The sequence below is a fragment of the Streptomyces sp. XY006 genome (genome assembly GCF_002237655.1).
GTDB lineage: Bacteria > Actinomycetota > Actinomycetes > Streptomycetales > Streptomycetaceae > Streptomyces > Streptomyces levis.
Genome location: NZ_NOKT01000012.1, coordinates 167,372 through 222,399 on the forward strand (window position 1 = coordinate 167,372; position 55,028 = coordinate 222,399).

Annotated in this window: 54 protein-coding genes and 1 riboswitch (2 of these 55 running past the window's edge); of the genes, 26 read left to right on the top strand and 28 right to left on the bottom strand. The window is 74.1% G+C overall.

What is annotated here, in order from left to right; genetic code table 11:
• From CHR28_RS16130 to mug, 5 genes are all read left to right on the top strand, one after another.
• Positions 1-48 carry the end of a hemolysin family protein gene (locus CHR28_RS16130; protein WP_094054330.1) on the top strand. 1,305 nt of this gene lie to the left of the window's left edge, so only the last 48 of its 1,353 coding nucleotides appear in the window; its start codon lies beyond the left edge, outside the window; it ends in the stop codon at positions 46-48.
• On the top strand, positions 45-1,058 hold the full coding sequence (locus tag CHR28_RS16135; protein WP_094054331.1) for a hemolysin family protein: 1,014 nt from the start codon (positions 45-47) through the stop codon (positions 1,056-1,058). The genes CHR28_RS16130 and CHR28_RS16135 overlap by 4 nt, the downstream gene beginning before the upstream one ends.
• A 106-nt stretch (positions 1,059-1,164) precedes the next feature.
• Positions 1,165-1,944, top strand: a complete 780-nt coding sequence (locus tag CHR28_RS16140; protein ID WP_094054332.1) for an SGNH/GDSL hydrolase family protein — start codon at positions 1,165-1,167, stop codon at positions 1,942-1,944.
• A gap of 149 nt (positions 1,945-2,093) precedes the next feature.
• Positions 2,094-3,536: an adenylosuccinate lyase gene (gene purB / locus CHR28_RS16145; protein ID WP_094054333.1), complete on the top strand. Its 1,443-nt coding sequence runs from the start codon at positions 2,094-2,096 to the stop codon at positions 3,534-3,536.
• A gap of 44 nt (positions 3,537-3,580) precedes the next feature.
• Entirely contained in the window at positions 3,581-4,078 is a 498-nt protein-coding gene (mug, locus tag CHR28_RS16150) for a G/U mismatch-specific DNA glycosylase (protein ID WP_094054334.1), read from the top strand.
• A gap of 132 nt (positions 4,079-4,210) precedes the next feature.
• Here the strand turns inward: mug and CHR28_RS16155 are convergent, their stop codons facing one another.
• The 3 genes from CHR28_RS16155 to CHR28_RS16165 all read right to left on the bottom strand — a co-directional run bounded on the left by CHR28_RS16155 (position 4,211) and on the right by CHR28_RS16165 (position 6,358).
• A complete protein-coding gene (locus CHR28_RS16155; RefSeq protein ID WP_094054335.1) occupies positions 4,211-4,642 on the bottom strand; it encodes a hypothetical protein in 432 nt (143 codons plus the stop codon).
• A gap of 67 nt (positions 4,643-4,709) precedes the next feature.
• Positions 4,710-5,435 (bottom strand): ABC transporter permease, encoded by a 726-nt coding sequence (locus tag CHR28_RS16160; protein WP_094054336.1) that lies wholly within the window; start codon positions 5,433-5,435, stop codon positions 4,710-4,712.
• Positions 5,436-5,437: 2 nt separating this feature from the next.
• Positions 5,438-6,358 carry an ABC transporter ATP-binding protein gene (locus CHR28_RS16165; protein WP_094054337.1) on the bottom strand — a complete coding sequence of 307 codons (921 nt, stop codon included), beginning with the start codon at positions 6,356-6,358 and terminating at the stop codon, positions 5,438-5,440.
• A gap of 109 nt (positions 6,359-6,467) precedes the next feature.
• On the opposite strand from CHR28_RS16165, the gene CHR28_RS16170 reads away from it, so the two are divergent.
• From CHR28_RS16170 to CHR28_RS16180, 3 genes are all read left to right on the top strand, one after another.
• Positions 6,468-7,637 (top strand): sensor histidine kinase, encoded by a 1,170-nt coding sequence (locus CHR28_RS16170; RefSeq protein WP_094054338.1) that lies wholly within the window; start codon positions 6,468-6,470, stop codon positions 7,635-7,637.
• Positions 7,638-7,651: 14 nt separating this feature from the next.
• Positions 7,652-8,314: a response regulator transcription factor gene (locus CHR28_RS16175; RefSeq protein ID WP_094054339.1), complete on the top strand. Its 663-nt coding sequence runs from the start codon at positions 7,652-7,654 to the stop codon at positions 8,312-8,314.
• Between the two features lie 112 nt (positions 8,315-8,426).
• Positions 8,427-9,581 carry an ROK family transcriptional regulator gene (locus tag CHR28_RS16180; RefSeq protein ID WP_094054340.1) on the top strand — a complete coding sequence of 385 codons (1,155 nt, stop codon included), beginning with the start codon at positions 8,427-8,429 and terminating at the stop codon, positions 9,579-9,581.
• Between the two features lie 114 nt (positions 9,582-9,695).
• Here CHR28_RS16180 and CHR28_RS16185 read toward each other — a convergent pair whose 3' ends face one another.
• Together CHR28_RS16185 and CHR28_RS16190 are read right to left on the bottom strand one after the other, a co-directional pair.
• The gene (locus CHR28_RS16185) at positions 9,696-10,457 is read right to left on the bottom strand and encodes a GntR family transcriptional regulator (RefSeq protein ID WP_094054341.1); all 762 of its coding nucleotides are present in this window, start codon (positions 10,455-10,457) and stop codon (positions 9,696-9,698) included.
• Between the two features lie 168 nt (positions 10,458-10,625).
• Positions 10,626-11,507 (bottom strand): RNA polymerase sigma-70 factor, encoded by an 882-nt coding sequence (locus CHR28_RS16190; protein ID WP_094054342.1) that lies wholly within the window; start codon positions 11,505-11,507, stop codon positions 10,626-10,628.
• Positions 11,508-11,697: 190 nt separating this feature from the next.
• On the opposite strand from CHR28_RS16190, the gene CHR28_RS16195 reads away from it, so the two are divergent.
• The 4 genes from CHR28_RS16195 to CHR28_RS16210 all read left to right on the top strand — a co-directional run bounded on the left by CHR28_RS16195 (position 11,698) and on the right by CHR28_RS16210 (position 17,076).
• Positions 11,698-12,528: an alpha/beta fold hydrolase gene (locus tag CHR28_RS16195; RefSeq protein ID WP_094054343.1), complete on the top strand. Its 831-nt coding sequence runs from the start codon at positions 11,698-11,700 to the stop codon at positions 12,526-12,528.
• Between the two features lie 49 nt (positions 12,529-12,577).
• Positions 12,578-14,017, top strand: a complete 1,440-nt coding sequence (gene pdxR / locus CHR28_RS16200; protein ID WP_094054344.1) for a MocR-like pyridoxine biosynthesis transcription factor PdxR — start codon at positions 12,578-12,580, stop codon at positions 14,015-14,017.
• A gap of 127 nt (positions 14,018-14,144) precedes the next feature.
• Complete coding sequence (locus CHR28_RS16205) at positions 14,145-15,707, top strand: alkaline phosphatase D family protein (protein WP_094054345.1); 1,563 nt, start codon at positions 14,145-14,147, stop codon at positions 15,705-15,707.
• A gap of 109 nt (positions 15,708-15,816) precedes the next feature.
• The gene (locus CHR28_RS16210) at positions 15,817-17,076 is read left to right on the top strand and encodes a GNAT family N-acetyltransferase (RefSeq protein WP_094054346.1); all 1,260 of its coding nucleotides are present in this window, start codon (positions 15,817-15,819) and stop codon (positions 17,074-17,076) included.
• Between the two features lie 9 nt (positions 17,077-17,085).
• On the opposite strand, the gene CHR28_RS16215 is transcribed toward CHR28_RS16210, so the two are convergent.
• Positions 17,086-18,303 carry a trans-sulfuration enzyme family protein gene (locus tag CHR28_RS16215; protein WP_094054347.1) on the bottom strand — a complete coding sequence of 406 codons (1,218 nt, stop codon included), beginning with the start codon at positions 18,301-18,303 and terminating at the stop codon, positions 17,086-17,088.
• A 59-nt stretch (positions 18,304-18,362) separates the two neighbouring features.
• On the opposite strand from CHR28_RS16215, the gene CHR28_RS16220 reads away from it, so the two are divergent.
• On the top strand, positions 18,363-18,854 hold the full coding sequence (locus CHR28_RS16220) for an Lrp/AsnC family transcriptional regulator (protein WP_094054348.1): 492 nt from the start codon (positions 18,363-18,365) through the stop codon (positions 18,852-18,854).
• Positions 18,855-18,885: 31 nt separating this feature from the next.
• On the top strand, positions 18,886-20,577 hold the full coding sequence (locus CHR28_RS16225; protein ID WP_094054349.1) for a DUF885 domain-containing protein: 1,692 nt from the start codon (positions 18,886-18,888) through the stop codon (positions 20,575-20,577).
• 94 nt (positions 20,578-20,671) lie between these two features.
• On the opposite strand, the gene CHR28_RS16230 is transcribed toward CHR28_RS16225, so the two are convergent.
• On the bottom strand, positions 20,672-21,190 hold the full coding sequence (locus CHR28_RS16230; protein WP_094054350.1) for an immunity 21 family protein: 519 nt from the start codon (positions 21,188-21,190) through the stop codon (positions 20,672-20,674).
• A gap of 45 nt (positions 21,191-21,235) precedes the next feature.
• Entirely contained in the window at positions 21,236-21,709 is a 474-nt protein-coding gene (locus CHR28_RS16235; RefSeq protein WP_094054351.1) for a rhodanese-like domain-containing protein, read from the bottom strand.
• 94 nt (positions 21,710-21,803) lie between these two features.
• Here CHR28_RS16235 and CHR28_RS16240 point away from each other — a divergent pair, with 94 nt between their 5' ends.
• Complete coding sequence (locus CHR28_RS16240) at positions 21,804-22,250, top strand: Lrp/AsnC family transcriptional regulator (protein ID WP_094054352.1); 447 nt, start codon at positions 21,804-21,806, stop codon at positions 22,248-22,250.
• A 1-nt stretch (position 22,251) separates the two neighbouring features.
• Here CHR28_RS16240 and CHR28_RS16245 read toward each other — a convergent pair whose 3' ends face one another.
• From CHR28_RS16245 to CHR28_RS16285, 9 genes are all read right to left on the bottom strand, one after another.
• Positions 22,252-25,248: an AAA family ATPase gene (locus CHR28_RS16245; RefSeq protein ID WP_094054353.1), complete on the bottom strand. Its 2,997-nt coding sequence runs from the start codon at positions 25,246-25,248 to the stop codon at positions 22,252-22,254.
• Positions 25,245-26,408: an exonuclease SbcCD subunit D gene (locus CHR28_RS16250; RefSeq protein ID WP_094054354.1), complete on the bottom strand. Its 1,164-nt coding sequence runs from the start codon at positions 26,406-26,408 to the stop codon at positions 25,245-25,247. The genes CHR28_RS16245 and CHR28_RS16250 overlap by 4 nt, the downstream gene beginning before the upstream one ends.
• A 108-nt stretch (positions 26,409-26,516) precedes the next feature.
• Positions 26,517-27,143: a YigZ family protein gene (locus tag CHR28_RS16255; protein ID WP_094054355.1), complete on the bottom strand. Its 627-nt coding sequence runs from the start codon at positions 27,141-27,143 to the stop codon at positions 26,517-26,519.
• 64 nt (positions 27,144-27,207) lie between these two features.
• Entirely contained in the window at positions 27,208-27,492 is a 285-nt protein-coding gene (locus CHR28_RS16260) for a hypothetical protein (RefSeq protein WP_094054356.1), read from the bottom strand.
• 125 nt (positions 27,493-27,617) lie between these two features.
• Positions 27,618-28,160 carry a SixA phosphatase family protein gene (locus CHR28_RS16265; protein WP_094054357.1) on the bottom strand — a complete coding sequence of 181 codons (543 nt, stop codon included), beginning with the start codon at positions 28,158-28,160 and terminating at the stop codon, positions 27,618-27,620.
• Entirely contained in the window at positions 28,160-28,912 is a 753-nt protein-coding gene (locus CHR28_RS16270; RefSeq protein ID WP_094054358.1) for a hypothetical protein, read from the bottom strand. Before CHR28_RS16270 ends, CHR28_RS16265 begins: the two co-directional genes overlap by 1 nt.
• Positions 28,913-28,949: 37 nt before the next feature.
• A complete protein-coding gene (locus tag CHR28_RS16275; protein ID WP_094054359.1) occupies positions 28,950-29,783 on the bottom strand; it encodes an ABC transporter ATP-binding protein in 834 nt (277 codons plus the stop codon).
• A gap of 143 nt (positions 29,784-29,926) precedes the next feature.
• Positions 29,927-31,006 carry a FecCD family ABC transporter permease gene (locus CHR28_RS16280; RefSeq protein ID WP_373453360.1) on the bottom strand — a complete coding sequence of 360 codons (1,080 nt, stop codon included), beginning with the start codon at positions 31,004-31,006 and terminating at the stop codon, positions 29,927-29,929.
• On the bottom strand, positions 31,003-32,022 hold the full coding sequence (locus tag CHR28_RS16285) for an ABC transporter substrate-binding protein (RefSeq protein WP_094054360.1): 1,020 nt from the start codon (positions 32,020-32,022) through the stop codon (positions 31,003-31,005). Before CHR28_RS16285 ends, CHR28_RS16280 begins: the two co-directional genes overlap by 4 nt.
• Before the next feature lie 71 nt (positions 32,023-32,093).
• Positions 32,094-32,283, bottom strand: a riboswitch (cobalamin riboswitch).
• An 83-nt stretch (positions 32,284-32,366) separates the two neighbouring features.
• Between CHR28_RS16285 and CHR28_RS16290 the strand changes: the two genes are divergently transcribed.
• Both CHR28_RS16290 and CHR28_RS16295 read left to right on the top strand, forming a co-directional pair.
• Positions 32,367-32,795, top strand: coding sequence for a CoA-binding protein (locus CHR28_RS16290; protein ID WP_094054361.1), 429 nt, complete (start codon positions 32,367-32,369; stop codon positions 32,793-32,795).
• 65 nt (positions 32,796-32,860) lie between these two features.
• Positions 32,861-34,084: a 4-hydroxybenzoate 3-monooxygenase gene (locus CHR28_RS16295; RefSeq protein WP_094054362.1), complete on the top strand. Its 1,224-nt coding sequence runs from the start codon at positions 32,861-32,863 to the stop codon at positions 34,082-34,084.
• Positions 34,085-34,086: 2 nt separating this feature from the next.
• On the opposite strand, the gene CHR28_RS16300 is transcribed toward CHR28_RS16295, so the two are convergent.
• Positions 34,087-34,446, bottom strand: coding sequence for an ArsR/SmtB family transcription factor (locus CHR28_RS16300; RefSeq protein WP_179272463.1), 360 nt, complete (start codon positions 34,444-34,446; stop codon positions 34,087-34,089).
• A gap of 61 nt (positions 34,447-34,507) precedes the next feature.
• Between CHR28_RS16300 and CHR28_RS16305 the strand changes: the two genes are divergently transcribed.
• On the top strand, positions 34,508-35,620 hold the full coding sequence (locus tag CHR28_RS16305) for a cation diffusion facilitator family transporter (protein ID WP_094054364.1): 1,113 nt from the start codon (positions 34,508-34,510) through the stop codon (positions 35,618-35,620).
• 1 nt (position 35,621) lies between these two features.
• On the opposite strand, the gene CHR28_RS16310 is transcribed toward CHR28_RS16305, so the two are convergent.
• Together CHR28_RS16310 and CHR28_RS16315 are read right to left on the bottom strand one after the other, a co-directional pair.
• A complete protein-coding gene (locus CHR28_RS16310) occupies positions 35,622-36,179 on the bottom strand; it encodes a YbaK/EbsC family protein (protein WP_094054365.1) in 558 nt (185 codons plus the stop codon).
• Between the two features lie 43 nt (positions 36,180-36,222).
• Positions 36,223-36,795 carry a helix-turn-helix domain-containing protein gene (locus tag CHR28_RS16315; RefSeq protein WP_094054366.1) on the bottom strand — a complete coding sequence of 191 codons (573 nt, stop codon included), beginning with the start codon at positions 36,793-36,795 and terminating at the stop codon, positions 36,223-36,225.
• A gap of 97 nt (positions 36,796-36,892) precedes the next feature.
• Between CHR28_RS16315 and CHR28_RS16320 the strand changes: the two genes are divergently transcribed.
• Entirely contained in the window at positions 36,893-37,750 is an 858-nt protein-coding gene (locus CHR28_RS16320; protein ID WP_094054367.1) for a DMT family transporter, read from the top strand.
• Between the two features lie 10 nt (positions 37,751-37,760).
• Here CHR28_RS16320 and CHR28_RS16325 read toward each other — a convergent pair whose 3' ends face one another.
• On the bottom strand, positions 37,761-38,558 hold the full coding sequence (locus tag CHR28_RS16325) for an acyltransferase (RefSeq protein WP_094054368.1): 798 nt from the start codon (positions 38,556-38,558) through the stop codon (positions 37,761-37,763).
• 110 nt (positions 38,559-38,668) lie between these two features.
• Here CHR28_RS16325 and CHR28_RS16330 point away from each other — a divergent pair, with 110 nt between their 5' ends.
• Entirely contained in the window at positions 38,669-39,196 is a 528-nt protein-coding gene (locus CHR28_RS16330; RefSeq protein WP_094054369.1) for a gamma carbonic anhydrase family protein, read from the top strand.
• A 48-nt stretch (positions 39,197-39,244) separates the two neighbouring features.
• Here the strand turns inward: CHR28_RS16330 and CHR28_RS16335 are convergent, their stop codons facing one another.
• The 3 genes from CHR28_RS16335 to CHR28_RS16345 all read right to left on the bottom strand — a co-directional run bounded on the left by CHR28_RS16335 (position 39,245) and on the right by CHR28_RS16345 (position 44,978).
• Positions 39,245-39,886, bottom strand: a complete 642-nt coding sequence (locus CHR28_RS16335; protein WP_094054370.1) for a DedA family protein — start codon at positions 39,884-39,886, stop codon at positions 39,245-39,247.
• A gap of 73 nt (positions 39,887-39,959) precedes the next feature.
• Complete coding sequence (locus CHR28_RS16340; RefSeq protein ID WP_094054371.1) at positions 39,960-42,344, bottom strand: phosphoketolase family protein; 2,385 nt, start codon at positions 42,342-42,344, stop codon at positions 39,960-39,962.
• Between the two features lie 108 nt (positions 42,345-42,452).
• On the bottom strand, positions 42,453-44,978 hold the full coding sequence (locus tag CHR28_RS16345; protein ID WP_094054372.1) for a beta-glucosidase family protein: 2,526 nt from the start codon (positions 44,976-44,978) through the stop codon (positions 42,453-42,455).
• 261 nt (positions 44,979-45,239) lie between these two features.
• Between CHR28_RS16345 and galU the strand changes: the two genes are divergently transcribed.
• Entirely contained in the window at positions 45,240-46,205 is a 966-nt protein-coding gene (gene galU / locus CHR28_RS16350; protein WP_094054373.1) for a UTP--glucose-1-phosphate uridylyltransferase GalU, read from the top strand.
• A 172-nt stretch (positions 46,206-46,377) separates the two neighbouring features.
• Here the strand turns inward: galU and CHR28_RS16355 are convergent, their stop codons facing one another.
• Positions 46,378-46,830 carry a DUF4442 domain-containing protein gene (locus CHR28_RS16355; protein ID WP_179272464.1) on the bottom strand — a complete coding sequence of 151 codons (453 nt, stop codon included), beginning with the start codon at positions 46,828-46,830 and terminating at the stop codon, positions 46,378-46,380.
• A gap of 175 nt (positions 46,831-47,005) precedes the next feature.
• Here CHR28_RS16355 and CHR28_RS16360 point away from each other — a divergent pair, with 175 nt between their 5' ends.
• Together CHR28_RS16360 and CHR28_RS16365 are read left to right on the top strand one after the other, a co-directional pair.
• Entirely contained in the window at positions 47,006-48,010 is a 1,005-nt protein-coding gene (locus CHR28_RS16360; RefSeq protein ID WP_094054375.1) for a hypothetical protein, read from the top strand.
• 25 nt (positions 48,011-48,035) lie between these two features.
• Positions 48,036-49,361: an MFS transporter gene (locus CHR28_RS16365; RefSeq protein ID WP_179272465.1), complete on the top strand. Its 1,326-nt coding sequence runs from the start codon at positions 48,036-48,038 to the stop codon at positions 49,359-49,361.
• Here the strand turns inward: CHR28_RS16365 and CHR28_RS16370 are convergent.
• Positions 49,323-50,168 (bottom strand): spermidine synthase, encoded by an 846-nt coding sequence (locus tag CHR28_RS16370; protein ID WP_094054377.1) that lies wholly within the window; start codon positions 50,166-50,168, stop codon positions 49,323-49,325. The two genes, CHR28_RS16365 and CHR28_RS16370, sit on opposite strands and share 39 nt — an antisense overlap.
• Positions 50,169-50,252: 84 nt before the next feature.
• The gene (tuf, locus tag CHR28_RS16375) at positions 50,253-51,422 is read right to left on the bottom strand and encodes an elongation factor Tu (protein WP_094054378.1); all 1,170 of its coding nucleotides are present in this window, start codon (positions 51,420-51,422) and stop codon (positions 50,253-50,255) included.
• A 334-nt stretch (positions 51,423-51,756) separates the two neighbouring features.
• Between tuf and CHR28_RS16380 the strand changes: the two genes are divergently transcribed.
• Positions 51,757-52,548: a TVP38/TMEM64 family protein gene (locus CHR28_RS16380; protein ID WP_094054379.1), complete on the top strand. Its 792-nt coding sequence runs from the start codon at positions 51,757-51,759 to the stop codon at positions 52,546-52,548.
• A 22-nt stretch (positions 52,549-52,570) separates the two neighbouring features.
• Here CHR28_RS16380 and CHR28_RS16385 read toward each other — a convergent pair whose 3' ends face one another.
• Positions 52,571-53,740: a thiolase family protein gene (locus CHR28_RS16385; protein WP_094054380.1), complete on the bottom strand. Its 1,170-nt coding sequence runs from the start codon at positions 53,738-53,740 to the stop codon at positions 52,571-52,573.
• A 93-nt stretch (positions 53,741-53,833) separates the two neighbouring features.
• Here CHR28_RS16385 and CHR28_RS16390 point away from each other — a divergent pair, with 93 nt between their 5' ends.
• Together CHR28_RS16390 and CHR28_RS16395 are read left to right on the top strand one after the other, a co-directional pair.
• Entirely contained in the window at positions 53,834-54,304 is a 471-nt protein-coding gene (locus CHR28_RS16390) for a winged helix-turn-helix transcriptional regulator (RefSeq protein WP_094054381.1), read from the top strand.
• Between the two features lie 159 nt (positions 54,305-54,463).
• Positions 54,464-55,028 carry the 5' portion of an undecaprenyl-diphosphate phosphatase gene (locus CHR28_RS16395; protein WP_094054382.1) on the top strand. The gene runs 311 nt beyond the window's last position, so 565 of the gene's 876 nt are visible here — the first part of the coding sequence; its start codon is at positions 54,464-54,466; its stop codon lies beyond the right edge, outside the window.

The window sequence follows — 55,028 nt, forward strand, 5'->3', positions numbered from 1 at the left end:
GACGAGCAGCCGGGCATGGAGCGCGACGAGAAGGGGGTGGAGCTGTGACCGCCGTCCAGCTGCTGATCGGTCTGGCGACGCTCGTCGTCAACGCCTTCTTCGTCGGTGCGGAGTTCGCGCTGATCTCGGTGCGCCGCAGCCAGATCGAGCCCTACGCCGACCAGGGCGACCGGCGCGCCAAGAGCGTGCTGTGGGGGCTGGAGCACGTGTCCGCGCTGATGGCGGCCGCGCAGCTCGGCATCACCCTGTGCACGCTGGTGCTGGGCGTGGTCGCCGAGCCGGCGATCGCGCACCTGCTGGAGCCGGCGTTCCACGCCATGGGGGTGCCCGAGGGCGCCGGGCACGCGGTGTCCTTCGTGATCGCGCTGTCCCTGGCGACGTATCTGCACATGCTGCTCGGCGAGATGGTGCCGAAGAACATCGCGCTGGCCGAGCCGGTGCGCAGCGCGCTGGCCCTCGGCCCGCCCCTGGTGGCGCTGTCCCGGGCGCTGCGGCCGGTGATCTTCACGGTGAACGCCTTCGCGAACGTGCTGCTGAAGCTGCTGCGCGTGGAGGCCCGGGAGGAGGTCGCCGCCTCCTACTCGGACGCCGAGATAGCCCGGATCGTGAAGGACTCCAGCGAGGCCGGGCTCATCGACGACCGCGCCCAGGAGCGGCTGCACGACGCGCTGGAACTGGGCCGCCGCCCGGTGCGTGACGTGGTGCTGCCGCTGGAACGCGTGGTCTACGCGCGCGTGGGGGTGACCCCCGAGCAGTTGGAGCGGCTGTCGGCGGAGTCCGGGTTCTCCCGGTTCCCGGTGGTGGACGAGGGGCGGCGGATCGTCGGCTATCTGCACGTGAAGGACGCCCTGGACGCCCTCGGGCGCGATGTGCCGTTCCGGCTGCGCGACATGCGGTCCATCGCGCGCGTGCGGGAGCACACGCCGCTGGACGACGTCCTCACGGCCATGCGGGGCAGCCGCACGCACCTCGCCGCCGTCCTCGGCTCGGACGGACGGCTGTCCGGGCTGGTGACCATGGAGGACGTGCTGCGGGAGCTGTTCGGGCAGCGGGCGTGAGCCACCGGACGGCCGGTGCCCGGGGACGCGCGAGCGACTGCACACCGGTGCCCGGGGACGGGCGACCGACTGCTGGGTATGTGCACGGGATAGTATTTCCGCCGCCATGGACACGAACCCCGCCTACACCAGTCTGGTCGCGCTCGGCGACTCCTTCACCGAGGGCATGTCCGACCTGCTCCCCGACGGCACCTACCGGGGCTGGGCCGACCTGCTCGCCGCGCGGATGGCCGCCCGTACGCCCGGCTTCCGGTACGCCAACCTCGCGGTGCGCGGCAAGCTGATCCGCCAGATCGTCGACGAGCAGGTGGACGTCGCGGCGGCCATGGGCGCCGACGTGATCACCCTGGTCGGCGGGCTGAACGACACCCTGCGGCCCAAGTGCGACATGGGGCGGGTGCGCGGCCTGCTGGAGGAGGCCGTGGAGAAGCTGGCGCCCGCCTGCCGGCAGCTCGTGCTGATGCGCAGCCCGGGCCGCCAGGGCCCGGTCCTGGAGCGGTTCCGGCCGCGCATGGAGGAGCTGTTCGCCTGCGTCGACGAGCTGGCCGCACGGCACGGCGCCCTCGTCGTCGACCTGTACGGCGCCCCCTCGCTCTCCGACCCGCGGCTGTGGGACGTGGACCGGCTGCACCTGACGGCCGAGGGCCACCGCCGGGTCGCCGAGGCGGTGTGGCAGGCGCTCGGCCACGAGCCCGAGGACCCGGAGTGGCGCACGCCGATACCGGCCACGCTGCCCCCGGGCTGGGTCATGCGGCGCACGGCGGACGTGCGGTTCGCCCGGCAGCACCTGCTGCCGTGGATCGGCCGCCGGCTGACGGGCCGCTCCTCGGGCGACGGCCTCCCGCCCAAGCGGCCGGACCTGCTGCCGTGGGAGGACCTGGCGTAGCGGGCCGCCACCTGCGGCTCCGCCGTGCCCCGACGACCGCGCCGGGCCCGCTCCGCCCGCGCTTCGGCCGCACCCGGGGCGCTCTCGTAGGTTCCGACGAACCCACCCGCTGCGCTGGCCTGCACGAATCGCCAGTAGAATCCGTGCACGTGACTTCCGCTCCCGCCAAGCCCCGCATCCCGAACGTCCTCGCCGGACGCTACGCCTCCGCCGAGCTCGCCACGCTCTGGTCGCCCGAGCAGAAGGTGAGGCTGGAGCGGCAGCTCTGGCTCGCCGTGCTGCGCGCCCAGAAGGACCTCGGGATCGAGGTGCCGGACGCGGCGCTCGCCGATTACGAGCGTGTCCTGGACACCGTCGACCTCGCCTCCATCGCCGAGCGCGAGAAGGTCACGCGCCACGACGTGAAGGCGCGGATCGAGGAGTTCAACGACCTCGCCGGGCACGAGCACGTGCACAAGGGCATGACCTCCCGCGACCTCACCGAGAACGTCGAGCAGCTGCAGATCCGGCTCTCCCTGGAGCTGATGCGCGACCGCACGGTGGCGGTCCTGGCGCGCCTGGGCAAGCTGGCCGGCGAGTACGGCGAGCTGGTCATGGCCGGCCGCTCCCACAACGTGGCCGCGCAGGCCACCACCCTGGGCAAGCGTTTCGCGACCGCCGCCGACGAGCTGCTCGTCGCCTACGGCCGCGTCGAGGAACTGCTGGGCCGTTACCCCCTGCGCGGCATCAAGGGCCCGGTCGGCACCGCGCAGGACATGCTCGACCTGCTGGGCGGCGACGCCGCGAAGCTCGCCGACCTGGAGCAGCGGATCGCCGCGCACCTGGGCTTCTCCCAGGCGTTCACCTCCGTCGGCCAGGTCTACCCGCGCTCCCTGGACTACGAGGTCGTCACCGCGCTGGTGCAGCTGGCGGCGGCGCCCTCGTCGCTGGCCAAGACGATCCGGCTGATGGCCGGGCACGAGCTGGTCACGGAGGGCTTCAAGCCCGGCCAGGTCGGCTCCTCGGCGATGCCGCACAAGATGAACACCCGCTCCTGCGAGCGCGTCAACGGCCTGATGGTCATCCTGCGCGGCTACGCCTCGATGACCGGCGAGCTGGCGGGCGACCAGTGGAACGAGGGCGACGTGTCCTGCTCGGTGGTGCGCCGGGTCGCGCTGCCCGACGCGTTCTTCGCGCTGGACGGTCTGCTGGAGACGTTCCTGACGGTGCTCGACGAGTTCGGCGCGTTCCCGGCGGTCGTCGCCCGGGAGCTGGACCGCTACCTGCCGTTCCTCGCCACGACCAAGGTGCTGATGGGCGCCGTGCGCGCGGGCGTCGGCCGGGAGCTCGCGCACGAGGCGATCAAGGAGAACGCCGTCGCCTCCGCGCTCGCCATGCGCGAGCAGGGCGCCGAGCGCAACGAACTGCTCGACAAGCTGGCCGCCGACGCCCGCATCCCGCTGGACCGTGCCCAGCTGGACGCGCTGATGGCTGACAAGCTGTCCTTCACGGGCGCCGCCGCCGACCAGGTCGGTGTGGTCGTCGGGCGGATCGAGGAGATCGTCAAGCAGCACCCCCAGGCGGCGGGCTACACCCCCGGGGCGATCCTCTGACCCGCTTCACCCGGCAGGAGCTGGAGGCCGCCCGCGACCGTCTCGTGCCGGACGTCGTCGCGGACGGCCTCCGTGTGCTGTTCTGCGGCATCAACCCCGGTCTGATGACGGCCGCGACGGGCCATCACTTCGCCCGCCCGGGCAACCGCTTCTGGCCGGCGCTGCACCGGTCCGGGTTCACCCCCCGGCTCCTGAAGCCCTCCGAGCAGCAGGAGCTGCTGTCCTACGGGCTCGGCATCACGAACGTCGTGGCGCGGGCGACCGCCCGGGCCGACGAGCTGAGCGCCGAGGAGTACCGCGAGGGCGGCCGGCTGCTCGCGCTGAAGGTGGGGCGGCTGCGGCCGCGCTGGCTGGCGGTGGTGGGGGTGACCGCGTACCGCGCGGCGTTCGACGACCGCAAGGCCCGGGTCGGGCCGCAGGCTCGGACGATCGGGGACACGCGCGTGTGGGTGCTGCCCAATCCGAGCGGACTCAACGCGCACTGGACGGCCGAGACGATGGCGGAGGAATTCGCCCGCCTGCGGGAAGCCGCCGAGGACTGATCGGCCGGGTCAGCCGGTCCGCCGGGCCCCGGTCGACCGCTCACCGCCGGGCCCCGGTCGACCGCTCACCGCCGGCCGCTGAACCGCCGGCCGCCCGGCCGACGGGTCCCGGTCACGGCGCCGGCGCCCCCGTCATGGCGGGGCGATGTCCGTGATCAGCGCGAGCAGTTGGAGATCCCGGGGCGGGTCGCGGTCGGTGACCGCCACGGCGACCCAGCGGCCGGTGCCCTCGACCTCCCACACGTACGCGAGACGGGCGCGCACGCTCAACTCGGCCCACGGCGCGGGTATCTCCTCCTGCCCGGTCCGCAGCAGGACGGTCTGCAGGCTGTACGGCGGGGTGTCTCCCCAGCGCGAGGCCAGCAGCTCGCAGACGGCGTCCCGGTCCTTCTCCAGCTGGTCCACCACCACCGCCCACCGCGCCGGGTCGCCGTCCGCCGCGGCGTCCAGCACCGCGACGTGCCGGCCGGGCCACGAGGCGCCGACGTCCGACGGGCCGTGCTCCGCCGGAAAGGGGCGGTAGCACAGCTCGTCGATGAGAGCGATGTGCCGGGCGATGTTCATGTCTCCAGTAAACCCGCCCCCACTGACACTTGGCGGGGCATCAGGCCGGTCCCGGCCAGGGCCGCGGTCAGGCGTCCGCGCGCCGCAGGCGCCACCCTCCCAGCAGCAGGGCGGCACCCGCCCACAGCGCGGTCACCGCGAGTCCGGACCAGGGGCCCAGGGTCCCGTCGGGCCGCTCGTGGAGGACCAGTTGGCCCGCCTTGTCGGGAAGGAAGTCGGCGACCGTGCCCGTCGCGTCGCCGATCACGAAGGACACGACGAGGAGGAACGGGATCAGCAGGGACAGTGCGGCGACTCCGCTGCGCAGGAGCGCGGCGACCCCCGCCGCGCACAGGGCCATCAGCGTCAGGTAGACGGCGCAGCCCACGACGGCGCGCACCTGCTCCGCGGCGTCGAGCCGGCCGGCCGCCGTGCCGAGCCCCGCCCGCGCCGCGAGGAGAGCCGCCGCAGCCGTCACCAGCCCCACCGGGAACACCGCCGCGGCGATGACGGCCGCCTTGGCCGCGAACCACCGGCCCCGCCGTGGCACCGCGGCCAGCGAGAGCCGCAGCGCACCCGGGTGGAATTCCGCCGACACGGCCGTCGCGCCGAAGGAGACGGCAGCGATCTGCCCCGGTATGACACCGGTCAGGGCCGTGAACAGCGGGTCGAAGCCCGGGTCCGACGTGTCGGAGGCGCCGGCGATCGCGGAGAACGCCGTGGTGGCGGCGAACAGGGCCAGGAGCGCTCCGGCCAGGGACCGCAGGGTGCGGATCTTCAGCCACTCGGAGCGGAGTACGGGCGTGTGGTCCATGGTCAGGCCTCCTGCGGCTGTGCGGTGAACTCGGTCCGGTCCCCGGTGAGGTCGAAGTAAGCCTGCTCCAACGTGGCCTCTTCGGCGGCGAGTTCGAGGACGGGGATCCCGGCCGCCGAGGTGATGCGGCCGATGTCGTCCACGCGCGCGTGGTGCACGGTCCAGTGCCCGTCCGGGTGTTCCACGACGTCGTGGCCGTGCCGGGCGAGGGCGCTGCTCAGGGCGGCGGGGTCGGTCGTGCGGATCCGTACGCGGGGGCGCACGCGCGCGTGGATGAAGTCCCGCATCGGGGTGTCGGCGAGGAGCCGGCCGCGGCCGAGGACGACGAGGTGGTCGGCGAAGGACGCGGTCTCGTTCATCAGGTGGCTGGAGACCAGCACCGTGCGCCCCTCCCCCGCGAGGCGGCGCAGCAACCGCCGGATCCACACGATGCCTTCGGGGTCGAGTCCGTTGGACGGCTCGTCCAGCATGACCACTTCGGGGTCGCCCAGCAGGGCGGCCGCGATGCCGAGCCGCTGCCGCATGCCCAGCGAGTACGTCCGCACGCGGCGGCGGGCCACGGACGCCAGGCCCGTCTCCCGGAGGACCTCGTCGACCCGGCGGTCCGGGATGCGGTTGCTCACCGCCAGGATCCGGAGGTGGTCGCGGGCGGTACGCGAGCCGTGCGCGGCCTGCGCGTCGAGCAGGGCGCCCACGTGCCGCAGGGGTTCGCGCAGGTCGTGGTAGGCGCGGCCGCCGAGCGTGGCGGTCCCGGACGTCGGCCGGTCGAGGCCGAGCACCAGCCGCATGGTGGTGGACTTCCCCGCGCCGTTGGGGCCGAGGAAGCCGGTGACGCGGCCGGGCCGCACACGGACCGAGAGCCGGTCCACGGCCCGCCGGCCGCCGAACTCCTTGGTGAGGTCCTGGATGTCGATGCTGGTCATGGCGGCAAGCGTGGCCGCCGGTGCGGGGCCCGGGCCTCCCCCTGCGGTGGAGATCGTCTCCCCCGTGCGGGGGAGGTCCGCTGTCGGTGGCGGCTGGCACGATGACGCCATGGTCCGCATGCTGCGCCCGTTGACGCGGGCGGTGACGTACACCCGGTGGCTGCATCTCGCCATGGCCGTCGTGTGGCCGTCCTTGTGGCTGTTCGTCAAGGAGACGTGGTGGACACAGGCCACGGCGGCGGCGCTGCTGGGCCTGGCCGGTCTCGTGCCCGCGATGCGGCTCGTGGAGGGGCTGCAGGCCCGGCTGCTGCTAATCGGCCACCGGCACGACAACGCGAGCGCGGAGATCATGGCGGCCCCGTCGGCGACCTGGGCCGACCGGGGCCGCACCGCGGTGTGGCTCCAGGCCCGGCTCGTCATCGGCTACGCCGTGGCCATGCTCTCCGTACAGTTGCCGCTGCTGTCGATCGACCTGATGACGACGGCCCTCGGCAGGAACCCGGCGGGCGGTGCGCTGCTGAACCTCTCGGGGCAGCACTGGTGGTACGGCCTGCTCGCGCCCGTGCCCCTGCTGCTGTTGCCCGTGGTGGTCGTCTGGTCGGGTCACCTCATCACCGCGCTGGCCGTGCGGCTCCTCGGCCCCTCCCCCGCCGAGCGGGTCGCCGCGCTGGAGGAGCGGACCGAGCAGTTGCTGGAACGCACCCGTATCGCCCGGGAGTTGCACGACTCCATCGGCCACGCGCTCACGGTCGCCGTCGTGCAGGCGGGTGCCGCGCGGGCCGCGGGCGATCCCGCCTTCACCGACCGGGCGCTGAGCGCCATCGAGGAGACCGGCCGGGCCGCCCTGGAGGACCTGGAGCGGGTGCTCGGCGTGCTGCGCGAGTCGGAGAAGCCAGTCGGCGCCAGACCGACCCTGGCGGACGCCGACCGGCTGCTGGAGTCCGCGCGTTCCTCGGGTGCGCAGGTCGACGCCGAGGTGACGGGTCCGGTGGACGCGGTGCCCGGGCCGGTGTCCCGGGAGGGCTACCGCATCCTTCAGGAGGCGCTCACGAACGTGCTGCGGCACGCGGGGGCGGTCCCGGTCCGGGTGCGGGTGCGGGTCGCCGACGACAGGCTCGTCCTCGCGGTCCGCAATCCGCTGCCCGGGGGGACACCGGGTCCCGGGCGCGGCAGCGGCCTGCGCGGCATACGCGAGCGCGCCGCCCTGCTCGGCGGGCGGGCCCGGACCGGACCGGACGCCGGCGACTGGCAGGTCCATGCCGAGCTGCCCCTGAGTTGATCTACGCTGGTCCGATGCCGGTCACCGTTCTCCTCGTCGACGACGAGCCCCTCGTGCGCGCGGGTCTGCGGGCCGTGCTGGAGGCGCAGCCCGACATCGAGGTGGTCGGGGAGGCGGCCGACGGGGCCGCCGTGATCCCGCTGGTGCGGCGACTGCGGCCGGACGTGGTGGCCATGGACGTGCGGATGCCGCTGCTGGACGGCATCGAGGCCACCCGGGCGCTGCTGCGGACGGTCGACGAGCCGCCGCGCATCCTCGTGGTGACGACCTTCGAGAACGACGAGTACGTCTACGAGGCGTTGCGCGCGGGCGCCGACGGGTTCCTGCTGAAGCGGGCCCGGCCCGCGGAGATCGTGCACGCGGTACGGCTGATCGCGGAGGGCGAGTCGCTGCTGTTCCCGGCGTCGGTGCGGCAGTTGGCCGCCGAGTACGGCGACAACGGCGGCAACCGCGCGGCGCGGGCCGCGATGGAGCGGGCCCAGCTGACCGAGCGCGAGTCGGAGGTGCTGCGGCTGATGGCGCGGGGACTGTCCAACGCGGAGATCGCACACCGGCTGGTCGTCGGGACGGAGACCGTGAAGTCGCACGTCAGCGCGGTGCTGGCGAAGCTGGGGGCACGGGACCGCACGCAGGCGGTGATCGCGGCGTACGAGTCGGGGTTCGTGGCACCCGGCTGATCGGCCGCGGCGACGCGGCGCGGCGGACGGGCACGCGGCCCCCGCCCCTCGCCGGGCGCGCCGTGCCGAAGTACGATCCGGCCAACACGCGCACGACCTGGGAGGACGGACGGTGGGGCGGCTGACCGGCGGGGATCCCTCGCTGCTGCGAAGGATCAACTCCGCGGTGGTGCTGCACGCGCTGCGTGCCACGGACTGCGCGACGCTGACCGAGATCACCCGGGTGACGGGCCTGTCGAGACCGACGGTCGAGGGCGTCGTGGAGGGGCTCATCGAGGCCGGTCTGGTCGTCGAGAAGGCGGCCGAGGAGGGGGCGGCCCGGCGGCAGGGGCGGCCGGCGCGGCGGTTCCGGTTCCGGGCGGAGGCCGGGCATCTGCTCGGCGTGGAGGTCGGCGCGCGCCGCGTGGCCGTGCTCCTGTCCGACCTGGACGGCCGGGTGATCGGCTCGCAGGCCAAGGAGGTGGCGGAGACGACGGAGGCCGACGAGCGGCTGGAGCGGCTGCGCGGGGCCGTCGCCGAGCTGCTGCGGCGGGCCGGGGTCGCACGGGGCTCGCTGCGGGCCGTGGGCGTGGCGACGCCCGGGATCGTCGAGGCCGACGGCACGGTACGGCTGGGGACCGCCCTGCCGGGGTGGACGGGGCTGCGGCTGGGCGAACGGCTGAGCCGGTCGTTCAAGTGCCCGGTGCTGGTGGAGAACGACGCCAACGCGGCGGCCGTCGCCGAGCACTGGAAGGGCGCGGCCACCGAGTCCGACGACGTGGTGTACGTGCTGGCGGGGCTGAGCCCGGGCGCCGGTTCGCTGATCGGCGGGCGGCTGCACCGGGGCTACGGCGGCGCGGCCGGGGAGATCGGGGCGCTGCACCTGCTGGGCCGCGAGGTGACGCCCGAGACGCTGTTGTCGACCACGGACGAGCCCCTGCACCCCCTCGACGAGCAGGCGGTCGCCGAGGTCTTCGCACAGGCCCGCGAGGGCGACCAGCGGGCCCGGGCCGCCGTCGACCGCTTCATCCAGCGCCTGGTCCACGACGTGGCGGCCCTCGCCCTCGCCCTGGACCCGGAGCTCGTCGTCATCGGCGGCTGGGCGGCGGGCCTGGACGGCGTCCTGGACCCCCTCCGCCAGGAACTCGCCCGGTACTGTCTGCGCCCCCCGCAGGTGACCCTCTCCCGCCTCGGCGACGCGGCCGTGGCAACGGGAGCCCTGCGCCTCGCCCTGGACCACGTGGAGGAACAACTCTTCACGGTGGAGGGCAGGGCAACGCCGTTCTAGCGTCGGGCCTTCCGGCGTGGGGCCCTCCAGCTTCGCCCCCGGCCTCGGTCCCTGAGCTTCTGGCCGTCCCGCGCCCACGGCGCTTCCGAGGCCTTCGGCGCTTCCGGCGGCGTCTCAGGACGCCTTCCGTTGCGGCCCGGCGTGGATCTCCACGCCCCCCGCGTCGCCGAAGGTCAGCCGGCACGTGTCGGCGCGGTACGTGGCCACCGACAGCGCGGCCGTGCGCCCGGCCGCGACGAACCGGGTCGTGACGACGAGGACGGGCGCCCCGGGCAGCCGGTCCAGCTCCTTCGCGTCGTCGGCCCCGGCGGAGCCGAGCTCCACCGCGTTCTCCTGCCGCTCCAGGGCCGGCCGCTGCAGCTCGCGCAGCACCGCACGCGCGCGTGCCGCCCCGGACGGGGCGTCGATGCCGGACAGCTCGGGCACCGAGAACTGCGGGACGTAGAGCAGTTCGGCGGCCACCGGCCGGCCGTGCGAGACACGGGAGCGGCGCACGATGTGCACCGGCTCGTCCGGGCCCGTCTCCAGGACCTCGGCGACGGCCGCGGGCGGCACCGCCGTCGTGCAGTCGACCGGCTGCCAGGCGTCGTCGGGGCCGCCCGGCCAGACGTGCGGGCCGGTGCCGAGGGAGACGCCCATGCGCGGCGGGGCGACGGTCGTGCCGACCCCGCGGCGGCGCTGCAGCCTGCCTTCCAGTTCGAGCTGTTCCAGAGCCTGGCGGAGGGTCGCGCGGGCGACGCCGAAGCGGGCCGCCAGATCGCGCTCGTTGGGCAGGATCTCCCCCACCGAGAACTCCGAGTCGAGCGCTTGGCTGAGCACGGTCTTGAGATGCCAGTACTTCGGTTCCGGCACCGATTCCAGCTGCGTGGTCCCCACCCTGTCCTCCGCAAGAGCCGTGGTCGGCGGCGATTTAGCGCCCTTGTTTATTAAAGGTTGTTGCACTTATCTGCGACCATAGGGCGGCCCTGATGCTTGGTCAAGACCAATGCCGGGAACGTTCACGGCACCGCAATGCGGCCGTCGTGAAGGCCGCCCCGCCCCGCGTCAGACGGCCAGCGAGCGCAGCTTGTCGGGGTTGCGGACGACGTAGACGGCCTGGATGCGTCCCCCGGCGACGTCGAGCTGGAAGACCGAGTCGGGCTTGTCGCCGGACAGGACCAGCACGGCCGGGCCGCCGTTGAGTTCCAGGAACCGCACGGAGAAATCCCGCAGGCCCTTGCGCGCGGCGCCCACGAGGAAACGGCCCACCTTGTCGGCGGTCTGCAGCACCCGCAGCGGCGCCCGCGCCTTGCCGCCGCTGTCGCCGACGAGCCGGACGTCCGGGGCCAGCAGCGCCAGCAGCCCTTCGAGGTCGCCGTCCGCGGCGGCGGCCAGGAACCGTTCGGTGAGGTCGCGGCGCTGGGCGGGGTCGACCTCGTAGCGCGGCCTGCCCTCCTCGACGTGCCTGCGGGCCCGCCCGGCGAGCTGACGCACCGCCGGTTCGCCGCGGTCGATCATGGCGGCGATGTCGGCGTAGGGGAAGCCGAAGGCCTCGCGCAGCACGAACACCGCCCGTTCCAGCGGTGACAGGGACTCCAGGACGACGAGGACGGCGAGCGAGACGGAGTCGGCGAGCACGGCCCGTTCGGCGGTGTCCGGCACGGTGGCGCCGAAGTCGGTGACGTACGGCTCGGGCAGCCAGGGGCCGACGTAGGTCTCTCCGCGGGCCTTGATCTGGCGCAGCCGGTCGATGGCGAGACGGGTGGTGATCCGGACGAGGTAGCCGCGCGGCTCGCGCACGTCCGCGCGGTCGGCTCCGGACCAGCGCAGCCAGGCGTCCTGGACGACGTCCTCCGCGTCGGCCACGCGGCCCAGCATGCGGTAGGCGACGCCCAGCAGGACGGGGCGGTGGGCTTCGAAGACGTCGGTCGCGGTCTCGGTGGTCACGGCTCCATCCCAGCCCACGGCAGCGGCCCTGTCCAGGCGGAATCGCCCCTTGTCGGACAGAACGGCGGCCGGTCCCGGCCGGGTTGGGCCGGAACGGGCCATGATGAAGCACCCTGGGGCTACCGACCGGTAGCAATTGCTGACAAGCTGTCTACAGCGTCCGCCCGCGAGTCCAGCCGAGGAGCACCGCATGCCCACCACCGTCTCCTTCGAAGTCGCCACCGCGCACGGCGAGCAGCGCGTGACCCTCGCGTACACGCGCCGGGGCAGCGGCGCACCGCTCCTGCTGCTGCACGGCATCGGCCACCACCGGCAGGCCTGGGACCCGGTGCTGCCCGCGCTGGCGGCCGAGCGCGACGTCATCGCCGTGGACCTGCCCGGCTGCGGTGAGTCGCCGGCGCTCCCGGACGGCATGGCCCACGACCTGCCGACGATGAACGCCGTGCTGGTGGGGCTGTGCGCCGCGCTGGAGATCGAGCGGCCGCACGTGGCGGGCAACTCGCTGGGCGGCCTGCTGGCCCTGGACCTGGCACGGGCGCGGCTGGTCCGCTCCGTCACGGCCCTGTCCCCCGCCGGGTTCTGGAACGACGCCGAGCGGCGGTACGCCTTCACGGTGCTGAGCGCGATGCGGCGGATCGCCCGGCGGATCCCGCCGCCCGTGGTCGAGCGGCTGGCCCGGCCCGCGCTCGGGCGCACCTTGCTGACCAGCACCATCTATGCCCGCCCGGGCCGCCGTTCGCCCGAGGCCGTGGCCGCCGAGACGCTCGCGCTGGCACGGGCCCAGGGCTTCTCGGAGACGCTCCGCTCGGGCCGGACCGTGCAGTTCACCGACGACATCGTGGGCACGCCGGTCACCGTGGCGTGGGGCAGCCGGGACCGGCTGCTCATCCCCCGCCAGGGCGTGCGCGCCAAGACCGTCATCCCCAAGGCCCGGCTGGTGAAGCTGCCCGGCTGCGGTCACGTCCCGATGAACGACGACCCGGCGCTGGTGGCCCGGGTCGTCCTCGACGGCAGCCGCTGACCCCGGGGCGGCGGCCGCCCCTGCGGGGGAGCACTTAGGGTCTCTCCTCATGAGGCCGACGCAGAGCGAACCGGGCGCAGGTGCCGCGTCCGCCGCCTGGGAGCTGCTGCTCCCCGCCGTGGCGGCACCGGCCCGCACGCGTGGCCGGTCCCTCCAGGCGGCGCTGCGCGAGGCGGTCCGCTCGGGCCGGCTGGCACCGGGCGCCCGGCTGCCGTCGAGCCGGGACCTCGCGGCCGACCTGGGAGTGTCCCGAGGGCTCGTCACGGAGGCGTACGAGCAGCTGACGGCGGAGGGTTATCTGCGCAGCGGCCGGGGCTCCGGGACCTGGGTGGGCGCGGCCGTGCGGGCCGCGCCGCCGCGCGCGCACGACCTCGCCCCGCGCGCGCCCGGCGCCCGCGCGGACTTCGTGCCCGGGACGCCGGACCTGGCGCTCTTCCCGCGCACCGCGTGGGCGGCCGCGCAGCGCGGTGTGCTGGCGGAGCTGCCGCACCAGGAGCTGGGCTATCCGGATCCGCGCGGGCTGCCCCGGCTGCGCACCGCGCTGGCCGAACTGCTGGCCCGGCGGCGGGGCGTGGTGGCCGACCCGGAGCGGATCGTGGTGGTCTCCGGGGTCGCCCAGGCGACAACCCTGCTCGGTTTCGCGCTGCACGCGCGCGGGCTGCGCTCGGTCGGCGTCGAGGATCCCGGCAGCCCCCAGCACGACACGCTGTACGCGGCCGCCGGGGTCGAGGCCGTGCCCGTGCCCGTGGACGAGGAGGGACTCGCCCTGGAGCCGCTGCGGGCGTCGGGCGTCCGGGCCGTGGTGACGACGCCGGCCCACCAGTTCCCCACCGGCATCGCCTACTCGGCCCGCCGCCGTGCCGCGCTGCTGGACTGGGCGCGGTCCGTGGACGGCATCGTCCTGGAGGACGACTACGACGGCGACTTCCGCTACGACCGCGCCCCCGTCGGCGCCCTCCAGGGACTCGACCCGGACCGCGTGGCCTACACGGGCTCGGTCAGCAAGTCGCTCGCCCCGGGCCTGCGGCTGGGCTGGCTGCTGGTGCCCCGGTCGTGGACGGACGACGTCGTCGAACGCAAACGCACCATGGATCTCGGCCACCCGGCTCTGGACCAGGCCCTGTTCGCCCGTTTCCTGGAACGCGGCGACTACGACCGCCAGTTGCGCCGCTGCCAGCGCGCCTACCGCGAGCGGCGGGACGCGCTGGCAGCGGCCCTGGACACGCACTTCCCCGGCTCCCGGGTGTCCGGGATCGCGGCGGGACTGCACGTCATCGCCACGCTGCCGCAGCGGTACGGCCCCGAGGAGCGGTTCCTCGCGCGCGTGGCGGCGGCCGGAGTGGCGGTGCGCCCGCTGTCGGCCTACGCCCACGCCCGCGGGGAGGACGCCGGGGCGAAGGAGATACGGCTGGTCCTGGGCTACGCGCACGTGCCGCCCGCCCGGATCGCCGAGGGCGTCCGGCTGATGGCGCAGGCCGCCACCGGCTGACGCGGACGCCCCGCCGGGTTCCCTCACCCCGCGGCCGGTTGTTCACTTGGGGTTCGTGTGTGCGCTGCGGCGTGCCAGTAGGTGTGGTTCCGCACACTAGCCGGATCCCGTCCCTGGAGGCGTATCCATGTCCCACCGTCCGTTCCCCGGGCGCCGTAGCGTCCTGCGCGGTTCCCTGGCCGCGTCGGCGGCCCTGTCCCTGCCCACCGCGCTCGGCGCGGCGCCCGCCTTCGCGCGCTCGGGCCGTCCCGGCGCGGCGTGGGGCGTCCAGACGGGAGACGTGACCCGCGACTCCGGGCTGGTGTGGGTGCGCTCCGACCGGCCGGCCCGGATGATCGTCGAGACGTCGGCCACCGAGTCGTTCCGCAACCCGCGCAGATGGCACGGCCCGCTGCTGGGTTCCGGCACGGACTTCACCGGCACGACCCGGCTGCGCGGACTGCCGCCCGGCGAGCAGATCCACTACCGCGTGCTGCTCGCCGACCCGGACGACCCGCGCCGCACGGGCGAGCCGGTCACCGGCACCTTCCGCACGGCCTCCGTGAAGCGCCGCGACGGCGTGCGCTTCGTCTGGTCCGGCGATCTGGCCGGCCAGGGCTGGGGCATCAACCCGGAGTTCGGCGGCTACACCATCTACAACGCGATGGCCGCCCTGGACCCCGACTTCTTCCTGTGCAGCGGCGACAACATCTACGCCGACGGCCCGATCGGCGCGAGCGTGGCCCTGCCCGACGGCCGCACCTGGCGGAACATCACCACCGAGGAGAAGTCCAAGGTCGCCGAGACGCTCGCGGAGTTCCGCGGCAACTTCCGCTACAACCTGCTGGACGAGAACCTGCGCGCCTTCAACGCCCGGGTGCCGTCCATCATCCAGTGGGACGACCACGAGGTCACCAACAACTGGTACCCGGGCGAGATCCTCACCGACGCCCGTTACACCGAGAAGCGCGTCGACGTCCTGGCCGCCCGGGCCCGTCAGGCGTTCTCGGAGTACTTCCCGATCTCCACGCTGCGCCGCCCCGACGGCCGGGTCTACCGGGTGCAGCACCACGGCCCGCTGCTGGACGTCTTCGTCCTGGACATGCGCACCCACCGCAACGCCAACTCCCCCGGCACCCAGCCGGTCGACGCGCAGGGCATCCTGGGGCGCGAGCAACTGGACTGGCTCAAGCGCGAGCTGTCCCGCTCGCGGGCGGTGTGGAAGGTGATCGCCTCCGACATGCCGCTCGGCCTGATCGTGCCGGACGGCACGGACATCGAGGCCGTGGCGCAGGGCGACCCCGGCAAGCCGCTCGGCCGTGAACTGCAGATCGCCGAGGTGCTGCGGCACATCAAGCACCGGCGGATCACCGGCACGGTGTGGCTGACCGCCGACGTGCACCACACCTCGGCGCAGCACTACCAGCCGTCGAAGGCCGCCTTCACCGACTTCGAACCGTTCTGGGAGTTCGTCTCGGGCCCGCTCAACGCCGGTGCCTTCCCGGCCAGCGCGCTGGACGCCACCTTCGGCCCCGAGCGCGTGTTCGTGAAGGCCCCGGCCACCGCCAACGTCTCGCCCGCGGGCGGCTACCAGTTCTTCGGCGAGGTCGACATCGACGGCGGCAGCGGCGAGCTGACGGTGCGTCTGCGCGAGCAGGACGGCACCGTGTTGTACACCAAGGTCCTCCAGCCCGGCCGGGTCGGCCAGTAGGCACACAGCGCAACGTTTGAAGCGTCGACAATGGGGGGAAACTGCCCCCTTTACCCCCTGGTCACAATGCGTTCTCGATCACGCAACACCGTTCCGTCACAGTGGGTGCATGACGCGAGAAGTGACCCAAGTGCCGCACCGGAACGACGACTGCCGCCCCACCACCCCGTGGCAGCGGTTCGCGGAGGCGTTCCGGGCGCGGCGATCACGACGCCACGAACACGCGCCGCCGACGAGTGATACCGAGTCCCCGGCACCGGAGCCGGTGCCGGGGGCGAACACGCTGTGGCGGATGCGGACCACGGTGAAGGACGAACCGGGATCGCTGGCCGCCCTGTGCGCGGCCCTGGCCGGACACCGGGTCGACATCCTCAGTCTCCAGACGCATCCGCTGGCCGCGGGCACGGTGGACGAGTTCCTGCTGCGGGCCCCGGGCGAACTGCCGGCCTCCGCGATCATCACGGCGGTCTCGTCGGCCGGCGGCAGCGACACCTGGATCGAGCGGGCCGACGCGCACGACCTGGTGGACGCGCCGACCCGGGTCCTCTCCCTCGCCGCCCGCACCGCCCTGGACGCGGCCGAACTGCCGCTGGCGCTGCGCCAGTTGCTGGGCCGCTGCACCATCCGCTCGCGGCCCGCGCCGGCCGGCGGCGTGCGCGGGCCGGGAGGGCTTCCCGTGGAGGGCGCCCTCGACGACACGGTGATGCGGCTGCGCGCCCCGGAGGGCGGAGTGATCACCGTCGAGCGGCCCTATCTGCCGTTCACGCCGACCGAGTTCGCCCGGGCCCGGGCCCTGGTCGAGCTGGACGCCCGGCTCGGCCCGCGCGTCCCGCGCGGCCGGGACGTGCTGACCCTCGCCGAGGGCAGCGACATCACCGTACGGCGGGCCGACCCGCGTGATCTCGAAGCGGCCAGGGCCATGCACGACCGGTGCTCGGCGCACACGCTGCGGCTGCGCTACCACGGCCCGGTCGGTGACGCGGACCGGTACCTCAACCACCTGCTGAGCCCGCGGTTCGGCCGCACCCTGGCCGTGCAGACGGCCTCCGGGCGGATCGTCGGGCTCGGTCACCTCCTGTGGGACGGGGACGAGACGGAGGTCGCGCTGCTCGTCGAGGACGCGTGGCAGCGGCGGGGTGTGGGCGCGGAGCTGCTGGGACGGCTGGTCGCGCTGGCCCGCGAAGCCGGGTGCGCGAGTGTGTACGCCGTGACGCAGGCGTCCAACACGGGGATGGTCGCCGCGATGCGGGGGCTCGGGTTGCCGCTCGACTACCAGGTCGAGGAGGGGACGCTGGTCATCACGGCGCGGCTGGACGAAGCCGTGGTGACGACCGGTGCGGAGGAGCTGGGGAGCGCCTCCGCATCGTAGGGGCGTGCCTCAGTGGGCGGGCGCGGGTGCGCGGTGGCCGGTCGCGCCGTTCCCCGCGCCCGTTTCGCAGCGCTTCAGGGCCTGGTCGAGATCCGACCAGAGGTCGTCCACGTCCTCCAGGCCCACGGACATGCGCAGCAGACGGTCGCCGACACCGGCTCCCCTGCGGTCCTCCGCGTCCACGATGCGGTGGCTGATGGACGCCGGGTGCTGGATGAGGGTGTCGACACTGCCGAGGCTCACCGCCGGGGTGATCAGGCGGACCCCGGCGATGACCTCGTGCGGGTCGCCGTGGACCTCGAAGGCGACCATGGCGCCGCCGATGCGGGGGTAGTGCACGCGGGCCACGCGCGGGTCGGCGGTGAGACGGCGGGCGAGTTCGGCCGCCGTGGCGGAGGCGGCCCGCACCCGGACGGGCAGGGTGGACAGGCCCCGCAGCAGCAGATAGCCGGCCAGCGGGTGCAGCACCCCGCCCGTCGCGAACCGCACCTGCCGCAGCCGGCCCGCGAACTCCTCGTCACACGCGACCACGCCGGCCAGCACGTCCCCGTGCCCGCCGAGGTACTTGGTGGCGCTGTGCAGCACAAGACGCGCCCCCTGCTCCGCCGGGCGCTGGAGCACCGGCGTGGCGAAGGTGTTGTCCACCAGCAGCGGCACCGAGCCGCAGGCGTGCGCCACGGCCCGCAGGTCGACCTCGGCCAGGGTCGGGTTGGCCGGGGACTCGACCAGGACCAGACCGGTGTCCGGGCGCAGCGCGTCGGCGACACCGGCCGGGTCGGTCCAGGTGACCTCGGAGCCCAGCAGCCCCGCGGTCAGCAGATGGTCGCTGCAGCCGTACAGGGGTCGTACGGCGACGACGTGGCGCAGGCCCATCGAGCCGCGCACGAGGAGGACGGCGCTCAGCGCGGCCATGCCGCTGGCGAAGGCGACCGCCGCCTCGGTGCCCTCCAGGCGGGCCAGCGCGGTCTCGAAGCGGGCGACGGTCGGGTTGCCCAGCCGTCCGTACACCGGCGGGCCGTCCGGCTCGGCACCGGTGGCGGCGAAGGCGTCGATGCGGGCGGCCTCGCCGCGGCTGTCGTACGAGGGGTAGGTGGTGGACAGGTCGATCGGCGGGGCGTGCAGGCCCTGCCGGGCCAGGTCGTCCCGCCCGGCGTGCACGGCCTCGGTGGCGAGTGCTCGGGGTGCGGTGCGTACGTCGTCGTGCGCGTCCATGCTCGCTGTGTCCATGACGGCAGGGTGAACACCGGACGGGTTCTCCGGGCCGGACCCCGTGCTACGTTCGGCCGATGGCCGAATCTGTCGTACTGGACCCGGTGGACCTCCATCTGCTGCGGCTGCTGCAGAACGACGCCCGGGCGACGTACCGGGACCTCGCCGCGCAGGTCGGGGTGGCGCCGTCGACGTGCCTGGACCGGGTGGCCCGGCTGCGCCGCTCGGGGGTGATCCTGGGGCACCGGCTGGAGCTGGATCCGGCCAAGCTGGGGCGTGGCCTGGAGGCCCTGCTGTCGGTGCAGGTCAGACCGCACCGGCGGGAGCTGGTCGGGCCGTTCGTGGAGCGGATCCGGTTGCTGCCGGAGTCGCGGACCGTCTTCCATCTGACCGGCCCGGACGACTACCTGGTCCATGTCGCGGTCGCCGACATGGCCGATCTGCAGCGGCTCGTGCTGGACGAGTTCACGGCGCGGCGGGAGGTGGCGCGGGTGGAGACCCGGCTGATCTTCCAGCAGTGGGAGTGCGGGCCGCTGCTGCCGCCTTCGCCCACGGCTCAATCCGCGTGACGTGCGCGGTGCGCCGTACGAGGATGGCCGCATGTCTGAGATCAAGAGCCCGCTGCCCCGTCAGGTCGCCGACGCGTATGTCGACGAGCTGATCGCCCTCGACCCCATCACCGGCACGTTCCTCGGCGCGCCGGAGAGTTCCAGCAGGCTGCCCGACACCTCCCCCGCGGGCCAGGAGGCGCTCGCGGAGCTGGCCCGCCGGACGCTGGCCCGGCTGGACGAGGCCGAGCGGCTGCCCGGCGCCGACAGCGACATCGAGCGCCGCTGCGCCCGGCTGCTGCGTGAGCGGCTCACCGCCGAACTGGCCGTGCACGAGGCCGACGAGAGCCTGCGCTCGGTCAGCAACCTCAGCTCCATCGCCCACGCGGTGCGCCAGGTGTTCACCGTGACGCCGGCGCAGACGGAGCAGGACTGGACGGCGATCGCCGAGCGGCTGCGCGGGGTCCCGGCCGCCCTGGAGGGCTACCGGGAGTCCCTGGCGCTCGGTCTGGAGCGCAAGCTGTACGCGGGGCCCCGTGCCACGGCCACGTTCGTGGAGCAGCTCGGCGAGTGGGCGGACGCGGACGGGCAGGGCCACGGCTGGTTCGAGCAGTACGCGGCGGCCGGACCCGAGTCGCTGCGGACGGAGCTGGACTCGGCGGCCCGCGCGGCCACCGGGGCCGTGGTGGAGCTGCGGGACTGGATGCGGGACGTGTACGCGCCGGCGATCGAGGGCGCGCCGGACGTGGTCGGCCGGGAGCGGTACGCGCGCTGGGTGCGGTACTTCAACGGCACGGACCTCGACCTGGACGAGGCGTACGCCTACGGCTGGTCCGAGTACCACCGCCTTCTCGGCGAGATGAAGGCCGAGGCGGAGAAGATCCTGCCGGGCGCGGCCACGCCGTGGGTGGCCCTGGCCCACCTCGACGAGCACGGGACGCACATCGAGGGCGTCGACGAGGTGCGCGACTGGCTGCAGGGCCTGATGGACGAGGCGATGGACGCGCTGGACGGCACGCACTTCGACCTGGCCGAGCGGGTGCGCCGGGTGGAGTCGCGCATCGCGCCTCCGGGGAGCGCCGCGGCCCCCTACTACACGCCGCCGTCGGACGACTTCTCCCGGCCGGGCTGCACCTGGCTGCCGACCATGGGCAAGGACCGCTTCCCGGTCTACGACCTGGTGTCGACCTGGTACCACGAGGGCGTGCCCGGCCATCACCTGCAGCTGGCGCAGTGGAAGCACGTGGCGCAGGACCTGTCCCGCTACCAGGCGAGCGTCGGCATGGTGAGCGCCAACGCCGAGGGCTGGGCCCTGTACGCGGAGCGGCTCATGGACGAGCTGGGCTTCCTGACCGACGCCGAGCGCCGGCTGGGCTATCTGGACGCCCAGATGATGCGGGCCGTACGCGTGATCATCGACATCGGCATGCACCTGGAGCTGACGATCCCGGACGACTCGCCCTTCCACCCCGGGGAGCCCTGGACGCCCGAGCTGGCGCAGGAGTTCTTCGGCGCGCACAGCAGCCGGCCGGCGGACTTCGTCGAGAGCGAGCTGACGCGCTACCTGTCGATGCCGGGCCAGGCCATCGGCTACAAGCTCGGCGAGCGGGCCTGGCTGCTGGGCCGCGAGAAGGCCCGCGAGCGCCACGGCGACGCCTTCGACCCGAAGGCGTGGCACATGGCGGCGCTGTCCCAGGGCTCACTGGGGCTGGACGACCTGGTGGACGAGCTGTCGCAGCTGTAGCGGTCCCGCCGGTGCTCCCGGGGCCGCGTCACCGGGCGGGTGCCGGTCCGTCGTGGCCGGCCGCGCAGTTCCCCCGCGCCCCGGGGACGCGTCCTCAGCGCGGCGCCACGAGGCGCAGCCGGACGAGGTCCAGCCAGGTCTCCGGGCCGGGCTGGACCCGTGCCGCGCCGACCGCGTAGGTGCCCGGTTCCAGGGCGACCCGGACCTGGTCGGCGCCGGTGAGGCCGGTCCCGGGCCAGGCCGCGTCGAAGAGCCGGACGGGGCCGGGGACCTGCCAGGTCAGCTCCGGTCCCCACGCAGCCGTGGCGGCGGCCGAGGGGACGCTCGCCAGCACGTCCTCCTCGGAGTCGGCCGCGCACCAGCGGACGAACAGACCGTGCCCGGGCAGGTACGCCGTCGCGGCCGGTTCGTCGCCCAGGACGAGGGCGGTGCCGTCGCCGACCGGGAGCAGCCCGGCCTGTCCGTCCACCTCGCAGGCCCGGTCGTAGTCCGACGCCGTCTCCTCGCCGTCGGCGCCCGCCCAGAACGGCAGGACCGTCTCGGGCACCGCTATCAGCGGCCCGCCGCCCGACTCCACCCACTCCACGACGCCCGGTTCCGCGTATCGCACCATGACGCAAGAACCTACAGGGTCAACTCGCGGCAAAAACAAGGGGGTTCAGCAGCCGCAGTCCCCGGCCGCCACGGGCGCCGTCAGCGGGTCCGGCTCGCGGCGCCCGGGTCCCTGCCAGGTCTCGAACGCGAGGCCCTCACGCACCCAGTACTCGAACCCGCCGAGCATCTCCTTGACCCGGTAGCCGAGTTCGGCGAGGGCGAGGGCCGCCCGCGCGGCGCCGTTGCAGCCCGGGCCCCAGCAGTACGTCACGACCGCGACGGCAGGGTCGAGGAGCCGGCCGGCCTCCTCGGCCACCGAGGCGGTGGGCAGGTGCAGGGCGCCGGGGACGTGGCCCTGGTCCCAGGCCTCGGTGGAGCGGGAGTCGACGAGGACGAAGCCGGGGTCGTCGCCGGACGCGAGCGCGGCGGCGACGTCGGAGACGTCGGTGTGGAAGGCGAGAGAGGCGCGGAAGTGGGCGGCGGCCTCGGCCGGGGCGGCGGGGGCGACGCGCAGAACGGGGTTCACGGTGGTGGTCATGACCAAGAAACTACGGCCGCCGACGCGCTCCCAGAAGTGATGATCCGCTGCGTTCCGCTTGATCCGCCGGGGATTCCCCTGCTATTCCTCGGTGATGACCGCGTATTCCCCGGACGCCACCGACTGGCGCATCCTCGACGTCCTGCAGCGTGAGGGCCGGGCCAGTTTCGCCGAGCTGGCCCGAGCCGTCTCCATGTCCGCGAGCGCGGTCACCGAACGGGTGCGGCGGCTGGAGGAGGCCGGCGTCATCCAGGGCTACGCGGCGGTGGTCGACCCGGAACGGCTCGGTCTGCCGATCCTGGCGTTCGTGCGCCTGCGCTATCCGACCGGCAACTACAAGCCCTTCCACGACCTCGTCGCCGCGACGCCGGAGATCCTGGAGGCGCACCACGTCACGGGCGACGACTGTTTCGTCATCAAGGTGACGGCCCGCTCGATGCGCCACCTGGAGGAGGTGTCCGGGAAGATCGGGGCGCTGGGCTCGGTGACGACGAGCGTGGTGTACTCCTCGCCCCTCCCCCGGCGCCCCCTGGGCCGCTGACTCAGCCGGTGCCGCGCTGCCGCAGCACCGAACCGGACCGGCCCTTGACGACCTCCAGTTGCGCGTGGATACGCCGCCGCAGGTCGGGCACGTGGCTGACGATGCCCACGCTGCGGTCGCGTTCGCGCAGCGCGTCGAGGACGTCGAGGACCTCGTCGAGGGTCTGGTCGTCGAGGCTGCCGAAGCCCTCGTCGATGAAGAGGGTGTCCAGCCGCACCCCGCGCGCCTCGTCCGTCACGACGTCCGCGAGGCCGAGGGCGAGGGCGAGGGAGGCGAAGAACGTCTCGCCGCCCGACAGCGTCGCCGTGTCGCGTTCGCGGCCGGTCCAGGCGTCGACGACGTGCAGTCCGAGCCCGCTGCGGCCGCGTCCGGTGCGGTCGTCGGAGTGGACGAGGGTGTAGCGGCCGGAGGACATGCGCAGCAGCCGCACGGTCGCCGCGGCGGCGACCTGTTCCAGCCGCGCGGCCAGGACGTACGACTCCAGGCGCATCCGGCGTTCGTTGTCCGCCGAGGTGCCGGCCGTGAGCCCGGCCATGCGGGCGACCCGGTCGTGCTCCTCGCGCAGCGGGGCGAGCCGGCGCACGGCCTCGGCCGCCCGGGCGGAGAGCCGGTCGAGTTCGGCGCAGCGCCGGCCCGCGGCGTCGTGGGCGGAGGCGGCCTCGCGCACCCGGCGGGCGGCCAGGTCGGCGGCCCGCTGCGCCGACTCGACGTCGGCGGGCGGCTGCTGGGCCGCGGCGGCCGTGTCGGCCTCGGCGAGGACGGCCCGTACGGCGGCCTCCTCGGTCTGCCACGCGTCGAGCCGGTGCTGCAGGTCACGGTGGGCGGCGGGGTCGAGCAGCGCGTCGGCCGCCGCCTGCGGGGTCTCGAAGCCGGCCCGGAAGGCGGCGTCGGCGAGGCGGGCGTCGGCGTCCTTCAGCCGCTGGGCGGCGTCCTCGGCGGCCCGGGCGGCGTCGGCGGCGTCCGTGAGCAGTGCGGTACGCCGCTGCAGTTGCGCGGCCCGCGCGGCGACGCTGTCCAGGGCGCCCCGCGCGAGGTCCAGTTCCTCCTGGAGGGCGGCGCGTTCGCGGTCGAGGCGCTCGCGGTGACCGACCCGGGCGGCGGCCCGGACGGCGGCCTCCTGCCGGGCGGCGACCCGTCGCTCGTGTTCCTGCCCGGCCGCTCGCAGCCGCTCCTGCGCGGCGTGCAGTTCGGCGGCGCCCGCGCGGGCGTGCGCGTACTGCTCCTCCAGCTCCTCGGCTTCCCGGGCGAGCTGCGCGGTGGGGGTGTCACCGGCCTCGGCGGTGGCGGCGGCCAGCGCCTCGCGGACGACACCCAGCCGCCGTTCGTGCTCGGCGCGCTCGTCGTCGGCGCGCCGGTAGGCGGCGAGCGCCCGCTCCTCCGCCTCGCGGTCGACGTGCCCGGCGACCCTGCGGGCGGGGGCGGGGTGCTCGGTCGCGCCGCAGACGGCACAGGGCTCCCCGTCGGTGAGCTGCGCGGCCAGTTCGGCGGCGATGCCGGTCAGGCGCTGTTCCTTGAGGTCCAGCCAGTGCTGCTGGGCGCGCAGCGCCGCCTCCTGCGCGGAGCGGACCTGCTCGACGGCGCGGTCGGTGTCCTCGGCGAGCTGGTCACGCAGCCGGGCGGCCTTCAGGCGCTGCCGCGCCGGTTCGCGCCGGACGGCGAGCTGTTCGGCGAGGGAGGCGGCCCGCTGCGCGGCGTCGACCCGGTCCTGGAGGGCGGCGCGGGTCTCGTCCCAGCCGTCGAGCCAGGCTTCGGCCTCCTGGAGAAGGTCGGCGTCGGCGCGCTCCTGGCGGTCCAGGCCGGTGCGTTCGGTGTGGAGTTCGGCCAGGCGGCGTTCGGCGCGGCGGGCGGAGTCCAGTCCGCCCAGTTCCTCGGCCGCCCGGCGTGCGGCGGCGGCGAGTCCGGCCGCGCCCTCGGCGGCGAAGCGCTCGGGCAGCAGGGCCCGCGCGTGTGCCTCGGCGTCGGCCGTCCGGCGGTGTTCGGCCTCGGCGGACTCCCGCAGGTCCAGGGCGGGGGCGACGGCTTCGGCCTTGCGGGCCCGCTCCATGAGTGCCTGTGCCTGACGGTAGGCCTCGGCGCCCTGTTCCAGCAGGGCCGCCTTCTCCCGCGCGTCGGCGAACCGCCGCTGCAGCCGGGCGAGTTCGCGGGCGTCGTCCAGGGCACGGCCGGTGGCGGCCTGCGCGGACTCGGCGGCGGCGAGCCGGCACGCGGCGACGGTGAGCTGCTCGCGGGCGGTGCTGCGGGCGACGGCGGCCGCGCTCAGCACGGCCTCGGCGAGCCCGGGTTCGCCGGGGGCCAGCTCCGGCAGCTCCATGGCGTCGCCCGCGGCCTGCTGCATGCGGTGGGCGTCGGCGAGCAGGGCGGCGTCGCCGTCGCGGACCCGGGTCTCGGTGGCCCGGCGGCGTTCGGCGAGGCGCTTCTCCACGTCGGCGAAGCGGCGGGTGTCGAAGAGGCGGCCCAGCAGTTTGCCGCGGGCCTCGGCGTCGGCGCGCAGGAACCGGGCGAAGTCCCCCTGGGGCAAGAGCACGACCTGGCAGAACTGCTCCCGGCTCATGCCGAGCAGCTGGGTGATCTCCTCGCCGATCTCCTGGTGGGAGCGGCTGAGGTCCTTCCAGCTCCCGGCCGTGGCGTCGTACTCGCGCAGCCAGGTCTGGGCCTTGTCCACCGTGGTGCCCGTGCCGCGTTTCTTGGGGCGCTCCCAGGGCGGCTGGCGGGTGATCTCCAGGCGGCGTCCGGCGACGGTCAGTTCGAGGGTGACCTCGGTGCGGGTGGCGGGGGCGGCGTGGTCGCTGCGCAGGGTGGTGCCCTGCCCGCCGCCCTGCCGGGCGCCGGGGACCGAGCCGTAGAGCGCGTAGCACACGGCGTCCAGGACGGACGTCTTGCCCGCGCCGGTCGGTCCGTGCAGCAGGAACAGCCCGGCCGCCGACAGCTCGTCGAAGTCGACGGTCTGGGTGCCGCCGAAGGGCCCGAAGGCGGTGACCGCGAGCCGGTGGAGCCTCACCGGGCCACCTCCCGCACGGCCTCGTCGGAGCGCACCGCGTCGAAGGCGTCGCGCAGGACGCCCTGTTCGTGCGCGTCGGGCCCGGCGCCGCGCACATGGGCGACGAAGTCCTCGGCGATCTGCTGGTCGCTGCGGCCGGCGAGGCGGCGTGCGTAGGACACCTCCGGGTCGTCCCCGGAGCGGTCGGGGTCGAAGACCAGGCTGAGCGTGTGCGGGAAGCGCTCGGCGAGCCGGGCCATCGGGTCCGCCGGCCGGACGGGGTCGGTGAGCGTCGCCTCGACCCACGCCTCCTCGTGCCGGGCCAGGGCGGGGTCGGCGAGGAGGTCCTCCAGGGCGCCCCGGATCCGGGCCAGGGGGCGCGGCACCGGGCAGTCGACGCGCTCGGCGGTGACCGAGCCGTCGGCGGCGAGGTCGACGAGCCACATGCTCTTGCGGTGCGCGGCCTCCGAGAAGGAGTAGGGCAGCGGGGAGCCGGAGTAGCGGACGCGGTCGGTGAGGGTCTGGCAGCCGTGCAGATGCCCGAGCGCCACGTAGTCGACGCCGTCGAACACGCCGGCGGGCACCGCGGCGACGCCGCCGACGGTGATGTCCCGTTCGCTGTCGCTGGGTTCGCCGCCGGTGACGAAGGCGTGCGCGAGGACGACGGAGCGGGTGCCGGGGGCGCGGCCGGCGAGGTCGGCGCGGACCCGGTCCATTGCGGCGGCGAGCACGGCCTCGTGGCCAGCCTTCTCCACCCCGAACTCGTCCTTCACCAGGGCCGGTTCGAGATAGGGCAGTCCGTAGAAGGCGACGTCCCCGTGCGCGTCGGACAGCACCACGGGGGTGCCGGCGGCCGACGGCTCGGTCCGCAGATGGATGCCGGCCCGTCCGATCAGGCCCGCGCCGACGCCCAGCCGGCGGGCCGAGTCGTGGTTCCCGGAGATCATCACGGTCGGCACACCGAGGTCCGCGAGGCGGTGCAGGGCGTCGTCGAACAGCTCGACCGCGGCGAGCGGCGGCACCGCCCGGTCGTACACGTCTCCCGACACCAGCACCGCGTCCACGGCCCGCTCCCGCACGGTCGTGACGAGGTGGGCGATGAACTCGGCCTGCGCCCCGAGCAGGTTGACCCGGTGGAACGCCCGGCCGAGGTGCCAGTCGGAAGTGTGCAGCAGTCTCATGATCCCCCGAGACTATCCGCCGGGCCTGACAGCACGGGCGGTTACTCCCGTATCGACCGTCATCTCCCGCCACGAGCGCGCCCGTTATGACCGCTTAGGGGTGGAACGTCAGGCGTCTCCGTAGGCCTCGCCGCCCGGCTCGAAGCGGGCCGTGCCGGATGTCACGTCGGCGAGCCAGGCCTTGAAGGGCGCGACCTCCGCGTCCGGGAGGGCGATCTCGATGGTGACCGCCTCGGCGTAGCGCACGTCCCGGACCTCGCGTCCGCCGGCGCGCAGGTCGTTCTCCAGCTTCCCGGCCCGCTGGTGGTCGACGGTGACGGTGGCGAGGCGGAACCTGCGGCGGGTGCGGGTGCCGACGGCGTCCAGGGCCTCGCCGACCGCCCCGCCGTAGGCCCGGATGAGACCGCCCGCGCCGAGCTTGATGCCGCCGTAGTAACGGGTGACGACGGCGACGACGTACCGCATGTCGCGGCGCAGCAGCATCTGGAGCATGGGGACGCCGGCGGTGCCGCCGGGTTCGCCGTCGTCGGAGGCCTTCTGGACGGAGGCGTCGGCGCCGATGACGTAGGCCCAGCAGTTGTGGGTGGCGTCGGCGTGCTCCTTGCGGACCGCGGCGATGAACGCCTGGGCCTCCTGCTCGGTGGCCGCAGGTGCCAGGGCGCACAGGAAGCGGGAGCGGTTGACCTCGGTCTCGTGTACGCCCGCGCGGGCGACCGTGCGGTATTCGTCCTGCATCGGGCCAGCCTAAGCCCCTGGTCAGGGGCGACGGCCCGGCCGGTACCGCCGCCGGCGCCGCGGGCTAGGAGTGCGCCACGACCTCACCGGCCGTGACCTGGGGCGGCTGGGGCAGCAGCTCGGCGAGGCGGTCCCGGACGAACGCCGCCGCGCGCTCGGTCGACGCCTCGGCGCCGGCGCGGTCCCGGAAGACGCCCGTCGACAGCATCACACCGCCCCCGGCGTCGACGAAGTAGTAGGCCACGAAGCCGTCGACGTCACGGATGAGCGGGACGAACTCCTCGTTCACCCGCCGTCCCGCCTCGGCCGGGTCGGTCACGCCTTCGTACCGTCGCACCACCGCGTGCATGGCAGGTCTCCTCTTGGGTCGCAGGGCCGTTCCTCGCAGACGGCGTACCCGTGAGGGGGGACGCGACGGCCCGCCGTCCGGCTCACGTCACCGGAAATACGCCTTTTCGGTACGCCGAACGGCGGCTACTTCTTCGCGCCCCGGGGCACCGTCACGGACGTCAGCAGGGCCGTGCCCGGGGCGAGGTCCCGCCAGGTCGTGCCGCGCCAGGACAGGACGGCGATCGCCGCCGTGGGGAACTTGGTGCGGACCCGTTCCAGGGTGTCGTCGAGGCCGTCGCGCGCCAGGGCGAGGATCAGTTCCTCCAGGCCCGGGTTGTGGCCGATCAGCAGCAGCGTCTCCACCTCCGGGGGCACCTCGCGCACCACGGTCAGCAGACCGGCGGGCCCGGCGGCGTACAGGCGCCGGTCGTGGCGGACCGGCGGGGGCGTGCCCCACTCGGCGGCGGCCAGTTCCCAGGTGCGGCGGGCGCGTACGGCGGTGGAGCACAGGGTGAGGTCGGGCAGGCAGTCGGCCTCGGCCAGGGCCCGTCCGGCGGCGGGGGCGTCGCGGCGGCCGCGGGGGGCCAGCGGGCGTTCGTGGTCGGCGACGTCCACGGGCCAGGCGGACTTGGCGTGCCGCAGCACGACCAGGCGGCGCAGCGGGCCGGCGCCGGCACGGTCGATCATCAAGAGCTCCCCAGGTCGCGGGTGAGGTCGAGGCCGAGGAGGCGGTCGGCGTGGGCGTAGGTCTCGAAGCGGGCGCCGTCCGGCAGTTCCGGGTCGCTCTCCACCCGGCGCAGCACCTCCAGCACCGCGGGCACGTCGAGGTCGTCCTCCCAGGCGTGGCGCAGCCGTCCCCGCACCTCGTCGGGGACGGGCCGCGACGGGCTGCGGGCCCACCGGGCGACCGCGGCGCGCCAGCGGGTGAGGGTGGCGGCGGCTGCGGCCAGGGCGGCCTCGTCCAGCCGGATGCCGGCGCTGTGGTGGCGGGTGAGCAGGGCGAGCCGCAGGACCGCGGGGTCGGCGGGGTCCGGCGGGCCGGGCAGCACCGGCGCGACGGCGATCCGCACCCCGTCCGGTCCCGTCGCGCCCTCGGCCGCGACGTGGATGGCCTGGGCCTCGCCGAGTCCGGCGCCGACGTCGTGGCTGTCCTCGAAGGGGCGGATGCCGAGGGCCGTGGCCCGGGCCAGCAGCTCGGCCTGGCGGTGGCCGCCGGTCAGCAGGGCCCACACGGGCGTGCCGCCGATCTCCAGCGCCCGGACGAGGAGGTCCGCGACGAGCAGCACCCGCAGGTGTGTCGTGTCGGAGCCGGGCGCGTGCGCCTCGACTCGCGTCAGGCCCCGGCGGGCCGGGGCGGCGTCGGCCGGCTCGCCGGTACGGGCGTCGATGATGCGCAGCACGAGGCGAGCGTAGGCGGGTGGGCGCGGGCGCGCAGTCATGCGCGCCGTTTTCCGGACACCCCGGGGCGGCCGTCGCTCAGTCCAGCGTGCCCAGGAACCGCACGTGGGGGCGCCCCTCGGGGCCGTCCGTGCGGACGGCGGCCCGCACCCCGTACACCTCGGCGATCAGCTTCTCGGTGAGGACGTCGGCCGGGGTCCCGCCCGCGACGACCCGTCCCGCGCACAGCACGACGACCCGGTCGCAGTACATCGCCGCGAGGTTGAGGTCGTGCAGCGCGACGACGGTGGTGACCGGCAGCCGCGCGACCAGGGCGAGCAGGTCGAGCTGGTGGTGGATGTCGAGGTGGTTGGTGGGCTCGTCCAGGAGGAGTTCGCGCGGTTCCTGGGCGAGCGCGCGGGCGATCTGGACCCGCTGGCGTTCGCCGCCCGAGAGGGTGTGCCAGCGCCGGCCGGCCCGGTCGGCGAGGGCGGTGCGCTCCAGGGCGGTCCGCACGGCCCGTTCGTCGTGCGGCGAGGCCGAGGCCCAGGCCCTGCGGTGGGGGATGCGCCCCAGCCGTACGACGTCCTCGACGGTCAGCTCGACCTGGGTGTCCGCGTGCTGTTCGACGACGGCGAGGCGACGGGCGACCGTGCGGCGGGGCAGGTCTCCCAGGGGCGTGCCGTCGAGGGTGACGACTCCCGCGGTCGGCCGGAGCAGCCCGGCCAGCAGCCGCAGGAGCGTGGACTTGCCGGAGCCGTTGGGGCCGAGGACGCCGAGCGTGGAGCCGGGCTCCGGCGCGAGGACGACGTCGTCGAGGATCAGCCGCCCGTCGGCCCGGCGCCCGACCCGCTCGGCCCGCAGCCCTTCGCCCCGGGGCTCACCCGGTCCGACCACCACCCCGACAGCACGGCCGACGCCCTGCCCGGTCATCCCGACCTGCTCGGCGCAAGCGGCCTGCCCGGCTCGCCCGGCTTGCCCCGCTTGCCCAGCGCAATCGGCCTGCCCGGCTTGCCTCGCCCCCTCGGCCCTCTTGGCCCCCTGGTCGGCGTCGCCCGCCGGTGCCCCCGTCCCGCTCACCGTGTCCTCCGCGTCCGGTACAGCACGGCCACGAACGCCGGTACTCCGATCAGGGACGTCACCACACCCACCGGCACCTCCCGCGGATCGAGCACGGTCCGGGCCAGCGTGTCGACCCACACCAGGAAGACGGCACCGGCCAGTGCCGTGACTGGCAGCAGCCGGACGTGCCCGGGCCCGCACAGCGCCCGGGCCGCGTGCGGCAGGACCAGCCCGACGAAGCCGATCGCCCCGGCCGAGCTGACCAGCGCCGCCGTGAGCAGGGCCGTGACGCAGAGCAGCACCAGGCGGGTGCGGGCCACGGACACCCCGAGCGCGGCCGCCGCTTCCTGCCCGAAGGCGAAGGCGTCGAGGGTACGGGCGTACGCGAGGCACACCACCAGCGCCACGGCCAGCACGGCCCCGCACAGCCACACGTCGGTCCAGCCGGCGCCACCGAGCGAGCCGAGCAGCCAGAACAGCACGCCCCGGGTGGTCTCGGCGTCGGCGGAGGTCAGCACCACGAAGGACGTGAGCGCCGAGAACAGCTGCATGGCGGCGACCCCGGCGAGGACCACCCGGTCGGTGGTGCCGCCCAGGGTGTGGCTGAGCAGCAGCACCAGCGCGAAGGAGACCAGCGCCCCGAGGAAGGCTCCCGAGGAGACGGAGAGCGCGCCGCCGCCCACGCCGAGCACGACGACCAGGACCGCGCCGGTGGAGGCGCCCGAGGAGACCCCGAGCACGAACGGATCGGCGAGCGGGTTGCGCAGCAGCGACTGCATCACCGCCCCGCACATGGCGAGTCCGGCCCCGCACACGGCGGCGAGCAGGGTGCGCGGCAGCCGCAGCTGCCAGACGATGCCGTCCCGGATCGGTGTCAGGTCCGAGGTGCCGAGGCCGAGATGGGCGGCCACGACCGACCACACGTCGCCGACCCCGATGTCGGCGGGGCCGATGGTGAGGGCCACGGCGAGGGAGACGACGAGCGCGAGCACCCCGGCGGCGCCCAGGGCGAGCCCCGCCCCGCGGCGGGGCGGGGGCCCGGCGTCCCGAACCCCGCGGCGGGGCCGGGCGTCCGGAGCGCCCGGGGCGGTCACTTCACCAGCCCGAAGCGGCGCAGTGCCGCGACGACGCGTTCCACGCCCTCGACCGTGCGGATGGTCGGGTTCATGGCCTGCCCGCTGAGCAGTACGTACCGCTTGTGCCGGACCGCGTCCATGTTCCTGGTGGCCGGGTTGGACTCCAGGAAGGCGATCTTCCTCGCGGCCGACTCGGCGGTCTGCGACTTGCGGGTCAGATCGCCGATGACGAGGACGTCGGGGTCGCGGTCGGCGACCGTCTCCCAGTTGATCTGCGGCCACTCCTCGTGCGTGTCGTCGAAGACGTTCCGCGCGCCCAGGGAACGGGTGATGATGCCGGGCGCCCCGCAACAGCCCGCCATGTAGGGCGACTCGGAGTTGGCGAACCAGTACAGGAGGGTCACGTCGGAGGCGTCGACGCCCGCGGTGGCCTTCTCCATCCGCTGCCGGAGGGAGGCCACGAGCTCGTCGCCGCGCTCCGGCACGCCGAAGACGGCCGCGAGGTCCCGCACCTCGCCGTAGATGGTGTCCATGCCGAGGGCCTTGGCGCGCGCGCCGTCACCGCCGCCCGAGTTGTCCTTGCCGGCGCAGTCGGACGGTGAGACGTAGGTGGGGACGCCGAGCTTTGCGAACTGCTCGCGGGTGGCGACCCCGCCCTGGCCGAGGGTGGAGACGAAGGACGCGGCGACGAAGTCCGGGTCCGCGTCCAGGACCCGCTCGAAGGAGGGGTTGTCGTCGGCGATGCGCGGCACGCGGGCGTTGGCCTTCTCCAGCCCCTTCATCACGGGATCGGTCCAGGTGGCGGTGCCCGCGAGGCGGTCGGCGAGACCGAGCGAGAGCAGGATCTCGGTGGTGCCCTGGTTGAGGGAGACGGCGTGCCGCGGCGGGGCCTCGACCCGCACCTCCTGGCCGCAATTGCGCAAGGAGACGGCGGCGGCCTTCGCGGAGGCGGGCTCGGCGTCGCCGCAGCCGGTCAGGAGCAGGGAGCCGGCCGCGAGCAGCACGGCGGCACGGGCGGGCGGGGCGAGGGGCACGGGGAACCAGTCCTCAGTCGTCGAGGGCCCGATCGCGGAGCCCGGTCGTACGGTGCTCCCCCGCCGCGCACCGGCCGCGGGGGCCGCCAGCAGGTCTTCGGACTCGGGTTCACCCGGAACGGAGCGCCTTCCCGGACGTCCGTGCAGGAGTCCAGTGGCCGAGGCCCCGCCCGTCCCCCTCACCGCTGCGCGTCAGTTCCGGATTCGCACCGGATTCCCTGACCCACGTACATGGGTTCGACTGGCCTCGGCAAGCTATCACGGCGGCTCGGCGGGGAATCACCGCGCGTCCCGCGTCGTTGCCGGGACAGCACTTCGTTCACGACGTTCCGAGGAGGCCGCCGGTGTACGGCGACGAGGCAACGGTCCGCAGGATCCTCAACGAGCTCGGCGACACCTGGGCCGTGGTGGGCCTGTCGTCGAACCGGCAGCGCGCGGCGTACGGCGTCGCGGCCGTGCTCCAGCGCTTCGGCAAGCGCGTCGTGCCGGTGCACCCGAAGGCCGAGACGGTGCACGGCGAGCAGGGGTACGCGAGCCTGGCGGACATCCCCTTCGACGTGGACGTCGTGGACGTCTTCGTCAACAGCGAGCTCGCCGGAGCCGTCGCGGACGAGGCGGTCGCCAAGGGCGCCAAGGGCGTCTGGTTCCAGCTGGGCGTCGTCGACGAGGCGGCGTACGAGCGCACCCGCGCCGCCGGTCTGGAGATGGTGATGGACCGCTGCCCGGCGATCGAGATCCCGCGGCTTCCCCAGGGCGGCGCGCAGGGTTCCTGAGGCGCTTCCCGGACGGGCGCCCCGAACGTGCCCGTCCCCCGGGGCCGGCCTCCATAATGAGCGGCATGACCGAGCTCCCGCCGCTCGCCGGCTCCGGCGCCCCAGCACGCTTCCCGGTCGTGGTCGTGGGCGCCGGCCCCGCGGGGCTGACCGTCGGGAACATCCTGCGGGCCGCCTCGGTGGACTGCCTGGTGCTGGAGACCGGGACCCGGGAGTTCATCGAACAGCGGCCCCGGGCCGGGGTCATCGAGGAATGGGCCGTGCGGGGCCTGGAGAAACGCGGCCTCGCCCGCAACCTGCTGGACCGGGCGGAACTGCACACCGCCTGCGAGTTCCGCTTCGACGGGGAGCGCTACCGCTTCCCCTACGGCGAACTGACGGGCAGCCACCACTTCGTCTACCCGCAGCCGCTGCTCGTGACGGACCTGGTCCGCGAGTACGCCGACGTGCGCGGCGGCGAGATCCGCTTCGGCGTCCGGGACGTACGGCTCCACGACCTCGACTCCGACCGGCCCTCGGTGTCGTACGTCTGCCCCGACACGGGTGAACGGCAGGTCGTGCGGGCCGCCTTCGTCGCCGGGTGCGACGGGGCGCGCGGGGTGACCCGGGCGTCGCTGCCCCCGGACCGGGTGCGGATCGCCCGGCACGACTACGGCATCGGCTGGCTGGCCCTGCTGGCCGAGGCCCCGCCGTCCACGGACTGCGTGCTGTTCGGCTGTCATGCCCGCGGCTTCGCCGGGCAGATGCCGCGCAGCCCGGAGGTGACCCGCTACTACCTGCAGTGCCCGCCGGGCGACGATCCGGAGAACTGGCCGCACGAGCGCGTCTGGGCGGAGCTCCGGGAGCGGCTCGGGGCGTCCGGCGCGCCGCCACTGACGGAGGGGCGGCTCATCGAGAAGCGCGTGCTGGACATGCACGACTACGTGGTGGAGCCCCTGGTGCACGGCCGGCTGTACCTCGCCGGCGACGCGGCCCACCTGGTCGCCCCCATCGCCGCCAAGGGCATGAACCTCGCCCTGCACGACGCCTTCCTGCTGGGTGACGCCCTGGTGGACCGTCTGACCCGGGGTGAGGACGGCGGTCTGGCCGGCTATGCCCGGGCAAGTCTGCGGCGCGTGTGGGACTACCAGGAGTTCTCCCACTGGCTGTCCGAGGTGTACCACGGCACTGCGGCGGGCGATCCGTTCCGCGCGGGCACCACGCTGGCCCGGCTGCGCCGCCTGTTCACCTCGCCCGCCGCGGCGGCCGCCTTCGCCGAGCAGTACCTGGGGACGGCCGCGCGGTACTGACCTCAGTCGTGCGCGGGATGGTCGCCGAGCCGGTGATCGGCCACGTTCAGCGCCTCGTCCACGAGCCTGCGCAGATGGCCGTCGCGCAGTGAGTAGACGACCCGGCGGCCTTCCTTCCGGGTGTTCACCAGGCCCGCGAGCCGCAGGCGCGCCAGGTGCTGGCTGACGGCCGGACGGGCCGCCCCGCACGCCTCGGTGAGCGTCGTGACGTCGGCCTCTCCCCCGGTCAGGGCGTGCAGCAGGGCGAGCCGGGTCCGGTCGCCGAGCAGCGCGAGGAGTTCGGCGGCGAGCGCGAACTGCTCCTCGCCGGGGCTGCGCGGGTGCGCATGGTGCGCAGGTGACAGGTGCATGCGTGCGCTCATACGCACATAATGGCGCCAGGGACGCGCACGCGTCCACTCACCCGCACCGGAAGGGACCCCCGTGAGCGACCGGCACGAGCACTCCCACCCCCACGACCACGACCACGCCCATCACCGTGGCCGCAGTCATGACGACGACCCTGGTCACGATCACGGCCACGACCACGACCACGGCCACGGCCACCGGCACGGTCTGCGCCACCGCCTGGGGCACCTGCTCACCCCGCATTCCCACGAGACGGCCGACAAGGTCGACTCTGCCCTGGAGTCCTCGGCGCGCGGGATGCGGGCGCTGTGGGTCTCGCTCGCGGTGCTCGGCGCGACGGCGCTGGCGCAGGCGTTCGTGGTGGCCGCCTCCGGTTCGGTGGCGCTGCTCGGGGACACGGTGCACAACACGGCGGACGCGCTGACGGCCGTGCCGCTCGGCATCGCGTTCGTGCTGGGGCGGCGGGCGGCCACGCGCCGTTTCACCTACGGCTACGGCCGCGCCGAGGACCTGGCGGGCCTGGTGATCGTGCTGACGATCGCCGCGTCGGCGGTCTTCGCCGGATGGACGGCGGTCGACCGTCTGCTCGACCCCCGACCGGTGGAGCATGTCCCGGCGGTCGCCGTGGCCGCGCTGGTGGGGTTCGCGGGCAACGAGTGGGTGGCCCGCTACCGCATCCGCGTGGGCCGCGCGATCGGTTCGGCAGCGCTGGTCGCCGACGGGCTGCACGCCCGCACGGACGGTTTCACGTCCCTGGCCGTGCTGCTGGGCGCCGGTGGCTCGGCGCTGGGCCTGCAGTCGGCCGACCCGCTCGTCGGCCTGGCCATCACGGCGGCGATCGCGCTGGTCCTGCGGGACGCGGCACGGGAGGTGTTCCGGCGGGTGCTGGACGCCGTCGACCCGGCCCTGGTCGACCGGGCCGAGCGGGCGCTGGCCGGGGTCCCCGGCGTGCGCGGGGTGGGTGAGCTGCGGCTGCGCTGGATCGGCCACCGGCTGCGCGCCGAGGTGGCGGTCGTGGTGGACGGCGAGGCGACGGTGCGCGAGGCCCACCGGATCGCCGTCGACGCCGAGCACGCGCTGCTGCACGCGGTGCCCCGCCTCACCGCGGCGCTGGTGCACGCCGACCCGGAACCGGCCCCCGGCGAGAGCGACCCCCATCTGCCGCTCGCGCACCACACGGCGGCGTAGGTCAGGAGAGCCCGAGCCCCTCCAGGACCACCGCGCCCGGGAGTTCCGCGAACGCCTTGCCCGGCACCAGGAGCTTGCCGCGCCGCCGGCCGCTGCCGACGAGCACGTACGGCAGGTCGACGACGGCGGCGTCCACCAGCACGGGCCAGCCGTCCGGCAGGCCGAGCGGGGTGATGCCGCCGTACTCCATGCCGGTCTCGCCGGTCGCCGTGTCCATGGGGGCGAAGGACGCCTTGCGGGCGCCGAGCCGGCGGCGCACGGTGGTGTTGACGTCGACCCGCGTGGTGGACAGCACGACACAGGCGGCGAGCGTGGTCTCGCCGCCGCGCTTGCCGGAGACCACCACGCAGTTGGCGGACTGCTCCAGCAGCTCGCGGCCGTAGTGCTCCACGAAGGTGGCCGTGTCGGCCCATTCCGGCTCGGTGTCCACGTAGAGGATCCGCTCGGCCGGGACGGCACCCTGCCAGTGGCGTACGGCCTCGGCGACCGGGCCGGTGAGTTCGTCGAGGCAGTGGGGCGCCGGGCGGGCGTCGTCGAAGTGTCCGATGGGTGCGCGCATGGGCCGCACGCTAACAACTTCCGGCCGCCTTCGGCCGGTCGTCTCAGGGCACGGGCGGCACCGAGACGGCCATGACCATCTCCATCGGCACCTCGCCGGTGTTGCCGTAGGTGTGGGAGACGCTGGCCTCGAAGTGGACGGTCGCGCCCGCGGGGACGCGGTGCTCGACACCGTCGACGGTGAGCGTCAGCTCGCCCGCCGTGACGTGGAGCAGTTCGGTCGTGCCGGCGGGGTGCGGGTCCGAGGCGCTGCTCTCGCCGGGCATGAGCCGCCAGTCCCACATCTCCAGCGGGCCGGGCGCCTCGGTGCCGGCGAGCAGCCGGTTGTAGCTGCCGGCGTCGGTGTGCCACAGCCGTACGGCCTGCTCGGCGGGGACGATGCGGACGTTCGGGCCCTGCTCGTGTTCCAGCAGGGTGGTGATGCTGACGCCGAGCGCGTCGCCGATCTTGACGACGGTGCCGAGGCTGGGGTTGGTGCGGGCCTGCTCGATCTGGATGAGCATGCCGCGGCTGACGCCCGCGCGGGCGGCGAGCACGTCCAGGGTGAAGCCGCGCACCGCGCGCCAGTGCTTGACGCTGCGCGCCAGGGACTGGGTCAGCAGGTCGAGGTCCGACACATTCCGTCCAATATTCTGTATGACACAGTGCAACAGGATGCACTATGGTGTGGTTGACCTGATCGTTCACTGAACTGTACTGCGAGGCCCGAGTCCCATGACAGCGCTCTTCGCCCTGGCCACCAGCGTGCTGTGGGGGCTGGCCGACTTCGGCGGCGGTCTGCTGACCCGGCGCACGCCCGCGCTCACGGTGGTCGTCGTGTCCCAGTCGATCGCGGTGGCCGTGCTGGGCGTGGTCGTCGTGGCGACCGGCGGCTGGAGCGAGGCGGGCCCGCAGCTGTGGTTCGCCGTGGCGGCGGGTCTGGTCGGGCCGGTGGCGATGCTGGCCTTCTACAAGGCGCTCGCGCTGGGCCCCATGGGCGTGGTCTCGCCGCTCGGCTCGATCGGCGTGGCCGTGCCGGTCGGGGTGGGTCTGGTGCTGGGCGAGCGTCCCGGCCTGCTGCAGTTCGTGGGCATCCTGGTGGCCGTCGCCGGGGTCTGCCTCGCGGGCGGGCCCCAGTTCCGGGGCGCTCCGGTGCAGCGCCAGGCCATCGCGCTGACCCTGCTCGCGGCGTTCGGCTTCGGCGCGGTGATGGCACTGATCGCCGAGGCCTCGACGACGCTGACGGGCCTGTTCCTCGCGCTGTTCGTGCAGCGGGTGACCAACGTCGCCGCCGGCGGCCTGGCGCTGTACGTCTCGGTGCGGCGCGGCGCGCCCGCCCTCCCGGCGGACGGTTTCCCGTGGCGCACGCTGCCGGCCCTCGCCTTCGTCGGCCTCGCGGACGTCGCCGCCAACGGCACCTACTCGATCGCGGCCCAGCAGGGCCCGGTCACCGTGGCGGCCGTCCTCGCCTCGCTCTACCCGGTGGTGACGGCCGTGGCCGCGCGGGGGTTCCTGCGCGAGCGGCTGCGGGCGATCCAGGCCGCGGGCGCGGGACTGGCCCTGGTCGGGACGGTCCTGCTGGCGTCGGGCTGAGCCGGCCGGCTCAGGAGCCCGGCTCCAGCTCCGCGAGACCGGCCGCCGCCTCCTCGTCCAGCTCGGCCAGCCGGGCCGCCGTCTCCTCGTCGAGTTCCGACAGCGCCCGCAACTGCTCGGGGGTGACGCCCTCCGGGATCGGCACCGGCGCCGGGGTGCGCAGCGGCGGCTGCCAGCCGTCGGCCGGGGTCCAGCGCCGTACGACGCGGGCCGGCGCGCCCGCCACCACCGCGTGGTCCGGCACCGCGCCCCGCACCACCGCGCCCGCGGCCACCACCACGTTCCGCCCGATCCGCGCCCCGGGCAGGATCACCGCTCCCGTGCCGATCCAGCAGCCGGTGCCGATCTCCACCGGCTCCATCCGCGGCCACTGCTTGCCGATCGGCTGGTGCGGGTCGTCGTAGGAGTGGTTCGTGGACGTGACGTACACGTACGGGCCGAAGTAGCAGTCGCTGCCGATCGTGACGGTGGTGTCCGCGATGACGTGGCTGCCGCGGCCCAGGACGACGCCGTCGCCGATGCGCAGGATGGGGTCCGGGCCGAGGTCGAGGTCCGGCATCAGACCGGCGGTCAGGGTGACCTGCTCGCCGATGATGCAGTGGGAGCCGAGGTGGATCCAGGGCTCGCCGAAGACCGTGCCGAGCGGGAACGCCAGCCTGGTACCTGTTCCCATCGCGCCGAAGCGGTAGCGCCCCGGGTGTTCGGCGGTCACGGAGGCCGTGCGCTGCAGCCAGGCCCAGCCCGCGTGGACGGCGCGCTGTGTGAGGCCCCGCCGCCAGGATGAGAACGTGTTCTTGCGCTTCGGCACGAGCTCACCGTACTCAGCGGACCGAGCGCGCAGCGGGCCGAGGGCCTGTGATCTTCGCCCTACCGCGTGGCGTACGGTGCGGGGTGTCCACGACATCTCAGGAGGCGGGCATGGCACAGCGGGCGATGATCACTGGGATCGGCGGCAGGGAGCCGGAGATCGACGAGACGGCGTTCGTGGCGCCGACGGCGTCGGTGATCGGCGGCGTGACGCTGGGCGTCGGCGCGAGTGTCTGGTACGGGGCCGTGCTGCGCGGGGACGTCGAGTCGATCTCCGTCGGGGCGAGCAGCAACGTGCAGGACAACTGCACGCTCCACGCCGACCCGGGCTTTCCCGTCACGGTCGGCGAGCGGGTCTCCATCGGGCACAACGCGGTGGTGCACGGGGCGACGGTCGAGGACGACTGCCTGATCGGCATGGGGGCGACCGTGCTGAACGGGGCCGTGATCGGCGCCGGGTCGCTGGTCGCCGCGCAGGCGCTGGTCCCGCAGGGGATGGTCGTGCCGCCCGGGTCGCTGGTCGCCGGGGTCCCCGCGAAGGTCCGGCGGGAGCTGTCGGAGGAGGAGCGGCAGGGCGTCACCCTGAACGGCACGATGTACGCCGAGCTGGCGAAGGCGCACCGGGATGTGCACGCATAGGCGGTGCGGCGGGTGCGGCGCCTCGGGGGCTGATCGCGCCGTTGCCCCTCAGGGAACCTGAGGCTCCGCCGCTGCTTCCAGGTTCTGGTTCGCCTTCTTCGCCCTGCGCTTGATCAGCAGCATGGAGGTCAGGCCCACCAGGACCGCCGCCACCAGGCCCAGCCACGAGAAGCGCTTCAGCCAGGACTCCGCGACGACGCCCACGTAGTAGATGACCGCCGTCGTGCCGCCGGCCCACAGGATGCCGCCGAGGACGTTGGCGATGGCGAACTTCCAGTACGGCATGCGCAGCACGCCGGCCAGGGGGCCCGCGAAGATGCGCAGCAGGGCGACGAAGCGGCCGAAGAAGACGGCCCACATGCCCCACTTCTCGAAGGAGCGCTCGGCGGTGGCGATGTGGCCCTCGCTGAAGTGCCGCGGGAACTTCTTGCCCAGCCAGGCCAGCAGGGGCCGCCCGCCCTTGCGGCCGATGGCGTAGCCGATCGAGTCGCCGATGATCGCACCGGCCGTGGCGCTGGCGCCGAGGACGACGGGGTCGATGTCCCCGTGCTGGGAGGCGAGCAGCGCGGACGAGACCAGGATGATCTCGCCCGGCAGCGGGATGCCCAGGCTCTCCAGGCCGATGACCACGCCGACCAGCGCGTAGACGGCGACCGCGGGTACGGTTTCGAGCCATTCCTGGACGTGCAAAGCCGGTTCCTCTCCCTGTGCTTCCCTGCGGGCCCCCGGGAAGCCTACCGGCTGGGAGGACGTCACTCGTGACTCAGGCGTTCCAGCTCCACTCGGCGACCTCGGGCAGGTCGGTGCCGTGCTCGCGGATCCAGGCGTGGTGGCGGGTGCGGGCGTCGGCCATCCGCTGGCGCACGGCCGTGGCGCGCACCGCGAGGCCCGGGACGCGGTCGACGACGTCCATGACCAGGCGGTACCGGTCCAGGTCGTTGCGCACGACCATGTCGAACGGCGTGGTCGTGGTGCCGGCCTCCTTGTAGCCGCGCACGTGGAGGTTCCGGTGACCGGCGCGGCGGTAGGCGAGCCGGTGGATCAGCCAGGGATAGCCGTGGTAGGCGAAGATCACCGGCTTGTCGGTGGTGAACAGGCCGTCGTACTCGAAGTCGTTCATCCCGTGCGGGTGCTCCTCCTGGGGCAGCAGCCGGGCCAGGTCTACGACGTTCACCACCCGGACGGACAGCTCGGGCAGGTACCTGCGCAGCAGGTGCGCGGCGGCCAGGGTCTCCTGCGTGGGCACGTCACCGGCACAGGCCAGGACGACATCGGGCTCGCCGCCGTCCTCGGTGCCGGCCCACTCCCAGATGCCGGCACCGCGGGCGCAGTGCACCTTGGCCTCGTCCATGGTGAGCCAGTCGAAGCAGGGCTGCTTGCCGGCCACGATCACGTTGACGTAGTCGCGGCTGCGCAGGGCGTGGTCAGCGACGGACAGCAGCGTGTTGGCGTCCGGCGGCAGATACACCCGCACCACCTCCGGGCTCTTGTTCAGCACGTGGTCGACGAAACCGGGGTCCTGGTGCGAGAAGCCGTTGTGGTCCTGCCGCCACACATGCGAGGTGAGCAGGTAGTTGAGCGAGGCGATCGGGGCGCGCCAGGGCAGGCGGCGGGAGGTGCGCAGCCACTTGATGTGCTGGTTGACCATCGAGTCGACGATGTGCACGAACGCCTCGTAGCAGGAGAACAGCCCGTGCCGCCCGGTGAGCAGATAGCCCTCGAGCCAGCCCTGGCAGAGGTGTTCGGAGAGGATCTCCATCACCCTGCCGTGCGGGTCCAGGTGCTCGTCGACGTCGAGGGTCCCGGCCTGCCAGGCCTTGCCGCTCGCGTCGAACACGGCCTGCAGCCGGTTGGAGGCCGTCTCGTCCGGACCGACCAGGCGGAAGTTCCGGTGGCCGGAGGTGTCCCGCATGATCCGGGCGAGCAGGTCGCCGAGGACCCGGGTGGGTTCGTGCGTCGTCGCGCCCGGCTTGTCGACGGGGACGGCGAAGTCGTCGAGGGACGGGACCGGCAGGTCACGGACGAGCAGTCCGCCGTTGGCGTGCGGGGTGGCGCCGAGCCTGCGGTCGCCCTCGGGGATCGGCGCCAGGACGTCCGCGACGGGGCGGCCCTGTGCGTCGAACAGCTCCTCGGGGCGGTAGGAGCGCAGCCAGGCCTCCAGTTGCCGCAGGTGGTCCGGGTTGTCGCGGACGCCGGACAGCGGCACCTGGTGGGCCCGCCAGGTGTTCTCGACCGGTTGGCCGTCGACCTCGGCGGGGCCGGTCCAGCCCTTCGGGGTGCGCAGCACGATGACGGGCCAGCGCGGGCGCTCGGTCGCGCCCTGTTCTCGGGCGGCGCGCTGGGCGTCGGCGATGCGGTCCAGCGCGGTGTCCATGGCGTGTGCCATGAGCCGGTGCACCTGCGCGGGGTCGTCGCCGGAGACGTGGATCGGCTCGTGGCCGTACCCGCGCAGCAGGGCGTCGAGTTCCGGCTCGGGCAGCCGGGACAGCACCGTCGGGTTGGCGATCTTGTAGCCGTTCAGATGGAGGATGGGCAGCACGGCCCCGTCGTGCACCGGGTCGAGGAACTTGTTGGCGTGCCAGGACCCGGCCAGCGGGCCGGTCTCCGACTCACCGTCGCCGATCACGCAGGCGACCAGCAGGTCCGGGTTGTCCAGGGCGGCGCCGTAGGCGTGGGCGAGGGAGTAGCCGAGTTCGCCGCCCTCGTGGATCGAGCCGGGCACCTCCGGGGCGACATGGCTCGGCACGCCGCCGGGGAACGAGAACTGCCGCATCAGCAGCTCCATGCCCTGCGCGTCCCGCGAGACGTCCGGGTACTTCTCGCTGTAGCTGCCCTCCAGCCAGGAGTTGGCCAGGACCGACGGCCCGCCGTGCCCGGGGCCCCAGATGCACAGGGCGTCCAGACCGCGCTGCCCGATCACCCGGTTGAGGTGGGTGTACACGAGGTTCAGCCCGGGCGAGGTGCCCCAGTGGCCCAGCAGCCGGGGCTTGATGTGCTCGGGCCGCAGGGGCTCGGTCAGCAGCGGGTTCGCGAGGAGGTAGATCTGACCGGCCGCCAGGTAGTTGGCGGCCCGCCAGTGGGCGTCCAGGATGCGCAGTTCCTCGTCGGTCGGTGCGGTCGTGCTCTCCGGGCGCGGGGCCTCGGGCATGAGTGACTCCCTGGGTTCTGCGACGGCTCCAGGAGGAGTACCAGTGTGGTCCGATTCGATGCCGGCCGCCTCTCGGCCGGGCTCCCGCCGGGCCGCTTCCGTACGGTCTCAGCCACCCACGCGTACGCGCGTGCGCAGCCGCAGATCGCGGGACGACGCCCCGATCCACAGGGTGCGCGGGCCGGTGCCGAGCACCCAGTCGTGGAGCTCCGGGTCCCAGGAGGACAGGGTCCGCCGCTCCACCCGCACGGTGACGCGCCGCGCCTCCCCCGCCCGCAGCACGAGCCGCCGGTAGCCGGCCAGCACCCGCACCGGCTGCGCGAGGGGCAGGTCCGGGGACGGGCCGGCGTAGACCTGGGGCACGTCCACGCCCTCGCGGGGGCCGGTGTTGCGCACGGTGAAGGCGACGTCGAGGCCGTCGGCCGTCCAGCGCGCCCGCGGGTCACGGTAGGCGAAGGAGGTGTACGACTGGCCGTGGCCGAAGGGGAACAGCGGCCGCACGCCTTCGGCGTCGTACCAGCGGTGGCCGACGTGCACGCCCTCGGTGTAGTGCTCGGTGCCGTCGACGCCGGGGTAGCGGCGCGGGTCGCCGGCGACGGGGTGGTGGTCGTCGTCGGCCGGGAAGGTCTGGGTGAGGCGCCCTCCGGGGTCCCGCTCGCCGAACAGGACGGCGGCGGTCGCGGCGGCTCCCTCCTGGCCCGGGTAGTACATCTGGAGCACGGCACCGGTGCGCTCCAGCCACGGCATGGACGTGGCGGACGAGGTGTTGAGGACGACGGTGGTGCGCGGGTTGGCCGCGGTCACGGCCTCGATCAGCCGCTCCTGGTTGCCGGGGAGGGCGACGGACGTGCGGTCCTGTCCCTCGATGGCGTCCTCGTAGGCGAAGAGGACGACGTCCCGGGCGGCGCGGGCGGCCCGCACGGCCTCCCGCACGTCCTGGGCGCGGGTCTCCTCGGTGATACGGCGCAGGCGGAACAGGAGGCCGGTGTCCCCGCCCCGCGCCGTGACGGACAGCCGGTGGCCGCCCCGGGTGAGCGTCAGGGTCCTGCGGCGTACGGAGAGGCCGTCGTCCGCGTGGGTGAGCAGGCCGCCGGTGAAGTACTCGTCCCAGCCGGGCCGCAGCGGGAACAGTTCCTCCCCGTCGAGGAGGACCCGTGGGCGCAGCGGGGGTGTGCCGGAGTAGTGCAGCACGAGGGTCCAGGTCTCCGTCGCGCCGACGGTGAGCGTGCCGTCGTACTGCCAGGTCCGGCCGGCTTCGACGCGCTGCGCCTCGGTGTCGAGGGCGGGGTCGAGCGCGCTCGCCGGGACGGGTTTGCCGAAGACGTCCTCGCCGAGCGCGTGGGTCACCCGTGCGGCGCGCGCCCGGACGGCGTCCAGGGGGCTGTCGGCGTGCTCGGGCACGACATGGGCGCTGCCGCCGCCGCTGACCAGGGGGCGGGCGCCGGTCGGCCCGATCACGGTGACGCTGCCGCCGGGGGTCAGGGGCAGGGTCCCGGCCGTGTTGCGCAGCAGGGTGGCACCCGCCTCGGCGACCTCGCGGGCGACGGCCGCCCCGGCTGCGGCGTCCCGGTCCGGGCGGTGCGGGACGGTGCCGTCGAGCAGCCCGAAGCGGTCCATGACGCCCAGGACGCGGCGGACGGCGCGGTCGACGTGGGCCTCGGGCACGCCCCCGTCGCGCACGGCCGAGGTGAGCGGTGCGCCGAAGTGGGTGCCGTCGGGCATCTCCAGGTCGAGGCCGGCCGCGAGCGCCTCACGGGTGCTGTGGGCGGCGGACCAGTCCGTCATCACCAGCCCGGTGAAGCCCCAGCGCTCGCGCAGGACACCGGTGAGCAGGGCCTGGTTCTCGCAGGCGTGGGTGCCGTTGACCTTGTTGTACGCGCCCATCACCGCCCCGGCACCGGCGGCGACGGCCGCTTCGAAGCCGCGCAGTTCGGTCTCGTGCAGGGTCCGCTCGTCCACGCGCACGTCGACCGTCATGCGGTCGCGCTCCTGGTTGTTCAGGGCGAAGTGCTTGACCGTCGCGATGAGTCCCTCGCCCTGGATGCCCTCGATCTCGGCGGCGACCAGGTGGGCGGTGAGCAGCGGATCCTCGCTGAAGGTCTCGAAGTTGCGACCGGCGTACGGGGTGCGGATGAGGTTGACCATCGGGGACAGCAGCACGTCCTGGCCGAGCGCGCGGCCCTCCCGTCCGATGACACGGCCGTAGCGCCGGGCCAGGTCCGGGTCGAAGGCGGAGGCCAGCATCACGGGGGCGGGCAGGGCCGTGGCGTGGCGGGTGACCCGGACACCGGCCGGACCGTCGGCGAGCCGCAGGGAGGGGATGCCGAGCCGCTCGACCCCGGGCACGTAACCGGCCTGCCCGAGCGGCCGCGGGTCGGTGGCGCCGTGCAGCAGGGAGATCTTCTCGTCCAGGGTGAGACGGGCGAGCAGCGCTTCGACCCGGGCGTTCCGGTGGGGGCCGTTTCCTTCCGGGCCGTGTTCTTCCCGCGCGGCGACGGCCGGTCCCGGCCGCGCGGGGGTGGGGTGTCCCTCCCGTGCGTGGGCGCGGAGCGGCGCCGCCGCGGCGAGCACGACAGCGCCGCCGAGCAGGCTCAGGGCGGTACGCCGGGGGAATCGGGGGGCGGTGTCGGTCATGCACGCACTATGAGCGGGACAGGGTCCGACACCTGTCCGGACACCTCGGGCGGCCGGGTGATCCTGCGGCGGCGGGCGATGGGCAGAGTCCGACCCGGGGCGGTGGCCACCCGAGTGAACACCCTCGCACGCCCACAGCCGCCGCCCAGATCGCCGATTTGTGCACACGGAAAGGCGGCCGGTCCACGAAATCTCCTCTTTCACAGCGCGCTCCCATGCGGCTCCCGGCCCGCACCCAGCCCGGCACGCCAGCATGGCCGCATGACCGCCCCGCACCCTTCCGCCCCCGCCCGCGCGGCCCGCGCCGCCGGCAGCGTCCGTACCGTCCGTAAGGCGGTCGTCCCGGCCGCCGGCCTCGGCACCCGCTTCCTGCCCGCCACCAAGGCGACGCCGAAGGAGATGCTGCCGGTCGTGGACAAGCCCGCCATCCAGTACGTCGTCGAGGAGGCGGCAGCGGCGGGACTGGACGACGTCCTGATGGTGACCGGCCGGCACAAGCGGGCCATCGAGGACCACTTCGACCATGCCGCCGAGCTGGAGCAGACCCTCGCGGCCAAGGGCGACACCGCGCGGCTGGACGCGGTGCGCGACCCCTCACGGCTGGCGAGCATCCACCACATCCGTCAGGGCGACCCGCTCGGCCTCGGCCACGCGGTGCTGTGCGCCCGCCGGCACGTCGGGGACCAGCCCTTCGCGGTCCTCCTCGGCGACGACCTGATCGACCCGCGCGAGTCCCTGCTCGGCCGGATGCTCGAGGTCCGCGACCGCCGCCTCGGCAGCGTCGTGGCCCTGCTGGAGGTCCCGCCGGAGCAGATCCACCTCTACGGCTGCGCCGCTGTGGAGCCGACCGGCGAGGAGGACGTCGTCCGTGTCACGGGCCTGGTGGAGAAGCCGTCCCGGCAGGACGCGCCGAGCCGGTACGCGGTGATCGGGCGGTACGTGCTCGACCCGGCGGTCTTCGGCGTCCTGGAGCGCACCCCGCCCGGCCGGGGCGGCGAGATCCAGCTGACCGACGCCTTGCAGGAACTGGCCGCGGGCGGCACGGTGCACGGCGTCGTGTTCCGGGGCCTGCGCTACGACACCGGCGACAAGGCCGACTACCTGCGCACGGTGGTCCGCCTGGCCTGCGCACGACCCGACCTGGGCCCGGAGTTCGTGGCCTGGCTCAGGGACTTCGTCGCGGGGCTGGGCGGCACGACCCCCCTGCGCCGGAACAGCGCGGCCTGACGGACGGGCGCCCCGACACGCGGCCGGGGCTCACCGCCCCGGCACTCACCACCCGGGAGGGCAATCCGCCCCGGGGGATCCGCCCGGCGGGCGCTTCGCCCGAGGGCTCGCAGTCCGGGCGCTCATCGTCCAGGGGTTCACCGCCCGGGGCTCACCTCCCGCGACGACCCTGTCAGCCGTTGGGGCGCAGGGTCCAGACCACCGTCATCTCGCCGGTGACGGCGCCGTCGGCCCGCTGGATGGCGACGGACACCGGGAACTCCGGCCGCCGGCCGGCGTCCAGCTCCGCGACGACCTCGGCGGCCGGGCGGCCCAGGGTCGCCGTGGCGGTGACGGCCCCCATCGCCAGCTTCTTGTAGCCGATCTCGGCACTGACGGCGAGCGGCACGGCGCGCGAGAGCTGGTCGCCGAACGCGGCCAGCACGATCGCGCCGCTCGCGGACTCGCCGAGCGTGAACATCGCACCGGCGTGCGGGCCGCCCACGTGGTTGTGGTACTCGCTCTGGTCCGGCAGGGACACCACCGCGCGCTCCGGCGTGGTCTCCAGGAACTCGAGGTTCAGGGTCCGGGCCATGGGCACCGTGGCGGCGAGCATCTCGCCGATGGACATCTGGTCTGCGCTCATGACCGCATGTTACTCACGAGTAGACGCGACTGACCAGGCCCGCGTGACGAGCGCCGCACCCCCGTCCGCGCAACCGCCCGCGCAACCGTCCGCGCCGCTTCGTCTCCGGGTTGCTACGTCTCCGTCCACGGGCGGTGACCGAATCGTGTCCTGGGCGCGGCTAGGGTTGCTGCCCATGTGGCCAGGACAGCAGCCGCCCGGGGGCGAGCAGAACCCGCAGACGAACAACCCCTACCAGCAGCCGGGGTACCAGCAGCCGAATCCGTACCAGCAGCCGGGCTATCAGCAGCCCAACCCCTATGGGCAGCAGCCGCAATGGGGCACTCCCGCACCGGCCGGTGCGCCGCAGCCCCCGCAGGGCGGCGGTGGCGGCAACCGGACGAAGCTGGTCGCGATCATCGCGGCCACGGCGGTGGTCGTGGCGGCCGGAGTCACCGGTTTCCTGGTGCTGGGCGGCGACTCGGACGACACGGCGGACGGGAAGAAGGGCAAGAAGCCCGCTCCCAGCGCCACGAAGGAGTCGGAGCCGAGCGCCTCCGCCTCCGACGACAACCCGCGCGGCGGCCCGGGCGAGAAGGCGACCGTCCCGGGCTGGAAGGTCGTCGTGAACACGCGCTTCGGCACCAAGTTCGACGTCCCGGCCGACTGGGAGATCGACTCCCAGGACACGAGCGTGGGCTTCGAGTGGGAGAAGAAGGACGGCGAGCTGGACCGCACCACGGTCACGGCCCCGGCCTATCTGAAGTCCAAGTGGTGCACGAGCGACGACAACAAGGACGGCCGCGAGGAGGACACCGCCCTCGTCACCGCCGGCACCCGGGGAGAGAACGGCGCGAAGAACGCGGACATGGCGGCCGAGACGCGCGTGCCGTGGTGGATCTTCGGCGGCTACACCCAGCCCGACAAGAAGAGCGTCAAGTACACCAAGCCCAAGCCGTACACCACCAAGTCGGGCATCAAGGGCAGTGTCGCCACGGCGCACTCGGAGAACACGCCGCAGAACGGCAAGTGCGACAGCGAGGGCAAGGCGATCACCTTCGCCTTCAAGAACGGCGCGGGCGACTTCGTCACCTGGAACCTGTTCGGCGCCAAGGGCGTCAAGGACGAGGTGCCCGAGGCGACCGTCCAGAAGATCCTGAGCACCGTGCGCCTCACCGAGGAACCGCCCACCGAGTCCTGACCGGCGCGGACCGCCCACGCGGCGTTTGGCAAGTCGGCCCCGGCCCGGCGATAGTCACCGGGTGCCGATATCGACCTCCCGCAGACCCGCCTGGGCGGGCCGCAACTACTCCCTGCTGACCGCCGCCGCGGTCGTCACCAACCTGGGCAGCAACGGCGCGCTCGTCGCGGCGGCGTTCGCCGTGCTGGAGGCGGGCGGCGACGGCGGCGACGTCGGCCTGGTGGCGGCGGCCCGGACCCTGCCGCTGGTGCTGTTCCTGCTGATCGGCGGCGCGGTCGCCGACCGGCTGCCCCGGCATCACGTGATGGTGGCGGCCAACGCCCTGAACTGTGTGTCCCAGGCCCTGTTCGCCGTCCTCGTGCTGACCGGCGACCCCCTGCTGTGGCAGATGATGCTGCTGGCCGCGCTCGGCGGCACCGGCCAGGCCTTCTTCGGCCCGGCCGCCGAGGGCATGCTGATGTCCTCGGTCCAGGGCGAGCAGGCGGGCCGCGCCTTCGCGCTGTTCCGGATGGCGATGTCGGGCGCCGGTCTGGGCGGTGCCGCGCTGGGCGGTGCCATGGTGGCCGCGATGGGTCCCGGCTGGGTGCTGGCCGCGGACGCGGCGGCCTTCGCCGTCGCCGGCGCGCTGCGCGCCTTCCTCGACGTCGGTCACATCCCGCCGCGGGAACCGGGCGGCGGACTGCTCGCCGATCTGCGCGAGGGCTGGGAGGAGTTCGCCGGCCGCCCCTGGCTGTGGGGCATCGTCGTGCAGTTCTCCATCGCCAACGCGGTCGTCGCGGCGGCCGACGCCGTCTACGGCCCGCTCGTCGCCCGGGACCACCTCGGCGGCGCGGGCCCCTGGGGCCTCGCCCTGGGCGCGTTCGGCGCGGGCACCGTCGCCGGCGCCCTGCTGATGACCCGCTGGAAGCCCCGCCGGCTGCTGCTCGCCGGCACCCTTTGCGTGTTCCCCCTGGCCCTTCCGTCGGCCGCGCTGGCCGTCCCGGTGCCGATCGGCGTCCTGTTCGTGGTGATGTTCGTCGCGGGGGCGACGGTCGAGGTGTTCGGCGTCTCCTGGATGACGGCCCTGCACCAGGAGATCCCCGAGGCCAAGCTCTCCCGCGTCACGGCCTACGACTGGTTCGGCTCCGTGGCGTTCGTGCCGCTGGCCACGGCGGCGGCCGGCCCGGCGGAGGACGCCTTCGGCCGTACGGCGGCCCTGTGGGGCTGCGCCGGACTGGTCGTGCTGGTCACGGCGGCCGTGCTGTGCGTCCCGGACGTGCGCAATCTGCGCCGCCGGACCACCCCGGTGGCCAAGGGCGCCACCGAGCGCCCCTCAGCCGATGCCGAACGCCCCGTCGGGGGGCTCGGGTGACGGCACCGCCTCCTCGTCCCGCACCGCCCGCGCCCCGCCGATGAACTTCCGCAGCCCGGCGCCGGACTCGACCCGGGCCGGAAAGGCGTCGGCGGCCGCGAGCCGGGTCAGGGCGGCGATGTCGACCGGCCGATGCCCGGCCACGAGCACGGCGTTGCCGAACCGGCGCCCTCGCAGCACCCCCGGTTCGGCAATCAGCACCAGCTCCTCGAACACGGTCGCCAACGTGGCGAGTTGAGACCGCAGGAAGCCGAAGGGAGCCGCGTCCGGGAGGTTGGCGAGGTAGACCCCGCCGCCCCGGAGCACCCGGGCCGCTTCCCGCACGTAGGCGACGGACGTCAGATGCGCCGGCACCCGCGAACCGCCGAACACGTCGGCGACGATCACGTCGGCCGAGTCCGCGCGGGCGTGCTCCACCCAGGCCCGCGCGTCCGCCGTGTGCAGCGCGACCCGGGCGCCCGCCGGCAGCGGCAGATGCTCGGCGACCAGCTCCAGCAGCCCCCGGTCGGCCTCGACGACGTCCTGCCGGGACCCCGGCCGCGTGACGGCCACGTAGCGGGGCAGCGTGAGCGCCCCGCCCCCGAGATGTACCACGTCCAGGGCCCGGCCCGGCTCGGCCGCGACGTCCAGCACGTGCCCGAGCCGCCGCGCGTACTCGAACTCCAGGTGCGTCGGGTCGTCCAGGTCGACGTACGACTGCGGCGCCCCGTCCACGGTCAGCAGCCAGGCCCGCTCCCGGTCGACGTCGGGCATGAGCTTGGCGAACCCGTGATCGACGGACCGGGCGACGGGAATGGCTTCCTTCACCCCTCCATTGTGCGGGGGGACGACGCCCGGCAAGGGCGTGGGGAACTGCCGGCCGCCCCAGGACGGCCCGCAGCCCCCACTACTTCACCCCACCTCTGTGACGGTGCCGGCCCCCACCGTCCGCCCACCCTCACGGATGGCGAACCCGAGCCCCGCCTCCAACGGCACGTCCCGCCCCAGCTCCACGGTCATGACCACCGTGTCGCCGGGCCGCGCGACAGCGGCCTCGCCGAGGTCCACGACCCCCACCACGTCCGCGGTCCGCAGGTAGAACTGCGGCCGGTAGCCGCTGGAGACGGCCGTGGTCCGCCCGCCCTCGCGGGCGGACAGCACGTAGACCCGCGCGGTGAAGCGCCGACCGGGCACGACGCTCCCCGGCGCGGCCACCACGTGCCCCCGCCGGACGGCGTCCCGGGGGACCCCCCGCAGCAGCAGCGCCACGTTGTCCCCGGCCTGCGCCTCCTCCATCGGCTTGCCGAAGGTCTCCAGACCGGTGACCACCGTCTCGACGGAGGCCCCGAGCACCTCGACCCTGTCCCCGACCCGGACCACACCGCGCTCGACCGCCCCGGTCACGACGGTCCCGCGCCCGGTGATGGTCAGCACGTTCTCCACCGGCAGCAGGAACGGCGCGTCCAGATACCGCTCCGGCATCGGCACGTACGTGTCCACCGCGTCGAGCAGCGCCTCGATCGACGCCGTCCACCGCGGGTCCCCCTCCAGCGCCCTGAGTCCGGAGACGCGCACGACGGGCACGGAGTCACCGCCGTAGCCGTGCGCCGTGAGCAGGTCGCGGACCTCCAGCTCCACCAGGTCGGTCAGCTCCTCGTCCCCGGCGTCGGCCTTGTTGAGCGCGACCACGATGTGGTCGACGCCCACCTGGCGGGCGAGCAGGACGTGTTCGGCCGTCTGCGGCATGATCCCGTCGAGCGCGGAGACGACGAGGATCGCCCCGTCGAGCTGCGCGGCGCCGGTGACCATGTTCTTGACGTAGTCGGCGTGGCCCGGCATGTCGACGTGCGCGTAGTGCCGGGTGTCGGTCTCGTACTCCACGTGCGCGATGTTGATGGTGATGCCGCGCGCCGCCTCCTCGGGCGCCCGGTCGATCCGGTCGAACGGCACGAACGCGCCGGTGCCGCGGTCGGCGAGGACCTTGGTGATGGCGGCGGTCAGGGTGGTCTTGCCGTGGTCGACATGACCCATCGTGCCGATGTTCAGATGGGGTTTGGTGCGTACGTATGCCGTCTTGGGCATGGCGGTACCTCGAAGCCTCTTCGCAGGAACTGGGACCCCGAGAACTCGCCGACCCTCCCCCTGCGGGGTCCGCCGGACGATCCGGAGAGGGTCAGCTTCGGGCGCCGTCGACAGCGGCCGCGAGAACGGAGACGGCAGCCTTCGGCGCATCCGCGACTGCGGATGCTGCGAGGGCGAAGGCGTGCCGGAACATGACGTCGATCATCGCCGACGGCGCATCGTGCGTCGAATGGTTTTCGTCCGCCCTGCGCAGAGGGGGTGCGACCGGGTTCCTGTGACGGTCGTGAGACGAACCATACGGCGATCACACACATTTGTCGGTTAGTGTCACCGGATGCTCGATGCCACCACCCGCTCTGGGGGCACCGCCACGGCCTCTCCCCGGGCCACCACCGCGGAGCTCGCCGTCGCCGCTCCCCCGGCAACGACCGCCTCGCCCGCCGTCTCCTCCGGTTTCGCCGCCCGTTGCACGAGAGCGGTGCTCTCCCCCTGGTCACGGCTGTCCCTGCTGGTCGCCCTGCTCGCCGGGGCCGCCTGCACGATGCTGCTGTTCGAGCCGCAGCGGCTGCTGACGCAGGGCTGGCCGCCCCAGCTGAGCGGTGCCGCCGCGGCGCTGGTCTTCGCGGTGGCGTACGGGGTGTGCACCGTGGCGTTCGTGCCGCGGCCGCTGCTGAATCTCGCCGGAGGTGCCCTGTTCGGCTCCCAGGTCGGCCTCGGCGTGGCCCTGGCCGGCACGGTGCTGGGTGCCGGGATCGCCTTCTGCCTGGGCCGTGCGCTGGGCCAGGAGGCGCTGCGGCCCCTGCTGCGCGGACGCTGGCTGAAGGCGGCGGACGGCCAGCTCAGCCGGCACGGCTTCCGCTCGATGCTGGCGGTCCGGCTGTTCCCCGGCGTGCCGTTCTGGGCCGCGAACTACTGCGCCTCCGTCTCCCGCATGGGCCTGCTGCCGTTCCTGCTGGCCACGGCCCTCGGCTCCATTCCGAACACCGCCGCCTACGTGGTCGCCGGCGCCCGCGCCTCGACGCCGACGTCCCCCGCCTTCCTGATCGCCCTGGCGTGCATCGCCCTGCCCGCGCTGGCGGGCGTGGTGGTGGCCTGGCGCAAGCGGCACCGGCTGCGCCAACTCTGACGGGCCGTCACGGCCCGCCGTCTCAGACGCGTTCCAGCACCATGGCGTTGGCGAGCCCGCCCGCCTCGCACATGGTCTGGAGCGCGTAGCGGGCACCCCGTTCCCGCATGGCGTGCACGAGCGTGGTCGTGAGCCGGGTGCCGCTGGCGCCCAGCGGATGGCCGAGCGCGATGGCGCCGCCGTGCACGTTGACCCGGTCGAGGGCGGCGCCGGTCTCCTGCTGCCAGGCCAGGACGACGCTGGAGAAGGCCTCGTTGACCTCGAACAGGTCGATGTCGTCGAGGGTGAGCGAGGCCCTGCGCAGCACCTTCTCGGTCGCCGGGATCACGCCCGTGAGCATCAGCAGCGGGTCGGAGCCGGTGACGGCGAAGCTGTGCAGCCGGGCCAGCGGCCGCAGCCCGAGCCGGGCCGCCGTCTCGCTCGACGTGATGAGCACCGCCGAGGCACCGTCGTTGATCGGGCTGGCGTTGCCCGCCGTGACGTTCCACTCGATCTGCGGGAACCGTTCGGCGAAGCCGGGGTCGTGGTAGGCGGGCCTGAGCCCGGCGAGGACCTCGGTGCTGCTGTCCGGCCGGACGCACTCGTCGCGCGTGACGCCCTCCAGGGGCGCGACCTCGGCGTCGAACAGGCCCGCCTCCCAGGCCGCGGCGGCCTTGCGGTGCGAGGAGACCGCGAAGGCGTCCATCTGCTCGCGTCCGATCGACCACTTGGCCGCGATGAGCTCGGCGCTGATGCCCTGCGGGACGAGTCCCTCGGGGTAGCGCTCGGCGACCCCGGGGCCGAAGGGGTCCGCGCCCGGCGGCACGTTCGACCACATCGGCACCCGGCTCATCGACTCGACCCCGCAGGCCACGACGAGGTCGTAGGCGCCCGAGAGGACGCCCTGGGCGGCGAAGTGCACGGCCTGCTGGGAGGAGCCGCACTGCCGGTCGACGGTGGTGGCGGGCACAGACTCCGGGAAGCCGGCGGACAGCACGGCGTAGCGGGTGGTGTTCATCGCCTGTTCGCCGACCTGGTCGACGGTCCCGCCGATGACGTCGTCGATGAGCTCCGGGTCGACGCCGGACCGCTCGACGAGGGTGCGCAGGGTGTGGGCGAGGAGCTCCACGGGGTGGACGTGGGCGAGGGCGCCGTTGGGCTTGCCCTTGCCGATCGGGGTGCGTACGGCTTCGACGACGACTGCGTCACGCATGTGCGGGCCTCCACGACTACTGGTGAGTAGGAAATCCGAACTCACGGTATCCCGCAGGGTTGGAAAATCCAACCCTCTCGTAGACTGGGCCCCATGGCCGCCAGCAAAGATCCGCGCCCCTGCTCCATCGCCGACACCCTGGCGCTGGTCGGCGAGAAGTACTCGCTGCTCGTGCTGCGGGAGGTGTGCCTGGGCAACGGCCGGTTCGACCAGCTGGTGCGCAACATCGGCGCTCCGCGCGACATCCTCGCCACCCGGCTGCGCCGGCTCGTGGACGCCGGGATCCTCACCAAGGAGCTCTACAGCGAGCGCCCGCAGCGCTTCGAGTACCGGCCGACGCGGGCCGGGCTGGAACTGGAGCCGGTGCTGCTGACCCTCATGGCGTGGGGCGACCGCCATCTGCGGGCGGACGGCGACCGTCCGATGGTCCTGGAGCACTCCTGCGGCGAGGCCCTCGCCCCGGTCGTCACCTGCCGGGCCTGCGGCGACGAGGTGCGCCACGAGGACCTCGCGGCGCGCCCGCAGGCTCCCGGCTGGACCGTGACCGGACCGGCCGCGGCCTGATCCGCTCCGCTCCGGGCCTGCTTCCAAACCCCTGTGTCCGGGCGGTCTCCCAAGGGCGCTACGCTTCCCCCTCGGCACACATGATCCCCCGTTCCTCGCGACGGCGGCCCGGTGTGCCCGTCGTCCGTCCCACGATCGGCACTTGGACTCCGCTACCTCATGTCTTGGTTCGAATCACTCATCCTCGGACTCGTCCAGGGGCTGACCGAGTTCCTCCCCGTCTCCTCCAGCGCGCACCTGCGTCTGACGGCGGCCTTCTCGGGCTGGGAGGACCCGGGCGCGGCCTTCACGGCGATCACGCAGATCGGCACCGAGGCCGCCGTGCTGATCTACTTCCGCAAGGACATCGGGCGGATCCTCTCGGCGTGGACGCGCTCGCTCACGAACAAGGCGCTGCGCAGCGACCCGGACGCCCGGATGGGCTGGCTGGTCATCGTCGGCTCCATCCCGATCGGCGTGCTCGGCGTGACGCTGAAGGACCAGATCGAGGGACCCTTCCGCGACCTGCGGATCACCGCGACCATGCTGATCGGCATGGGCATCGTCCTGGGCATCGCCGACCGGCTCGCGGCCCGCGACGAGAACGGCGGCCGGCACCGCGCGCCCAAGCAGCGCAAGGCCCTGACGGACCTGGGCGTCCGGGACGGCCTGATCTACGGCGTGTGCCAGGCCATGGCGCTGATCCCGGGCGTCTCCCGCTCCGGCGCCACCATCAGCGGCGGCC

Excerpts from the sequence above, each read along its gene's own strand:
- CHR28_RS16140 (WP_094054332.1), top strand. The coding sequence starts at position 1,165 with ATGGACACGAACCCCGCCTACACCAGTCTGGTCGCGCTCGGCGACTCC.
- CHR28_RS16155 (WP_094054335.1), bottom strand. The coding sequence starts at position 4,642 with ATGAACATCGCCCGGCACATCGCTCTCATCGACGAGCTGTGCTACCGC.
- CHR28_RS16160 (WP_094054336.1), bottom strand. The coding sequence starts at position 5,435 with ATGGACCACACGCCCGTACTCCGCTCCGAGTGGCTGAAGATCCGCACC.
- CHR28_RS16165 (WP_094054337.1), bottom strand. The coding sequence starts at position 6,358 with ATGACCAGCATCGACATCCAGGACCTCACCAAGGAGTTCGGCGGCCGG.
- CHR28_RS16170 (WP_094054338.1), top strand. The coding sequence starts at position 6,468 with ATGGTCCGCATGCTGCGCCCGTTGACGCGGGCGGTGACGTACACCCGG.
- CHR28_RS16175 (WP_094054339.1), top strand. The coding sequence starts at position 7,652 with ATGCCGGTCACCGTTCTCCTCGTCGACGACGAGCCCCTCGTGCGCGCG.
- CHR28_RS16195 (WP_094054343.1), top strand. The coding sequence starts at position 11,698 with ATGCCCACCACCGTCTCCTTCGAAGTCGCCACCGCGCACGGCGAGCAG.
- pdxR (WP_094054344.1), top strand. The coding sequence starts at position 12,578 with ATGAGGCCGACGCAGAGCGAACCGGGCGCAGGTGCCGCGTCCGCCGCC.
- CHR28_RS16205 (WP_094054345.1), top strand. The coding sequence starts at position 14,145 with ATGTCCCACCGTCCGTTCCCCGGGCGCCGTAGCGTCCTGCGCGGTTCC.
- CHR28_RS16210 (WP_094054346.1), top strand. The coding sequence starts at position 15,817 with ATGACGCGAGAAGTGACCCAAGTGCCGCACCGGAACGACGACTGCCGC.
- CHR28_RS16215 (WP_094054347.1), bottom strand. The coding sequence starts at position 18,303 with ATGGACACAGCGAGCATGGACGCGCACGACGACGTACGCACCGCACCC.
- CHR28_RS16220 (WP_094054348.1), top strand. The coding sequence starts at position 18,363 with ATGGCCGAATCTGTCGTACTGGACCCGGTGGACCTCCATCTGCTGCGG.
- CHR28_RS16225 (WP_094054349.1), top strand. The coding sequence starts at position 18,886 with ATGTCTGAGATCAAGAGCCCGCTGCCCCGTCAGGTCGCCGACGCGTAT.
- CHR28_RS16230 (WP_094054350.1), bottom strand. The coding sequence starts at position 21,190 with ATGGTGCGATACGCGGAACCGGGCGTCGTGGAGTGGGTGGAGTCGGGC.
- CHR28_RS16235 (WP_094054351.1), bottom strand. The coding sequence starts at position 21,709 with ATGACCACCACCGTGAACCCCGTTCTGCGCGTCGCCCCCGCCGCCCCG.
- CHR28_RS16240 (WP_094054352.1), top strand. The coding sequence starts at position 21,804 with ATGACCGCGTATTCCCCGGACGCCACCGACTGGCGCATCCTCGACGTC.
- CHR28_RS16250 (WP_094054354.1), bottom strand. The coding sequence starts at position 26,408 with ATGAGACTGCTGCACACTTCCGACTGGCACCTCGGCCGGGCGTTCCAC.
- CHR28_RS16255 (WP_094054355.1), bottom strand. The coding sequence starts at position 27,143 with ATGCAGGACGAATACCGCACGGTCGCCCGCGCGGGCGTACACGAGACC.
- CHR28_RS16260 (WP_094054356.1), bottom strand. The coding sequence starts at position 27,492 with ATGCACGCGGTGGTGCGACGGTACGAAGGCGTGACCGACCCGGCCGAG.
- CHR28_RS16265 (WP_094054357.1), bottom strand. The coding sequence starts at position 28,160 with ATGATCGACCGTGCCGGCGCCGGCCCGCTGCGCCGCCTGGTCGTGCTG.
- CHR28_RS16270 (WP_094054358.1), bottom strand. The coding sequence starts at position 28,912 with ATGACTGCGCGCCCGCGCCCACCCGCCTACGCTCGCCTCGTGCTGCGC.
- CHR28_RS16275 (WP_094054359.1), bottom strand. The coding sequence starts at position 29,783 with ATGACCGGGCAGGGCGTCGGCCGTGCTGTCGGGGTGGTGGTCGGACCG.
- CHR28_RS16295 (WP_094054362.1), top strand. The coding sequence starts at position 32,861 with ATGACCGAGCTCCCGCCGCTCGCCGGCTCCGGCGCCCCAGCACGCTTC.
- CHR28_RS16300 (WP_179272463.1), bottom strand. The coding sequence starts at position 34,446 with ATGAGCGCACGCATGCACCTGTCACCTGCGCACCATGCGCACCCGCGC.
- CHR28_RS16310 (WP_094054365.1), bottom strand. The coding sequence starts at position 36,179 with ATGCGCGCACCCATCGGACACTTCGACGACGCCCGCCCGGCGCCCCAC.
- CHR28_RS16320 (WP_094054367.1), top strand. The coding sequence starts at position 36,893 with ATGACAGCGCTCTTCGCCCTGGCCACCAGCGTGCTGTGGGGGCTGGCC.
- CHR28_RS16330 (WP_094054369.1), top strand. The coding sequence starts at position 38,669 with ATGGCACAGCGGGCGATGATCACTGGGATCGGCGGCAGGGAGCCGGAG.
- CHR28_RS16340 (WP_094054371.1), bottom strand. The coding sequence starts at position 42,344 with ATGCCCGAGGCCCCGCGCCCGGAGAGCACGACCGCACCGACCGACGAG.
- CHR28_RS16345 (WP_094054372.1), bottom strand. The coding sequence starts at position 44,978 with ATGACCGACACCGCCCCCCGATTCCCCCGGCGTACCGCCCTGAGCCTG.
- galU (WP_094054373.1), top strand. The coding sequence starts at position 45,240 with ATGACCGCCCCGCACCCTTCCGCCCCCGCCCGCGCGGCCCGCGCCGCC.
- CHR28_RS16355 (WP_179272464.1), bottom strand. The coding sequence starts at position 46,830 with ATGAGCGCAGACCAGATGTCCATCGGCGAGATGCTCGCCGCCACGGTG.
- CHR28_RS16360 (WP_094054375.1), top strand. The coding sequence starts at position 47,006 with ATGTGGCCAGGACAGCAGCCGCCCGGGGGCGAGCAGAACCCGCAGACG.
- tuf (WP_094054378.1), bottom strand. The coding sequence starts at position 51,422 with ATGCCCAAGACGGCATACGTACGCACCAAACCCCATCTGAACATCGGC.
- CHR28_RS16380 (WP_094054379.1), top strand. The coding sequence starts at position 51,757 with ATGCTCGATGCCACCACCCGCTCTGGGGGCACCGCCACGGCCTCTCCC.
- CHR28_RS16385 (WP_094054380.1), bottom strand. The coding sequence starts at position 53,740 with ATGCGTGACGCAGTCGTCGTCGAAGCCGTACGCACCCCGATCGGCAAG.
- CHR28_RS16390 (WP_094054381.1), top strand. The coding sequence starts at position 53,834 with ATGGCCGCCAGCAAAGATCCGCGCCCCTGCTCCATCGCCGACACCCTG.